Raw genomic sequence first — 55,619 nt, 5'->3', positions numbered from 1 at the left:
AGGATCGGGATGCCCACCACCGAGAGCCCGGCGAGGGCGATGACCACGGTGAGACCGGCGAACACCACCGCGGACCCGGCGGTGCCGACGGCCCGGCCGGCGGCCTCCTGCGGGGTGCGCCCCTCGGCGAGCTCGGCCCGGTAGCGCGAGACGATGAACACCGCGTAGTCGATGCCGACCGCGAGGCCGAGCATCATCGCGAGCGTGCCGGTGGTCGAGGAGAGGCCGAGCATGCTGCCGAACGCGGTGATCAGGGCCATGCCCAGGCCGACGCCGACCACCGCGGTGAGCAGCGGCAGCCCGGCGGCGACCAGCGAACCGAAGGTGATCACCAGGACCACCGCGGACAGCGCCATGCCGATCGCCTCGCTGCTGCCGCCCGCCTCGGGCTTGGCCGTCAGCGCGTTGCCGCCGACCTCGACCTTCAGCCCGGCGTCCCGCCCGTGCTGGGCGGCCTGCTGCAGGGCGTCGGTGGCGCCCGTGGACAGCGTGCCCGCCTTCACCGAGTAGCTCACCGTCGCGTAGGCGGTGGTGCCGTCCTTGGAGACGGCACCGGCCTTGAACGGGCTGACCGTGCCGGTGACCTCCGGGGCGTGGGCGAGCTCGGCGACCGTCCGCTCCACCGCCTGCTGGTTGGACTCGGCGGTGATCTTCTGCCCGGACGGCGCGACGAAGACCAGCCGGGCCGAGGCGCCGTCGGCGTGCCCGCCGGGGAAGCGCTCGTTCATCAGGTCGAAGGCCTGCTGCGCCTCCGTGCCGGGCATCGCGAAGCCGTCGTCGGGCGCGGCGGGCGCCTTGGCCGCCAGGACTCCGCAGACCGCCAGCACGGCGACCCAGAGCAGGGACACCAGCCGGCGCCGGACGAAGGCCCATCGGCCCAGGCGGTACAGGAACGTGGCCACGGAGAGTGGACTCCTTCAGGATGTCGGGCACAGTGCGCGCCGCGGCCGGATCGACGCCTCACGGCGCGGTCCGCCCGCAGCATGACCAATCCTTGATCGCCGGCCCCTCCTCCGTCGTCGTCCCTGCGCAGGCCGTTTGCGTACTGCGGACGCAGTACACCCCTCCCCCGGACGGCGGAGCGCACGGCCTGCGGCGGAAGCAGTCGTACCTACTCCCGGAGGTGTCTCGGGCGGCCCCGCGGGGCCCCGGCGGGCGGGCCGCCGCGGCCCCGGCGTCACCCGTGCGGGCGGCGACGACGGGCCGCGGGCAGCCCGGCGAAGTAGCGTGATGTGCCTGGCCCGGACCGATCTGCCCCGGTCCGGAGCGACCCGTCCCGATCGGTGCTGACCCCAGCCCGCCGCCGGAGGTGCCCATGGGCGTTCCAGCCGCCCGCATCGTGTTCGACGAGAGCGACCGCGCGGCCGTCGCGGACGCGGTGACGGAGATGCTCGCCACCGGCGCCCTCACCCTCGGCCCGTGGACCGAACGCTTCGAACAGGCCTTCGCCGCCGAGCACGGCGCCTCGCACGCCGTCGCGGTGAGCAGCGGCACCGCCGCGCTGGAGGTGATCCTGCGCAGCGTCGACGTGCGGGGCCGCGACGTCGTCGTCCCCGCCGTCACCTTCTACGCGACGGCCGGCGCCGTGCTGCACGCGGGCGGACGCCCGGTGATCGCCGACGTCGACCCGGCCACCCTCGCCCTCTCCCCCGCGACGCTGTCCGCGGCGCTCACCCCGGACACCGCCGCCGTCGTGCTGGTGCACATCGGCGGGCTGGTCACCCCGGAGGTCGGCGCGCTGCGCGCGCTCTGCGACCGGCACGGGATCCCGCTGGTGGAGGACGCCGCGCACGCGCACGGCAGCAGCCACGACGGGCGCGCCGCCGGGACCTTCGGCCTGGCCGGGGCCTTCTCCTTCTACCCGACCAAGGTCACCACCAGCGGCGAGGGCGGAATGGTCCTCACCGAGTCGCCGGAGCTGCGCGACGAGGCCCGCACCTACCGTGACCAGGGCAAGGGATCCTTCACCACGAACCACCACGTACGGCTCGGCTACTCCTGGCGGATGAGCGAGCTGCACGCCGCCGTCGGCGCCGTCCACCTGCGCCGGCTCAAGGAGTTCATCGAGACCCGCCGGGCCGTCGCCCGCCGCTACGACGAGGCGCTGGCCGGGCTGGACGGCCTGGAGCCGGTGCTCGAACCGCCCGGCTCCCGCGGCAACTACTACAAGTACGTGGCGCTGCTGCCCGCCGGGGTGGACCGCGCGGCCTTCAAGCGGGCGGTCTCCGAGGAGTACGGGGTGCGGCTGTCCGGCGAGGTGTACGACCTGCCGCTGCACCTGCAGCCCGTGCTCGCCCCCTACCGGCGCGAGGCGCTGCCCGTCGCCGAGGACGTCTGCGCGCGGCAGGTCTGCCTGCCGGTGCACTCCGACATGACCGGGGACGAGACCGAGCAGGTCATCGAGGCCGTCTCGGCGGTCCACCGGCGGCTCGCCGGGTGACCGGACCGCCCGCGGCCCGACCGCCCGGGACCGAAGGGACCGCCGAGGCCACCGGGACCGCCCGGGCCGCCCGGCTCGCCGGACAGGCCCACCGGACGGGACCGCCCGGACCTCCGACCAGGCCGACCACCCTTCGACCACGCAGAGACCACGCACCGACAAGGGCTCGACAAGGAGAGAGATCGTGCGCATAGCCGTCACCGGGGGATGCGGATTCATCGGCTCACACGTCGTGGACCACCTGATCGCGGCGGGCCACGAGGTCCTCGCGGTCGACACCACCGACAAGTACCTCAACCCCGACGCCGAACACGCCAGGATCGACGTCCTCGACCTCCCGGCCCTCACCGCCGCCCTGGCCGGCAGCGAAGTGGTCTACCACCTCGCCGCGATGGCCGACGTGGAACAGGTCTCCGCCGACCCGGTGCGCGCCGTGCGCACCAACATCGACGGCACCGAGACCGTCCTGGAGGCCGCCCGGCGCAGCGGGCTCAGCCGCACCGTCCTGGCGAGCACCGTGTGGGTCTACGGCGCCGCCCTCACCGACGAGCAACTCGACGGCGGGGAACAGGAGCTGGACGAGCACGTGCCGATCGAGCTGGAGCACAGCGGGCACCTCTACGTGGCCACCAAGCTCGCCGCCGAGATGCTCGTGCACAGCTACCGCGAGCTCTACGGGCAGCACTTCACCATCCTGCGCTACGGCATCCCGTACGGGCCCCGGATGCGCGACGAGCTGGTCGTCGCCCGGTTCGTCCAGGCGGCGCTGACCGGACGGCCGATCACCATCGCCGGGGACGGCCGGCAGAGCCGCAACTTCGTCTACGTCGAGGACCTGGCCGACGCCCACGTCCGGGCCCTCTCGCTCGCCGCCGAGGACCAGACCTTCGCCCTGGAGGGCTCGACGGCCGTCTCGGTGCGCGACATCGCCGACACCGTCGACGAGCTGCTCGGGCCCGTCAGCATCGAGCACATCGACGGCCGCAAGGCCGACTACGCCGGGCGGCGGATCTCCTCCGCCCAGGCCAAGCGGCTGCTCGGCTGGTCCCCGCGGACCAACTTCGCCGAGGGCGTGCGGCGGTACGCGGACTGGTACCGGGCCACCGCCGCCACCCCCACCGCCTCCTGACCGGAGCCGTCCGTGCCGCACGCGCTGCTGGTCTCCGGCTCCCTCGGCCAGGGCCACGACGTGATGGCCCAGGCCTGCGCCGACACCCTGCGGGCCCGGGGCTGGACCACCTGCACCGTGGACGCGATGGCCCTGCTCGGCCAGCGCTCGGGTGCCGCCGGGGAGGCCGTGTTCCGGCGGCTGCTCGACCTCCCCGGCGTGTACGACGCCTTCCACTTCTCGGCGCTGCGCCCGGGCGCCCGGATCGCGCTGCTCGCCGACGCCGCCGCCCGCGCCCGGCTGCTCCCGGCCCTGCGGGAGCTGGTCGCGGCGCAGCGGCCGCAGCTGGTGGTGTCCGTCTTCGCCACCGCCACCTCGGCCGTCAACCGGCTGCCGGAGCGCGGCTTCCGGCACTTCGTGTTCTGCACCGACGTGACGCCGCACCGGCTCTGGGTGCAGGAGGGCACCGACCTCTTCCTGGTCACCTCCGAGGTCGCCGCCTGCGCCGTCCGCCGCTACCGGCCGGACGCCGCCGTCTCCGTGCTGCCCGCGCCGCTGCGGGAGCCGTTCTACCGGCCGCCCGCACGTGCCGCGGCCCGCGCCGAACTGGGCGTCCCGGCGCACGGGCCGTGCGTGCTGCTGATGTCCGGCTCCTGGGGCCTCGGGCCGCTCGCCCGCACCGCCGCCTCGCTCGCCGCGGCCGGCCCGCACGTGCTCGCCGTCGCCGGCCGCAACCGGGAACTGGAGGACCGGCTGCGGGCGGCCGCCCGCCGGGAGCCGCGGCTGCGCCCCTTCGGGTACACCGACCGGATCCCGGCCCTGATGGCCGCCGCCGACCTCGTCGTCACCAGCTCCGGCGACACCTGCAGCGAGGCCCGCGCGCTCGGCCGGCGGCTGCTGCTGCTCGACGTCGTCCAGGGGCACGGGCGGGACAACCTGCAGCACGAACTGGAGCTCGGGCACGCCGACGTCGTCACCGCCCGGCCCGCCGACGTGGTCCGCAACGCGCTCGCCGCCCTCGACCGCCCGGAGCCGCCCCCCTCGCCCGGCGCCAGCCCGGACGGCTGGAACCGGGGCTTCGCGGCCGCGCTCGAACGGGTCGGGCTCGACTGAGGGAGCGCCGGTACGCCGTCGGGTCACGCGAGTCGAGGGCGCCGGCTCCGGACCGGGTGAACCGGACCCGGCCGTTCAGGGCAGCGGGATGCCGTGGTCGCGCAGCGGGCCGAGGGTGAGCCCGTGCTCGCGGCAGTGGGCCGCGATCAGCGGGAGCGCGTCGAGCGTCGCGCGCCAGGAACCCGGGGCGGAGGTGCAGTCGGAGTCGTGCAGGAGGAGGGTGGCGCCGGCGGTGAGGCCGGGGCGGGCGGTCTCGAGGACGGTGCGCCCGGTGGCCTCCGCCGTCCAGTCCCGGCCCCACGCCGTCCAGAGCACACTGCGCAGGCCCAGGCGGCGCGCGGCCAGCGCGGGCCCGGCGGTCAGCACCCCGTACGGCGGGCGGTACCAGAGCGGGCGGGCCCCGCACAGGTCGGTCACCGCCGCCCCGGCGCGGCGCAGTTCGCGCAGGTCACGGGCCGGGGCCGGGTACCACTGAGAGCGGTGGAACCAGCCGTGCACGGCCACCTCGTGACCGCGCGCCACCAGCTCCGCGCCGAGGGCGGGGGCGCGTTCCAGCATCGAGCCGAGCAGGAAGAAGGTGGCCCGCACCCGGCCGGGCCCGGCCAGGGCGTCCAGCGCGTCCAGGACGTAGGGAGTGCTGCGCGGGTCCGGGCCGTCGTCGAAGGTCAGTGCGACGTGGCCCGGGGCGGTGCCGTGGCCGGCGGTGCGGCGGGCCAGCGTGCGGCGCAGCACCGGCAGGCGGACCGCGGCCGGGGCCAGGTGCAGGAACTCGGCCGCCGCGGCGGCGGCGAGCACCCTGGTCGCCGTGCTCACCCGGAGCTCACCCGAAGCGGGAGGCCATGCGCCGGAACACGCCCGGCGCCACGCCGTGGATCCGGGCCGGGAACCCGAGCCAGTGCGGCACGTACAGGCGGTCGCGCTCGGTGGTGATGGTCGCGACGACGGTGGCCGCGAGCCGCTCCGCCGGGACGGGCCGCGGGCGCTCCCGCTGGTAGGGCGTGCCGCGCCGGTCGAAGAACGGCGTGTCCACCGCTCCCGGCAGCACCAGCCGCACTCCGACGCCGGTGCCGCGCAGCTCGTACCAGAGGCTCTCCGCGAACATCGCCAGCCCGCCCTTGGTCGCCGAGTAGCCCGACTCGTCGCGCACGCCCACCTGGCCGGCGATCGAGCCGAGCAGCACGATCCGGCCGTGGCGGCGCTCCAGCATGCCCGGCAGGAGGAGGCGGACCAGCCGCAGCGGAGCGGCGAGGTTGACCTCGATCATCCGGTCCAGGGTGTCCGACGGGGTGTCGGCGAAGGCGCCGCGCCACCCCAGGCCGGCGCTGGCCACCAGCGCGTCCACCCGCCCGGTCTCGGCGACGGCGGCCTCGGCGAGGCGGGCGGGGCCGTCCGGCTTGCTGAGGTCCTCGGGCAGGGCGACACCGCCGGTGCGGGCGGCGAGCTCCTCGAGGCGGGTGCGGTCGGTGCCGGAGAGCAGGGTGTGCCAGCCGGCGTCGGCCAGCCGGACGGCGGTGGCCCGGCCGATGCCGGAGGACGCCCCGGTGACGAGGGCGACGGGGCGCTCGGCGGGCCCGGAGCTCCGGGGGCCGGGTCGGAGGTCGTCCCGGTCTTCGTCCGCCATCGCGCACCTGCCGATCCATGGGCGTCTCGCCGTCCGATTTGTCCGGCAAGTCACCTTCGCACGGCGGCGCCGTCCGGGCTACCGGGGCGGAACGGCCCGCCTTGCCCGCCGGTCCCCGTCCGGCCGCGGACCGCCGTCGTCGTCCGCGTCCCCGTCCGGCTCCGGACCGCCGGCCGCCTCCGGGCCTCCGTCCGCGCCCGTCCCCGTGCCGGCATCCGTGCGGCCACCGGCGTCACGGGCCGCGCCGGCGAACGCCTCGGCCGACTCGCCCTCCAGCTCGCCGAAGCGGGACAGCAGGAAGGTGCCGCCGACGGCCACCGCGAAGCCCGTCAGCGCGCACCACTCGAATCCGGGGCGCGCCGCGTCCCCGAGCGCCGCCACGCCGACCAGCGCGGGCCCGAAGGTCTCGGCGACCGTGCCCGCGGCGGTCGCGGCCGTCACCGTGCCGCGCTGCAGCGCGAGCGCGTACGCGAGGTAGCCGCCGAGGCCGCCGACGGCCAGTGCGTACGCCGCCGGATCGGTGAGCACCCCGACCGCACCGGAGGTGTCCAGCACCCGCACGGCCAGGCTCGTCACCCCGAAGCCCACCCCGGCCAGCAGCCCGAGACCGGCCGCGGCCGCGTTGCCCTCCCGGCGCACCAGCACGAGGGTGAGCAGGACCATCACGGCGGTCGTCGCGAGCAGCGCCCAGTGGAACGCAGCCGGGGCGTACTCCCGCCCCTCCCGGCCGGAGCCGAGCGCGAGCAGGCTCAGACCGACGACCACGCCGAGGATCCCGGCCGCGTCGCCCCGGCGCAGCCGGGCGCCCAGCAGCCAGACGGCGGCGAGCGCCGTCACCGCCAGGCTGGCGTTGGTGACGGCCTGCACCAGGAAGAGCGGCAGGCTGCGCAGCGCCACGATGCTCAGCAGGAAGCCCACGATGTCCAGCGCCGTCCCCACCAGGAACTGCCAGGACCGCACCAGCGCGGCCAGCAGCCCGGCCCGCACCCGGTCCGCCCGCGGCGCGGAGCGCGCCCCGCGGGCCTGGAACACGGCCCCGAGGCCGAAGCAGACGGTCGCGACCAGCGCGGTGGTGAGTCCGAGCAGCATGCCTCTCCCAGCCTCGCCGGCGGCATCGGTCCACCACCAGTCTGGGCCCGCGGGGGCACCGCCGCACGGGCCCGCCCGGCGGGCCGCGGGGCGGCGCGCGCAGCCGGCCGCGGGGCGGCGGGGGCGGGCCGGCCGCGGGGAGGCGCCGCCGTCAGGGCCGGAGGGCCACCGCGGCGTAGGCGCAGGCCTCGGCGGCGCTGACGGGCGGGTCGGCGGGGGTGGGCCGCCAGTGCGGGGTGGGGACGGCGCCGGGGGCGATCAGGGTCCAGCCGTCGAAGAACCGGGTGAACTCGGGCAGGGTGCGGGCCTGGGCCGCGGTGCCGGCGGACTCGTAGATGCGCACCAGCCGGCCGATCTCCTCCGGGGCGAACTCGGGGGTGACGTGGGTCATCACCAGGGCGCTGCCGGGGGCGAGCGCCGACTTGAGGTGCTCGACGATGCCGTAGGCGCCGCGCGCGTCGGGGACGAAGTGCAGGAGGGCGTTGAGGGAGAGCGCGACCGGACGGTCGAGGTCGATGGTGTCGCGCACGCCGGGCGAGGCGAGCACGTCGGCCGGGTCGGTGACGTCGGCCTCGACGTAGGCGGTGCGCCCCTCGGGGGTACCGGTGAGCAGGGCCTGGGCGTGCGAGAGCACGATCGGGTCGTTGTCGGCGTAGACGACGCGGGCGCGCGGCTGGACGCGCTGGGCGACCTCGTGGAGGTTGGGCGAGGTGGGGATGCCGGTGCCGATGTCGAGGAACTGGTCGATGCCGGCCTGGGCGAGGGCGCGGGTGGAGCGGTGGACGAAGGCCCGGTTGGCGCGGGCGGCGGCGCGCAGCCAGGGCGCGACGGCGAGGGCGTGGCCGGCGGCCTCGCGGTCGGCGGCGAAGTTGGTGAAGCCGCCGAGGTAGTAGTCGTACATCCGGGCCGAGTGCGGCACGTTCAGTCGCAGGTCGACTCCGTCGTAGAGGCTCATCGCGTTCCCCCCTTGGGCCGGTGCGGGCACCTGACGATTGCTGCCCACCGTATCGAAGGGCCAATCCCGCGCCGCGCCGCTCAACTGGTCACCAGATACCACGAGATGACAATCTGTATTCGGATTGCAGCCTGGAGTGACAGGCCTGGTGGAATGAGGATGGGCACGGACAGCCCGACCCTCGAGTGGCCCGGCGGGCAGCCGTCGGCCACGGAAAGCAGGCTCGATGACGATCGACAGGGGTGCGCCCGTGCGCGGGTACCGGGGAGCCGCCACGGTGGAGCGCACCGGCACGGCCGGGCCGGACCGGGGGGCCGGCACCGACCTCGGCCAGCGCTTCGACCTCACCTACGCGGCGTTCTGCGAGACGCACGAACCCGCCTGGCACGCCCTCGCGTTGACCCGGATAGGCAGCCGGACCGACGCCGAACTGCTGGTCGACGCCGTCAAGGCGGACCTGGCCCGCTGCTGGCCGCAGGTCCTGCGCTTCGAGGAGCCGGCCGCGTACGCCTGGCGGCTGGCCAACCGGCACGTGGCGGACTGGGTGGCCGCCGAGGAGCCGGTGGCGGTCGAGGCGGTCACCTTCGCGGCGGTGATCGGCGCGTTCAAGCAGGTCGCGAACGGACTGCTGCACAGCGAGGCGGACGAGGTGCGGCTGTACGCGGCGATCCTCGAACTGCCCGACCGCCAGCGGGACGTGGTCATCCTGCGCTACCTGCTCGGCTTGCACGTCAAGGTGATCGCCGCGTACCTGGGACGGCCGGTGGCGACGGTGCACTCGAACCTGCGGCACGCCCGCGAGCGGCTCGCCCGGCGGCTCGGGGTGGGCGAACTCCCGGACCACGCGGGGGACCTGTGACCCGCCGCCCGACCACCGGCCGGCCCGACGGGAGGCTCGGCGACGACCCGGCGGAACCGGCCTACCCGGCGGAACCGGCCCACCGGACAGACCCGGCCGATGGAGCGGAACCGTCCGACGGGACCGAACCGTCCGACGGGGCGCAGGCAGCGGACGGACCACGTCCCGCCGACCGCGTGTGCACCGGGGACGAGGCGTGCCCCAACGCCGGGGGGCGCACCCCGCTCCACGTGCCCCGGCCCGAGCGGGCCCACGCCGAGCGGATCGCCGCGGTGCGTCAGGCCCGGCTCACCGCCGCGCCCGCACACCTGCCCTCGGAGCACGAGCAGGCCGCCTTCGAACTGGGTCTGGTGGTGGCCCTGGTGCTGGGTGCGCCGGACGCCTCCCGAGGGCTCGACCTGCTCGTCAACGCACGGCGGATCCAGCCCGAGGGGGCGGAGGTGTTCGCCGCGCTGCTCTACGCCACCGGCCGCGAGGAGGGCGCGGAGTTCTGGTGGCGCTTCGCTGCCGGATCCGGCAGCGGGACGGCGGCGTACTGCCTGCACCTGCACCACCTGATGCTCGGCGAGACCGACGACGCGGACTACTGGCGGGCCTGGTCCGACCAGCTCGCGCGAACCGAACGCCCGCCCGGGCCTGGCGCGTTGCGGATGAGCCGGCCGCTGCTGCCGGACGACGTCCGGCGCGACATCCTCTCCCGGGTGCACCGTGGTCTAGCACCGCAGCTGCCACCGCGGTTGGTCGCGGTGATCGACCGGCTGCCGGTGCGGGGCGACCCGGACGAGGAGGAGGTGCCGAGCCCGTGGGGGCTCACCTCCGGCGCCACGTCCGCGTGTTCGTGGCAGCTGGGGTGGGAGGGCGTCGACGACCCGTTGGAGTGAGCGGCCGACGCCCGCCCCCGCTCCCCCGTTCAGGTGAGCGCGGCCACCCTGGCGATGACCTCCGGGTCGCGGCCGTCGCCGGCGACGGCACCCTCCGGCCCCCGGACGACGTAGCGGTGCGGCGCCACCGCGGTGTCCCGGCCGGGCAGGGCCGCGACCACCGCGCGGTGCACCTCGGCGGGCTCGACGGACGCGCCCGAGAACGTCAGCGTGGCAACCAACTCGCCACTCTCGAAGGTCACTTCCACGGACGCCCGGGAGCCGATGGCCTCCTCCAGCAGGCCCCGGACGGCAGCGAGGTCGACCCATGCACCGCCGACCGGCAGCCACCCTTCGCCCCGCTCGGGCGTCGGGACCTCCGCGAGGCCCGGCAGCGCGTGCAGCGGCACCGGCCCGTCGGCCGCGGCCGCGAGCACGGCGAGCAGCGCCTGCGCGAAGCGGTCGGTCTCGTCGGCGTCGAGCACCTGCGGACAGGCGATCAGGGCGAAGTCGAGGCTGCCGCTGATCCGCAGGATGGTGAACATCAGCCGGACCCCGAGGGGCGGCGCGGGCAGCCGGGTCAACTCCGGGTCGACGGCCGGGACGGGCTGGATGTCGGCGACGGCGGTGGGGATGGTCAGACTGAGGTCGTTCACCACGACCTGCCGGGGGAAGCGGACCCCGCGCACGTGGGCGGCGTCCTCGACCAGCTGCCACACCTGCTCGGCGTCCAGGGTGCTGTGCCAGTAGCCGTTGAAGGAGGCGGACTTGGCGCGGCCGATCAGCTCGTCGAAGTCGGCCGCACCGGCGTCCAGCCGGATCAGCGCGTCCTGCGCGAGGGTGCCGACGTGATCGACCAGCGCCGCGCGCTGGCGGTTCGCGGACAGCGCGGCGATCGACAGGTCCGCACGGCCGGCGCGGCGGGCGACCAGGGCGGCGAAGGCCGCGAACAGCACCACGGACGGGCTCGCGCCGGTGCGCCGGCAGACCGCGGCGAGGTCCACGGCGGCGCCGCGGGAACGGACCAGGACGGCCCCCAGGTCGTGCGGCGGCCCGGCGATCCGCGCGTCGGCGAACACCGCCTGCGGGCCGGTGGTCAGGATCCTGGCCCAGTGCCGCAGGGCGGTGGCCGACCGCCGGCGGCCCTGGGGGCTGCGCTCGGCCTCGGCGATCCGCAGCGGCGTGGGGGCGGTGACCGGCGGGAGGTCCTTGCCGGCGGCGAGCGCCACCCAGTCCTGGATCAGCAGCGCGATGGCGGCGCCGTCGGCACCGGCGTGGCAGACCACCGCGACCAGCCTCAGCAGCCGCTCACCGTCGGCGAGCAGGGTGCAGCGCAGCCGCGGCGCGGACGCCAGGTCCACCGCGACGGCGACATCCGTCCGACCGAACTCGGCCGCGAGCATGTCCAGTTCGGCGTCACTGCGATCACCCGTCTCGACCACGGTGACGCTGAACCGGCCCTCCGGGTGGACCACCTGCTGCTGCGGGTAGCCGTCCGGCCCCGGCCCGGCCGGGAAGGAGGTCCGCAGGGACTCGTGCCGCTCGACGAGCCTGCGCAGGGCGGCCAGCCCGGCGGACACCGAGGTGCCGTCCGGGACCGGCCAGGCCGACTCCTTGTTGATCTGCTCGGGGGCCTCGCGCCGGATGCACCGGATCATGTTGTCCTGACCGAGCGTGAGCGGCCCGGAGCCGCCGCCCGAGGCCGCGTACCGGACCTCGACGCTCCTGCTGGTCGGGGTCGCACCGGTCGGGGTCGCACCGGTGAGCGCCACGTCGGCAAGCGTCACGCCGTTCGGGGTCACGTCGTTCGGGGTCGCACACTTCGGGGTCGGGTCGTTCGGGTTCACGTCGCACGCGCCTTTCGGCTCGCCGGGGGAAGGGCCGGGAGAAGGCTGAGGGGGGAGCCCGGAGAGGGAGCCGGGGAGCTCGGAGCCGGGAAGCTGGTGGAGCCGGGTGGACTCGGAAGAGGGTGTTCCCGGGACGCTACCAGCGGCCCGACGCATTGGTCCAGACCAAACGTGTTGCGATGCGGTGAAACGTCAACTCACCGTCCAAGCCTGCACGTTGACATGAACAGGAGCATCGCCGCGGACCGCCAGCGCAGCCCGGAACGGCCCCGGAACCGGCACGTCCATGAGCCGGAGCGGCCCCCGGCCGAGCGGGCGCGGCTCCGCCAGCACCAGCGGGGACGGGCCCGCCACCGGCAGCCCGAAGGACTGGACCAGCCGCCCGCCGTACGCCTTGACGCACGCCTCCCGGCGGCACCACAGCGCCGTGCAGCGCGCAGCCCGCCCGGCCGCCGTGGGCGCGGCGGCGACGTAGCGGGCTTCCGCCCCGGGGAAGAGACGCGCGGCGATCAGCCCGGCCGCCCGACCACCTAGCAGCTCCTCGACGTCGACCCCGAGCTGCCGCCCCTCGGCCACCGCCAGCACCGCGAGCGGCCCCGAAGCCGACCAGCTCACCCGCAACCGGCCGGCGTCCGACGGCTCCGGCTTGCCGTGCCTCCCCCGCCGCCAGACCACGTCCGCCGCCGGACGGCCGAGCCGTGCGCCGACCAGCTGCCGGACGGCGCCGCGCACCACCGTGAAGCGCCGCCGCAGCAGCTCGTCGGCCCCCGCCGTCCGGGCCCGCTCGTCCTCGTCGAGGAGTCGCCACAGCCCGGACACCACCTCCGGAGGCTGGTCGGCCCCGACGGTCCAGAGGTCGACCACCGTCGCGAAGGGCCCGGCCCCGGACGGACGGGTCCGGGGCGAGCCGCCCCGCGCGGATCCGGCCCCGGGAGGGCCGGCCGGAAGGGCGGTCACGGCATGGTCAGGGTGCTCAGCACGCCGAGCCGGCGCTCCAGGCCCGCCACCAGGACCGGTCGCCGCCGCTCCCGCCAGGCGGGCAGCTGCTCGGCGAGTTCGGCCCAGACCCCGGTGAAGGGCTGGGCCGCCGGCCCCTCGGCGCCGTCCAGCCCGGGGCCGAGCACCAGCGCCGCGTCGGGCCCCAGCTCCGCCGCCCGTGCCCGGACCGTCCGAGAGGGCGATTCGGCGCCGGGCAGCTGATCGACCGTCATCCCCGGCCGGTCGGTCTCCTCGCAGACCAGCACGACGGCGGAGTGCCGGTGCGGCAGTACCACCGGCCCGGCCGGCCGGTAGTGCAGGGCCGTCTGCTCGGCGAGCACCACGACCGCCCGCCGGCAGGACCCGGTGCGGTGGTGGTCGGCGGCCAGCCGCAGCGCGGTGAAGGCCGCGGCGGTGCCCTGGTCGCAGACCGCGTAGGCGAGCGGCGCCCCCGGGCAGGCCCGGCTGAGCGCCAGCGAGGACGGCGCGCCGGGGCGGACGTCCGGGGTGTCGAAGGCCAGGATCAACAGGTCGACGGGCTCGTCCGGGGCGAGCACCTCGCGCAGCAGGCCGTCGGCCAGCTCCTCGAAGGAGTGGCCGACGCCCTCGCGCAGCAGGTCCTCGCGCAGCGGCAGTCCGTACGGGCGGACCAGGTCGGAGACGAAGACCCGCAGGTCCGGGTCGAGCGAGCGCTCCGAGCGGCCGTCGAAGCGCCGTGCGAGCGCCCGGGTGATCCGCAGGCCGTGGCCGGCCACCTGGTCAGTCCTCGGGGATGACGTGTCCGGCGACGTAGTCGGCCAGGCTGGTGACCGAGCGCAGGTCGCCCTCGGTGATCTGCTCGACGTCCACCTGGATGTCGAGGGACTCCTCGAGCTCCAGGATGAGTTCGATGGTGCCCGCGGAGGTGAGGCCGAGGTCGTCGAAGAGACAGGCGTTCTCCGGGATCTCCGGCAGCTCGCGCTTGAGCACGCGGGGCAGCAGCTCGCCGATGCCGTGGCGGATCCGCTCGCGCAGCTCGGGGTCAGTGGTCTGGACCACAGGTTCTGACATGGGTGTCCCGTCCCGTCGTACGTGGGAGTGCGGTGTGGCAGTGGAAGGGGGACCGGCGGCACGCCGGTCGCAGGGGTGACGGCTGGTCAGTACTGGACGACCATCGCGGAGAAGGTCGCGCCGACACCGGCGGCGGCGATCAGGTAGTGGTCGCCGCGGCGGAGCAGCCCCCGCGTGGTCGCGGTGTGAAGATTGATGAGGCTGTCTGCAGCGAAACTGTGCCCGACCGACAGCACGTTGTCCAGCACCACCTTGTCGAGCGGATAGCCGATCCGACGCGCGATCATCCGCCAGGAGGCCTGGTTGACGTTGTGCGGAAGCACCGCGGCCAGGTCGGACAGGTCCAGACCGGCCTCGGCGAGGGCCGCCTCGATCGCCTCCACCATCACGTTCGGGTACTCGCGCTGGTAGCGGGCGAGCAGGTCCGGGTCGTCGGCCAACCGGCCGTCGAACTCCGGCCGCTGGCGCACCACGAAGGAGCGCACCCGGTGGCGCCCGCCCGTGGCGCTCACCAGGCAGGCGGCCGCGCCCTCGGCGAAGATGCCCGTCTCGGGCACCACCTGGGCGTCCTTGGTGAAGGTCTTCTCACCGGCCAGAACCAGCGCCAGCGCCTCCGGGTCGGGGTCGCCGGCCAGCAGCCGGCCGGCCAGGTCGATGGCCAGCAGGCCCACCGCACAGGCGTGGTGGGTCACGGTGAAGGCGTTCGCGTGGGCCAGGCCGCGCCCGGCCAACAGGTCGTGCAGGGGGTTGAGCGGGTAGGGCACCGCCACCGGCATGCTGCGGGCGTGGATCACGAAGCGGACGTGCCGCTCGCGTCCACGCAGCTCCGGCAGGTCGTCCAGGGCGGCTTCGAGCAGGTCGGGCAGCGTCCCGGCCGGGTCCAGACGCAGCTGGTCCAGGCCGTGGAAGCGGCGGAAGAGACGAAGTTGACGTGGGGTCAGGCCGATCCGCTCACCAACCGCCTCGATGGGCACGGCGTGCGGGGGGAGGTGAACGGCCACTGCCTCCAGTGCTGTCACGCGGGCTAGTATTCCGACGCCCGCCGGGTCGCACAAGTGATCTCGGGCCATTCCCCGTCGCGTTCGCCCCCGGGGCCGTCGCCGCAGGCCGACGCCCTCGCCCCGGCGCCGTCGCGCCTCACCCCCGTGCCGTCGAGCAGGTGGGAGCCACCCATGCCGGACCGTGAACCACCGCACCCCGTCGAACCGTTGACCCCCCGAACGCCGCAGCCCGCCGCGGGCCCGGGCCCCGAAGCGCCGGACCCCGCAGGCCCGGACCCCGCCCCGAACGCCGCAGGCACAGCCCTTGCAGCACCACCGGACGCCGACAGGCCGCACCCCGTGCTGGTCGCGCTGCTCGTCGAGGCGGCCGGCGCGCCGCCCGGCTGGGCCGAGCGGCTGACCCCGCACGCCCGGCTGGACGGCGACCTGCTGCTCGACGAGTGCGAACTCGCCGCGCTCGCAGCCGCGCTGCGCGACCGTTTCGGGCCCGCCGCCGACCTGGCCGGGCTGCGGGCTCGGCTCGACCTGCCCGGGCTGGAGGCCCTGACCGTCGCCGACCTGCAGGAACTGCTCCCCGAGGAGGGTCCCCGATGACCCGTTTCCTGCTGGTGATGCCCCCGCTCACCGGGCACGTCAACCCGGCGGCCGGCATCGCCGCCGAGCTGACCGCCCGCGGCCACCAGGTCGCCTGGACGGGCACCGAGTCCGTGCTGCGGCCGCTGCTGGGCCCCGACGCCGTGGTGCTCGGCACCGGAACGCGGGCCTTCCGGGCGCAGGGCGGCCACGGGCTGGCCGCGCTGCGCTCGCTCTGGGAGGGCTTCATCGTCCCGTACGCGCGGTTCACCGCGAAGCCGCTGGACAGCGTGGTGCGGGAGTTCCGGCCGGACGTGCTGCTGGTCGACCAGCACACCCCGGCGGGCGCCCTGGTCGCCCACCGGCACGGCCTGCCGTGGGCGAGCTTCGCCCCGGGCGCGATGGAACTGGGCCGTCCGTACCGGGCGTTGCCGCAGGTGGAGGCATGGATGACGGGGTTGCTCCGCGGACTGTGGGAGCGCGCCCGGCTGCCCGCGGAGGAGTACCTGGACCCGCGCTTCTCCCCCGCCCTGGTGCTGGCGACCACGGGCCCCGCGCTCACCGGCGACCCGGCCCCGCCACCGGAGCACGCCCTGGTCGGGCCGGTGTTGCCGGCACGCCCGGCCGACCCGGACTTCCCGTGGGGGCGGCTTCTGCCGGGCCGGCGGCGGGTACTGGTCACCATGGGCACGCTGGCGGGCGAACTGGGTGCGGACTTCCACGCCCGGGCCGCGCGGGCGCTGGCGCTGTGCGGGCCGGACGTCCAGCCGGTGATCGCGGCTCCGCGCGACCTGCTGCCCTCGTTGCCCGCGCTGCCGGCCGGGGCGGTCCTGGTGGACCGGGCGCCGGTGCTGGAGCTGATGGGCCGCGGGGAGCTGGACGCCGTGCTCTGCCACGGCGGGATGAACACCGTGGGCGAGGCCCTGGCGCACGGCCTGCCGCTGGTCACCGCGCCGATCCGGCACGACCAGCCCTTCGTCGCGGCGCAGGTGGTGGCGGCCGGGGCCGGACTGCGGGTGCCCTTCGCCCGGGTCGGGCCGGAGCGGCTGGCCGTGGCCCTGCGGGAGGCGCTGGACGCCCCCGGCCTGCGGGAGAACGCCGGACGGGCCGGCCGGGCCCTGCTGGCCGGGGGCGGTGCGGTGGCGGCGGCGGACCGCCTGGAGGCGCTGGCGGCCTGAGGCGTCCCGGCGGCACACGCCGGCCGGCTCCAGGGCTTGAGCCCGCGTCAGGTGGGCACGGACCGGGGCGCCCTAGCAGACCGGGCGATCACACGTCCATTGGTCTAGGCCATTGTTTCCAGGCCGGGGTTCACCCTAGGGTGGCGCGCAGCACCGCCATCGCAGGTGCCGAGCACCGCCTTCCCAGGTGCCGTGGCAGAGCCCATCCCCGCACGGGAGTTCCGGTTGATCGAGACCACGGGACTGCGCAAGTCCTACCGCAAGAAGACCTCCCGCAAGAGCGCGGAGGACCCCACCGTCGACGCCGTCCGCGGCATCGACCTGTCCGTCGCCGCAGGCGAGATCTACGGCTTCCTCGGGCCCAACGGCGCCGGGAAGACCACCACCCTGCGCATGCTGGCCACCCTGATCCGCCCCGACGGCGGCCGGGCCACCATCGCCGGGGCGGACCTGTTCACCGACCCGGCCGGTGTCCGCCGCCGGATCGGCTACGTCGCCCAGGGCGGCGGCACCACCGACGGCGTCAGCGCGCGCGAGGAACTCGTGCTCCAGGCCCGGATGTACGGCGCCCCCAAGGCGCGGGCCGTCCGGGCCGCCGAGGACGCGCTCAAGGCCTTCGACCTGGGCGAGTTCGGCGACCGGCCGTGCGCCACCTACTCCGGCGGCCAGCGCCGGCGGGTGGACATCGCGCTCGGCGTCATCCACGAGCCGCGGGTGCTGTTCCTGGACGAGCCCACCGTCGGGCTCGACCCGGCCAGCCGGGCGTACGTCTGGGAGGAGATCCGCCGGCTGCGCACCGAGGGCATGACGGTCGTGGTCACCACCCACTACCTCGACGAGGCCGACGCGCTCTGCGACCGGGTGGCGATCGTCGACCACGGCCGGGTGGTCGCCGAGGGCACGCCCGAGGCGCTCAAGCGCGAGATCTCCGGCGACGTCGTGCTGGTCGGGCTGGAGCCCGCCGAAGGCGCCGCCGAACGGGCCGCCCGGGTGCTGCGCCCGCAGCCCTACCTGCACCGTCTGGAGGTCGAGGGCGAGGACGGACTGCGGCTCTACCTGGACGACGGCGCCGCCGCCATCCCGCAGCTGCTGCGCGCCCTGGACGGGGCCGGTGTGACGCCCGGCACCGTGCAGCTCCAGCGGCCCAGCCTGGACGACGTGTTCCTGGCCCGCACCGGCCGATCGCTCCAGTCCTGACCCGCCCACCCCTGGGGAGACCATGAAGCTCGCCCGCGACACCTGGCTGGTCTTCCAGCGCCAGCTGCTGCTGATGATCCGCACCCCGGTCTGGATCGCCGTCGGCATCATCCAGCCCGTGTTCTACCTGCTGCTGTTCGCCCCGCTGTTGAAGAAGGTGCTCGCCCCGGACGGCGCGAGCAGCTACGCCGACGCCTACCAGGTCTACGTGCCGGGCCTGTTGGCGGTGCTCTGCATCTTCGGCGGGCTGTTCACCGGCTTCAGCCTGCTCGGCGAGCTGAAGGCCGGCATCATCGAGCGGTCCAGGGTGACCCCGGTGAGCCGGCTCGCGCTGCTGCTCGGCCGGGCGATGCGGGAGATGGTGGCGCTGCTGGTGCAGGCCGTCCTGATCACCCTGATCGCGCTGCCGTTCGGGCTCCGGGTCAGCCCGCTGAACCTGTTGCTCGCCTACCTGCTGCTCGGGCTGCTGGCGCTGATGACCTCGGCGATCTCCTACGGGATCGCGCTGATGGTGCCGACGGACGCGGCGATGGCGCCGGTGGTGAACACCATCGCGCAGCCGATCGCGCTGCTGTCGGGGGTGCTGCTGCCGCTCACCCTGGCGCCGGAGTGGCTGCAGCAGACGGCCAGGTGGAACCCCTTCTACTGGGCGGTGGAGGGCATGCGCGCACTGTTCTCCGGGCACGTCGGGGACAGTTCGGTCTGGCAGGGCCTGCTGGTCGTCGCGGTGATGACCGTGCTGTCGGTGTACTGGTCGGCCCGGCTGTTCTCGACCCGGGTGCGCTGAGCGCCAGGCACTGCGCGGAACCCCGGCACAGCGGGGAAGCCCCCGGCACGACGGGGAAGAGGGGTGAAGGGGAGGGGCCCGGCTCGCGAGCCGGGCCCCTCCCCTTTCCCCCTTCGGCCCGTACGGTCCTCAGCCGGTGGCGGACCCGATGAACGCGGCCAGCTTGGCCACGCCGTCGATGATCTGCGCCTGCGTCAGCGAGCTGATCGACAGCCGCAGCCGCCGTTCCCCGCCCCCCGCCGGGTAGAACGGCGCCATCGGCGTCCAGAGCACCCCGTACGCGCGGGCGCAGTGCTCCATCGCCGCGTCGTCGGCGGTGAAGGGCACCGTCAGCACGGCGAAGAAGCCGCCCTCGGGTCGGTTCCAGGAGACCCCGAGCCGGCGCCGCTCGGAGGCCGGGAAGTGCCGGTCCAGCTCCCGTAGCAGGGTGTCCATGCCGGCCGCGTAGTGGGCCGTGGCGGGGGCGTTGGCGGCGCGCAGCCGGCAGTCGTGGCGCAGCAGCATGCCGGCCACGACGGCCTGGCTGAGCGCGGGCGTGTTGACCGTCGTCATGCTCTTGAGCTTGGCCAGCTCGTCGGCGAGCAGGGTGCGGCGCCCGCCGGGCCCCGCCACCTCCTGGTCCGCGACCACGTAGCCGAGCCGGGCGCCGGGGAAGCAGGTCTTGGCGAAGGAGCCCAGGTAGACGACCTGGCGGCGGCGGTCGAGCGCCTTGAGGGTCGGCCGCTCCCCCGGGTCGCGGGCGAAGAAGCCGTACGGGTTGTCCTCGACGACCAGCAGGCCCTCCGCCGCGGCGGCGTCCAGCAGGGCGGTGCGGGCGGCCACCGGCATGCTGGTGCCGGAGGGGTTGGCGAAGTCGGGGACGACGTAGAGGGCGCGCGGACGCCGGCCGTCGGCCCGCACGGCCTTCGCGGCGGCCCGGACGGCCTGCGGGTCGGGCCCGCCGCCCGGGCCCTCGGGCACCGGCAGGGTGGTCAGGTCGAGCAGCCGGGCGGCGCCGGTGACGCCGACGTAGCAGGGCGAGCTGACCAGCAGGACGTCGTCCGGGGTGGCGCACAGGGCGCGCAGCACGAGCAGCATGCCCTCCTGGGCGCCGACGGTGAGCACCAGGGCCTCGGGGTCGACGCTCAGGCCCTCGTCGTGGGCGAGGGTGCGGGCGACCAGGTCGTTGACGACGCCCTTGGTGGGCCCGTACTGGAAGAGCCGGGTGCGCACGGCGTCCCGGTCCAGGCCGCGTTCGGCGAGGTGGGCCAGGTAGGCGTCCAGGTGGGCGGTGACGTCCTCGGGTTCGAAGAAGCCCTCGTAGGGGCGGCCGGGGGCGAAGGAGACGGCGTCGGGGTAGCGCGTGGTGACCTCGTTGAGGAAGGTCATCGCGTCCAGCAGCGGGTCGGCGAGCGAGGCGTGCAGCTCGCCGAGCGGCAGCGGGACGGGCCGGTCGGCGGCGCTCACCGCAGGGCCTCGCGCAGCCGGCCGGCGGCGTAGTGCTGGGCGTCGGCGGCGGCGTCCAGGGTGCCGGTCATGGCGAAGAAGCCGTGCGGCATGCCCGCGTAGCGGCGCTCGTCCACCGGGACGCCGGCCGCGCGCAGCGCCCGGGCGTACTGCTCGCCCTCGTCGCGCAGCGGGTCGTACTCGGCGGTGATGACGGTCGCGGGCGGCAGCCCGGCCAGGTCGGGGGCGCGCAGCGGGGAGGCGTGCGGGTGGGCGCCGTCGGCCGGGTCGGCCAGGTAGTGGCCCCAGTACCAGGCGACCGAGCGGCGGTTGAAGAGCAGCGGGTCGTCGTGCTCGGCCAGCGACGGGGTGTCGGCGGCGTGGTCGGTGTTGGGGTAGACGAGCAGCTGGTGGCGCAGGGCCGGGCCGCCCTCGTCGCGGGCGAGGAGGGTGACGGCCGCGGTGAGGTTGCCGCCGGCGCTGTCTCCGCCGACGGCGAGCCGGTCGGGGTCGACGCCGAGCCGCCCGGCGTTCCCGGCGAGCCAGGCCAGCGCGGCGCGGCAGTCGTGGACGGCGGCGGGGAAGGGGTGCTCGGGGGCCAGCCGGTAGCCGACGGAGGCGGTGACGCAGCCGACCTCGGCGGTCAGCCGGCGGCAGATCGCGTCGCTGGTGTCGGGCGAGCCGAGCGTCCAGCCGCCGCCGAACAGGTAGAGCAGGGCGGGCAGCGGCCGGCCGGGCGGTTCGGGGCGGTAGAGCCGCAGGGCGAGCTCGCCGCCGGGGCCGGGGATGCGGTGCTCCTCCACGGCGGCGACCGGTTCGGGGGTGCCGGCGGCGGCGCGGATGTCGGCGAGGTCGGCGGCGCGGGCCTCGGCGAGGGTGAGGGTGTAGAGCGGCGGTGCGCCGCTGCTCGCGCGCCGGGCGCGCAGGGCCTCGGCCTGGGGGTGCAGGGGCATGGGGGTGGGTCCCGTTCGGTACGGAGTCGGTACGGGTTCGGGGCGCTGCCGGGGCCGCCGGCGGGCGGCGTCGCCGCGGACGGCCTGCCGGCGACGACGGGCCGCCGCTCGGCCGGCGACAGGCGACCGGCGGTCGGCTTCCAGCGGCCGGCGGCAGGCGGCCGGCGATCAGCGGCTGCCGGTCAGCGGTCGGCCTCGACGTAGACGGTCTCGTCGGTGCGGAACGCGGTGTCGAGGTCGGCGACGTCGGGCCGCACGCCCTGGCGGTAGGCGCAGGGGCGGATCCGTCCGGCCTCGAAGCCGGCCAGGGTGAGGACGTGGCGCAGCTCGTCGAGGTCGTAGATCCACTGGTGCCCGTAGTGGCGGAAGATCTGGTTGACCAGGAAGGCCGGGCGGGCGGGCATCGGCGGGCCGAAGCCGAGGGTGGTGAGGCGGCGGCGGTGTTTGGCGAGGAAGCCGTCACCGGTGGCGTAGCCGACCAGGTAGCGGGCCAGGTCGGGGGTGGTGAGGCGGAGCACCCCGCCGGGGCGCAGCACGCGGTGGACCTCCCGCAGCCAGCCGACGGCGACGGGCATGGTGACGTGCTCGATGAGGTGCTCGGCGTACACCCAGTCGACGCTGGCGTCGGCGAGGGGCAGCGGGTGGCCGATGTCGAGCTGGGTGAACCAGCGGTCGCCGTCGACCCGGTAGAGGGTGCCGGGTTCGGTGGCCGCCGAGGGGCTGCGCAGGGTGGCGAGGTCGGTGCCCAGGCCCTCCGGGTGGTCGGTCCGGAAGGCGGCGAACTCGATCCCGGTGATGCCGAGTTCACGCAGTCCGGCGTGGTCGCGGGGCAGCCCGCCGGGGTGCGCCTCGAGCTTGTCGCAGGTGGCGACCTGCGCGCTGAAGGCGTCCAGGCGGGTGGCGAGGTCGTCGGGGTCGTCCCAGTCCCAGCCGGGGAAGGGGTCGGGTCGGGCGGTGGTCGGGCGCGGTTCGGTCATGGCTCTCTTCCTTTGACGACGTGGTGCGGGCGGTGCGCGGTTCAGCCGACCGGACAGGGCCAGGGGGCGAGGACGGTGCGGTCCAGGTCGGCGAGCCGGGGGCGCCCCAACAGGGCCATGGTGTGCTCGAGTTCCTCGCGCAGCAGGTCGAGGACGTGGTGCACGCCTGCTTCGCCTCCGGTGGCCAGGCCCCAGAACACCGGCCGGCCGACCAGGACGGCGCGGGCGCCGAGGGCGAGGGCGAGGGCGACGTCGGTGCCGGTGCGCACGCCGCCGTCGAGCAGCACCGGCAGGTCGGCCGGCACCGCGTCGACGACCTCGGGCAGTGCGGCCAGGGCGGGCAGGGCGCCGTCGAGTTGTCGGCCGCCGTGGTTGGAGACCAGGACGGCGTCGACGCCGTGTTCGGCGGCGAGCCGGGCGTCCTCGGCGGTCAGCACGCCCTTCAGAACCAGTGGCAGCCGGGTGCGCTCGCGCAGCCAGGCCAGGTCGGCCCAGGTCAGGGTGGGGTCGAACTGCTGGCGGGCGTGCTCGGCGATGCCCGAACTGCCGCCACTCGCACGGTGGCTGGCGGACATCAGGGCCGGGTCCAGGTTGACGGCGCGCACGCCCGGCGGGATGGCGAAGCCGTTGCGCAGGTCGCGCAGCCGGCGGCCGATCCGGGGGGCGTCGACGGTGAGGACGAGCGCCCGGTAGCCGGCCGCCTCGGCGCGTTCGACCAGGGCGGCGAGCGCGGCGCGTTCACGCAGCCAGTACAGCTGGAGCCAGAGCGGACCGGTGGCGGCGGCGGCGATCTCCTCCAGGGTGCGGCTGGCGAACATCGCGGCGACCAACAGGGCGCCGGCGCGGCCGGCGGCGCGGGCGGTGGCCGTCTCGCCCGCGGGATCGACCAGCCGGTGGTAGGCCATCGGGGCGATCCCGACCGGGAGGGCGAGCGGGGTGCCGAGCAGGGTCAGCGCGGGCGAGCAGGACGAGACGTCGACCATCGTGCGCGGGCGCAGCGCATAGCGTGCGAACATTTCCCGGTTCGCCGCCAGGGTGCGTTCCGCTCCGCTGCCGCCTTCGATGAAGTCCCAGATTTCCGGGGGAAGGTGCGTGCGCGCGGCGCGCTCGATCCCGGCCAGCGTGAGTTCTCCCACGGGCATCCTCGATTCCCGGACGGCCACGCGCGGGCCGGTCCCGGTCGGCAGCGTAGGAGCAACCGGCACATTGGTATAGACCTTGATTTGACCAATCGTCTGTGCAATGGTCTGGCAACGGAATTGACCGTTTTGGTTGTGAACGGCGTTCATGTCAAATCCCCTCACTTGCGTGGAGTGGTGTTGACCCGCTTTTCCCCCTCCTCACTTCCGCCCTCCGAACCGCCGCACGCCGACGCCCCGGACTCCTGGGTCGACCGGCTGCTGCTGGCCGGCCCCGGGGGCGAGGAGTGCCTGCACCTCGGAGCACCGATCGACCGGGACGCCCTGCGCGCCCTGGTCGACGACCAGGCCGAGCGGCTCGCCGCGGCCGGGCTCGAACCGGGCGGCACCGCCGCACTACGGCTGCCGCCCTCGGTGGCGTTCGTCGCCGCACTGCTGGCATGCTGGCGGCTCGGCGCCCAAGTCGCCCTGCTCGATCACCGGTTGACCGACCACGAGGTCGACTCGGCGGTGGCGCGGCTGGCCCCGCAAGTGCTGCTAGGCTCCGCTCACCGGCCCGCGGCGGCGCTGCGCGGCTTCTCCGAGGTGGAGCCGGTGGCCGTCCACCTGCCGGACGGGCTCCCGGCCCGCAGCGGGCACGCGCTGATCCAGCTGAGCTCCGGATCCACCGGACCGGCCAAGGTCATCGCCCGCACCGCCAGCGACCTGCTCCGCGAACTCGACTGCTACCGCAGGCTGGAGGAGTTCCCCGGCGAAGGTGAACGGGTCGTCCTGCTGTCCTCGGTGGTGCACGTGCTCGGCCTGGTCGGCGGACTGCTCAACGGTCTGCACGCCCGCGCCGCGGTCACCGTGCCGGAACGGATGACGGCGGCGGGCATCCTCGCGGCAGTCGCCGCCGGCGACCGGCCGACCACCCTCGTCGGAGTGCCCTTCCACGCCGAGCTGCTGGCCGGCGCGGTCGCTCCGCCGCGGCTGCCGCAGCTGCGCCGGATGATCGTGGCGGGCGAGCTGGTCCGACCGGGCCTGCCCGCGCTGTTCACCGGCCGCTACGGCGTCCCGCTCGGCACCATGTACGGGATGACCGAGACCGGGGTCATCGCCACCGACCTGTCCGGCACGCTCCACCCCGCCAAGCAGCCCGTCCACGGGATGCGGCTGCGGATGGTCGCGGGCGAGCTGCAGATCGGCGCGCCGGCCTCGCCGTACCCGGGGCTGGACGACCCGACCCGCTGGTCGGAGGGCTGGCTGCACACCCGGGACGCGGCCGAGCTGGACCGGGCCACCGGCCGGGTCACCGTGCTCGGCCGGCTGGACTCCCAGGTCTCGATCGGCGGGCTCAAGGTCGACCTCACCGAGGTCGAGCAGACCCTCACCGCACTGCCCGAGGTCCGCGAGGCCGTGGTGGTCTTCGAGGACGGCGCGATCGAGGCCTACCTCGCCACCGAACCCGACGCCGACCTCGCCCTCGTCCAGGACGGGCTGGCCCGCCGGCTCGCCGCCTACAAGCGGCCGCGGCGGATCGCCCTGCTGGCGCAACTGCCCCGCACCGCCACCGGAAAGCTGCTGCGCGACCCGGCCGCGCTGCGCACCACCGCCACGGCCGCGGCCACCGCCGCGCGCTGAACCGCCCCGGCGCGCGCACCGCGCCGACGCTGCACCACCCCGACGTTGCACGAAAACCCGACGCCGCACACCGCACACCGCACACCGCACACCGCACCGACGCTGCACCACCCCGACAAGGAGCCACACCATGCAGGACCGCATCCGCGAGTTCGTCCTCGCCTCCCTGACCGAGATGCAGTACGACGTCACCGACGTCACCGGGGACACCGACCTCGGGCCGGCCGGGCTGGACCTCGAGTCGCTCGCGCTGGCCGAGCTGTCGGTGCAGGTCGAGGACGAGTTCGGGATCAAGTTCGACCTGGACGAGATGGAGACCACCGCGCTGATGACGCTCGACGAGTTCACCGCCGACGTCGCCAAGCGGATCGCCGCCACCGCCGCCACCACCGGCAGCGCGGCGTGAGCGACTCCGGCCTCCCCGACCGGGCCGAGGTCCGCACGATGCTGGCGGCGTTCGGGCAGCGCGCCGCCGACGATGTGCCGGAGGATCTCGGGTCCCTCGAACTCACCTGGCTGATAGCCGAGTTCGAGCAGCGTTACAGCATCCAGCTGGACCTCGACGACGACCGCTTCGGCGCCGTCCGGACGGTCGACGAGGCCACCGACCTGCTGCGCGCGGCCGTCCTGGCCGAACGCTCGGCCGCACGGCCATGACCGGTACCCCGCCCGCCGGCACCCGGCCGGTGGTCACCGGGCTCGGGGTGCTCAGCGCCGCCGGGCGCGGACCCGACCCGCTGACCGAGGCCGCCGTCCACGGCAAGGCCGCGTTCGGCCCGGTCACCCGCTTCGACGTGAGCGCCCGCCGCACCACCCGGGCGGCCCTGCTGCCACCGGGCGTCCCGCTCGCGCACACCTTCCCGCTGGCCCGGGCCGTCCTCGACGCCATCGGCCAGGCCTGCCGGCAGGCCGGGCTGACCGGTGACGACGGCGGGCGGATGCCCGTCCTGCTCGCCCTGCACAGCGACGAACGGACCCGCAGCACGGCCGACGCGGTGGCGGCCGGCGTCAGTGCCGTCTGGGGCACCCGGGGCGTCACCCGGGTGTACACCGGCGCCTGCGTGGCGGCCTCCACCGCCGTCGCGGACGCCGCCGCACTGGTCGCCGCAGGACGGCACGAACGGGTCCTGGTCGCGGCCGGGCACCTGGTCGAACCCGGTGTGTTCGCCGTCTTCGACGCCGGGCGGGCACTGGCCCGCGACGGCGAACTGCGACCGTTCAGCGCCGGCCGCACCGGCACCCTGCTCGCCGACGCGACCGCCGCCGTGGTGGTCGAGGCCGCTCCGGCCGCCGAACGGCGCGGCGCCCCCGCGCTCGCCCGGCTGGCCGGCTGGGGGCGGGCCGGTGACGCCCACCACGTCTGCCGCCCCGAGCCCGCGGGCGACGGAGCCGTCCGGGCGATCGAGGCCGCGCTCACCCGCGGCGGCGTCGCCCCGGAGGAGGTCGGCTACGTCAACGCCAACGGGACCGGCTCCACCCTCGCCGACCGGGCCGAGGCGAGCGCACTGCGCCGGGTGTTCGGCCGCCACACCGCCGAACTGCCGGTCAGCTCCAGCAAGTCCGTGCACGGGCACGCCCTCGAGGCTTCCGCCCTGCTCGAACTCGTCGCCACCATCGGCGCGTTGGGCCGCGGCCTGCTGCCGGTCAACGCCGGCTGGCTGGGCCCCGACCCGGACGTCGGCCTCGACCTCGTCCTGGACGGCCCGCGCGCCGCCGGCCCCCGCTACGCGCTCAGTCTCAACTCCGCCTTCGGCGGCGCCAACACCGCCCTGCTGGTGGCCGCCGCGTGAACCGCACGAGCCGAACGCGCCGCCCGTACCCGCCCCTCTCCCCGGCACCGACACCGACACCGACACCGACACCGACACCGACACCATGATCACCGACCGCACCCCCGACCCGGCCGCCCGCGCCCTGCGCGTCCTCGCCGAGGCCCGCCGACCCGGCCCCGGTCTGACCGGCCCGCCGCCGCCCCTGCCCGGCTTCGCCGGATCCGGCCTCGGCCCGCTCGTCGCCGACACGGCCGACCGCTGTCTGCAGGCGCACCACGGACCACCGCCCGCCCCCGGGCGGACCGCCCTGCTGCTGGCGAGCGCCGGCGGCGACCGCGCCACCGCGCGGGCCATCGACCGCACGGCCGAACCCGGGCGACGACCGGCCCCGTTGCTGTTCTTCCAGTCCAACCCCAACGCCGTGCTCGGGCACATCGCCGCCCGCTGGGGCCTGACCGGCCCCGTCCTGGCGATCAGCCCCGCCGAGGCCGCCCCCGGAACCGTACCCGCGGACGCCCTCGACCTCGCCGCGCTGCTCCTCGCGGACGGCGACGCCGACCTGGTCCTGGTCGTCGCCGCCGAGCAGACCGACGACGGCGACCACGCGGTGGCCGTCCTGGTCACCGGCTGAACCGCCGGGCCACCACCGGCGGTAGCCCCCGGGGGTAGCCGGCGACGAGGCCGGCACCCGCGCGGGCCGCACCCGGCCGGACCGGCTCCGCCGCACCGGAGGCCCACGGCCCGCGGCCGGCCGCCGCCCCGGCCGGTCCCCGCGGGCCGCCCGCCGAAGCCGCCGCCACCCGCCGAAGCCCCCCGCCGCCCGAGCGGCCGCACCGCCCCGACACCCGATCAGCCGCCCGGGCCGCCCCCGGCCCCGGCCCCGAGGGAGGGATCCACCCCCGTGACCATCCGCAGTCTCCGCACCCTGCTGGCGGACGACCCCGACGTCGGCGCCGGCAACGTCCTGACCACCCGGCTCGCCCTCGGCCTCGGCCTCGACGAGCCGCTGCTGACCTTCGACACCGCGGTGGACGGCCACCCGGCCTGGCAGCCCTTCACGCTGAGCCAGCTCGACCGCGCCGTCCGGGCCCGCGCCGCCGCCCTGCACGGCCTCGGCATCACCCGCCGCGACCCGGTCGTCGTCTACGCGGGCGACGCCGCCGACCACGTGCTCGCCTTCCTCGCCCTGGCCCGGCTCGGCGCCGTCCCCGCGCTGCTCAACCCCAACCTCGACGGCGAGCGGGCCGCCCGCTACATCGCCCGGATCGGCGCGGTCGGCGTACTCGCCGACCCCGCACACCTGGCCGCCCTCGCCGACCACGACCCCGGCGCGCCGCTGCTCCCCGAGATCGGCACGCTCGGCGCCGCCGACCCGGACGACGCCCCGGCGCCCTACCGGCACTGGTCCGGCGACCCGGTCGCGATCACCCACTCCTCCGGCACCACCGGCATGCCGAAGGCCGTCGTCCACTCGCACGCGAGCCTGTACGCAGCGATCCGCCACCGGCTGCGGCTGCCCCGCCCGCAGGGGCAGGAGCGGATGCTGAGCGCACTGCCCGCGCCGCACGCCGCCACCCTGATCGCGCTCAACCTCGCGCTCAGCTCGCACACCCGGCTCGCCGTGCTGTCCGGGCAGTCCGGCGCCGGGGTGCTGGACGCCGTCGAGCAGTGGCGGCCCACCGGCGTCGTCGGCTTCGCCGCCACCTGGGCCGACCTCGCCCACCACGACCTCGCCGCCCGCGACCTCTCCTCCGTCGCCCTCTGGTGGAACACCGGCGACTGCGCGCACGAGGTGCACATCCGCCGCCTGATCGCCACCGGCAGCCGGGAGTCCGTCACCCGCGCCGGCCGCACCCGCACACCCGGATCGCTGTTCGTGGACGGGCTCGGCTCCACCGAGATGGGCCACTCGCACTTCTTCATCACCCACGGCCCCGGCACCGAGCGCTACGGGCGCTGCGTGGGCCGCCCGCACGCCTTCGTCGACTGCGAGGTGGTCGGCCCGGACGGCGAACCGCTCGGCCCCGGCGAGGTCGGCGAACTCGCCACCGCCTCACCGACCCTGGCCCTCGGCTACTGGAACGACTCGGCGACCACCTTCCGCACCAGGATCCGCGGCCGCTTCCTCACCGGCGACCTGATGTACCGGGACGAGGAGGGCTACTACTACCACGTCGACCGGGCCGTCGACTCGGTCGAACTCGGCGACGGCAGGCGCCTGTTCACCGCCATGTCGGAGGAGCGGGTGCTGGCCGCCTGCCCCGACGCGGCGGACTGCACGGTGGTGGCCGTCCGCGACGGCGAACGGGTCGTCACCGACGTGCTGCTGATCCTGGCCGAGGGCGCCGACCGGGACGCCGACCGCACCGAGGCGGTCGTCGCCGCCCTCGACGAGGCCGCCGCCGCCACCGTCCGCCAGGTGCTGGTGGTCTCCGGGAGCGACATCCCGCTCGGCCCGACCGGCAAGGTCCGCAAGGTGCTGCTGCGCGAGCGCTACCTCGCCGCGGTGCAGGCATGAGCGCCCGCCCGGGAGCCGTCGTCACCGGCATCGGCCTGGTCTCACCGCTCGGCCGCAAGCCCACCGAGGTGTTCGAGGCGCTGACGGCCGGCCGCTCCGGCCTGCGCGCCGTCCCCGAGGGCCACCCCGCCCACGGCTGGCTGCCCGCCGCCGGGATCGCCCCCGCCGTGGACGGCCGGGAGGTGCTGCCGCCGACCGAGACCCGCTGCGTGGACCGCTTCGTCCTGCTCGCCCTGGCCGCCGCCGACGACGCGCTCGCCGACGCCGGCCTGGTGGTCGGCGAGGGCGTCGACCCGCACCGCACCGCCGTGGTACTGGCCACCGGCGGCGGCGGGCTGGAGACCTTCGAGCAGCAGTCGCACCGCCGCCTGGAGCGCGGCCGCCCCGGCGTCAGCCCGTACCTGCTGCCGGGCATGCTCTCCAACATGGCCACCGCCCGGATCGCCATCAAGCACGGCATCCGCGGCTACAGTTCGGCCGTGGTGACGGCCTGTGCGGCCGGCGCCCAGGCCGTCGCCGAAGGGCTGCGGCTGATCCGCTCCGGCGACGCGGACGTCGTGGTCTGCGGCGGCACCGAGTCCTCGCTGCACCCGACCATCGCCGCCGCCTTCACCAACGCCCGGGCGCTCGCCCAGGGCTGGGAGCAGCCCGAGCAGGCCAGCCGCCCGTTCGACGCCCGGCGCAACGGCTTCGTGCTCGGCGAGGGCAGCGCCGTCCTCGTCCTGGAACGCGCCGCGCACGCCGACGCCCGCGGCGCCGCCGGGTACGCCGACGTCATCGGCTGGGGCGCCTCCACCGACGCCCACCACCCCACCATGCCCCGCCCGGACGGCGCCGGCGCCGCCGACGCGATGCGCGCCGCGCTCGCGAACGCCGGCCTGGCCCCGGGCGACATCGACTACGTGAACGCCCACGGCACCGGCACCAAGCTCGGTGACGTGGCCGAGACCGCCGCGCTGCACGCCGTCTTCGCCGGCCGGCCGCCCGCGGTCAGCTCCACCAAGGGCTCCACCGGCCACCTCCTGGGCGCCGCGGGCGCCCTGGAGGCGGCGGTGACCGCCCTGGCGGTGGCGAGGGGGACGCTGCCGCCGACGCTCAACCTGCACGACCCCGACCCGGCCTGCGACCTGGACCACGTCCGGGGCGCGGCCAGGACCGCACCGGTGCGCGCCGCGCTGAGCAACGCCTTCGCCTTCGGGGGCCACAACCTCAGCCTGATCCTCGGCCCGGCGTCCACCCGGGCCGCCCGCTAGGGCCCGTCCGGCGGACCGGACCGGCGTCCACCAGGACCGCCCGCCGGGGCCCGTCCGACCAGCCCGAGCCCGCCCTTCCCATCCCTCCGGGGGGAGATCCCGTTGTCCATCCAGACCATCACCCACGTCGAGTACCACTGCTCCGACGCCGACAAGACCGCCGCCGGCCTCTGCGCCGACTTCGACTTCACCGCCGACCCGCCGGTGACCGCGCCGGACGGTACCCGCACCGTCCGGCTGCACCAGGGCTCGATCCGCGTGCACCTGGCCTCCGCCGCCGACCCGGGCCACCCGGTGGCCGAGTTCGTCGCCCGGCACGGGGACGGCGTCGCCGTCCTCGCCCTGTCCTGCACCGACCCGCAGGCCGCGCTCGAGCGCGCCGAGCGGCACGGCGCCCGCGTGCTGGACCGGGCCGGCGGGCTGATCGCCGGTTTCGGCGACACCGCCCTGCGCCTCGTCCCGGAGCGCCCGGCCGACGCCGGGGAGGCCCCGGGCCTGCTGGACGCCCTCGACCACGTCGCGATCTGCGTCCCGGCGGGCGAACTCGCCGACGCCGTACGGTTCTGCGAGGCCGCGCTCGGCTTCCACCGGATCTTCGGCGAGTACATCGAGGTCGGCGAGCAGGCCATGGACTCCAGCGTGGTGCAGAGCGCCTCCGGCGAGGTCACCTTCACCCTGATCGAGCCGGACACCAGCCGCCGGCCCGGCCAGATCGACGAGTTCCTGTCCTCCCACGACGGCGCCGGCGTGCAGCACCTCGCCTTCCGCACCCGCGACATCGCCACCGCCGTGCGCACCGCCCGGGCCCGCGGCGTGGAGTTCCTGAGCACCCCGGGCGCCTACTTCGACGCCCTCGCCGAGCGGTTCGGCACCACCGCCATCCCGGTGGAGACCCTGCGCGACCTGCACGTGCTGGTCGACCAGGACCACGGCGGCCAGCTGTTCCAGATCTTCGTCCGCTCCACCCACCCGCGGCGGACGTACTTCCTGGAGCTGATCGAGCGTCAGGGCGCCGGCACCTTCGGCACCGCGAACATCAAGGCCCTCTACGAGGCCGTCGAACGGCAGAGCTCCGCCGCCTCCGTCTGACCGCCGGATCCCGAAGAAGGAGGCACCACCCGTGACCACCGTCACCGAGTTCCACCTCACCGACGCCGAACGCGACCTGCTGCCCACGCCCGAGGAGGTCGCCCACTACCGCGAGCACGGCTGGTACCTGTCCCGCCGGCTGTTCTCCGACGAGGAGCTGGACACCCTCCAGGCCGCCACCGAGCTGTACTACGCCGGCGCACGCGACCGCGAACTGCCCGTCCGCCCGCCCAGACTGGCCTCCTGGGAGCCCTCGCACGGCCCCGTCCAGCGACACAACGACTACGTGCACTACGAGAGCGACGCCATCGGCGCGATCCTGCGCAAGCCCCTGGTCGGCGCGGTGGCCGCGCTGCTCGCCGGGGCCGAGGAGATCCGGATCTTCCAGGCGACCCTGATCTACAAGCCCCCGGTGCCCGGGGAGCCGAGCAACCGGGTGCCCTGGCACTTCGACAAGCACTACTGGCAGACCTCCACCTCCGAGGAGATGCTCACCGCCTTCATCCCGTTCCACGACTGCGGGGAGGAGAACGGCACCATCACCATGGTCGACGGCAGCCACCGCTGGCGGGAGCTGGACTCCGGCGAGGACTCCACCCGGCACTTCGCCGACCGCGACCGCGGCGAGCTGGACGGCATCCTGGCCGCCAACGCCGCCCACAATGGGCAGCAGGTGCGCACCGTCCCGATGGAGATCCCGCGCGGCCACATGTCCTTCCACCACTGCCGCACCTACCACGGCAGCGGCCCCAACCTGGCCGCGTTCCCGCGCCGGGCCGTCTCGCTGCACCTGCAGGACGGCGCCAACGCGTACCGCCGGCACGCCAGGGCCGACGGCGAGCCTGTGGTGTACAACCACGACGTGCTGGTGCGCCGCACCGCGGACGGCCGGCCCGACTACGCCGACCCGCGGTTCTGCCCGACGGTCTGGCGGGGCACCCGGTGACGGCCTCCCCCGGTCCGGCCGCCGGGGCGGCCGGACCCGGCGGGACGGCGCCGCTCGGGACGCCCGCCGAGCGCTACCGGATGCTGCGGCTGATCCGCGGCTTCGAGGAGCTGGCGCTCGGCCTGGTCCGGGCCGGCGCGATCCCCGGCGGCATCCACCCGTACATCGGCCAGGAGGCCGTCGCGGTCGGCGTCTGCGCGGCGCTCGGCCCCGGCGACCGCCTCACCAGCACCCACCGCGGGCACGGCCACGTCCTGGCCCGCGGCGCGGCGCCCGACCGGCTGCTCGCCGAACTCGCCGGCCGGGTCGACGGGTTGAACGGCGGCCGGGGCGGCTCAATGCACGCGGCCGACCTCTCGCTCGGCATCCTCGGCGCCAACGGCATCGTCGGCGCCGGCGCCCCGATCGCGGTCGGCGCCGCCTGGGCGGCCCGGCAGGCCGGCGACGGCCGGGTGGCGGTCGCCTTCTTCGGAGACGGCGCGCTCAACCAGGGCGTGCTGCTGGAATCCTTCAACCTCGCCGCGATGTGGCGCCTTCCGGTGCTGTTCGTCTGCGAGAACAACGGCTACGCCACCACGCTGCCCGCCGCCACCGCCGTCGCGGGCAGCGCGACCGGGCGGGCGGCCGCCTTCGGCATCCCCGCCGAGGAGGTGGACGGCATGGACACCGAGGCCGTGCGCGCCGCCGCGCTGCGCGCGGTCGACCGGGCCCGGGCCGGCGGCGGCCCCGGCTTCCTGGAGTGCCGCACCTACCGCTACGAGGGCCACCACACCATGGAACGCCGGATGAAGCTGCACTACCGCACCCCCGAGGAGGTGGCGGCCTGGCGCGCCCGGGATCCGCTCCCCCGGGCCGCCGCCCTGCTGGACGCCCGGGCCGTCGCCGGGATCGACGAGGAGGTCGCCGGCCGGCTCGCCGCCGCCGAGGACTTCGCGCTGGCCTCCGCGCACCCCGACCCGGCCGGCGCCCTGGACCACCTGTACGCCGACGGGCTGCGGCCCCGGGCGGGGGCGGTGGCATGACCAGGCTCTCGTACACCAAGGCGCTCAACCGGGCGATCGCCGACGAGCTCGCCGCCGACCCGGCGGTCTGCGTGTTCGGCGAGGACATCGGAGCCGGCCTGGCCGGGCCCACGCTCGGCCTGCTGGACCGCTTCGGCCCCGGCCGGATCGTCGACACCCCGCTGTCCGAGCAGGCCTTCACCGCGATGGCGATCGGCGCCGCGCTCGCCGGGCGGCGCCCGGTGCTGGAGTTCCAGATCCCTTCGCTGCTGTTCCTGGTCTTCGAGCAACTCGTCAACCAGGCACACAAGTTCTCTCTGATGACGGGCGGTCAGGCGGCCGTCCCGCTGACCTGCCTGGTGCCCGGTTCGGGCTCCCGGGACGGCTGGGCCGGGCAGCACTCCGACCACCCGTACAGCCTGTTCGCGCACGCCGGGGTGAAGACCGTGGTGCCCGCCACCCCGACCGACGCGTACGGGCTGCTGCGCTCGGCGATCCGCGACCCGGACCCGGTGGTGGTGTTCGCCCCGGCCGCCGCCCTGCCGGTGCGCGAGACCGTCACCCGGGAGCTCGAAGCCGTCCCGCTCGGCAGGGCCCGGATCCACCGGCACGGCACCGACGTGACGGTCGTCGCGGTGGGGCACCTGGTGCACGACGCGCTCGCGGTGGCCGAGGAGGTCTCCGGGACGATCTCCGTCGAAGTCCTCGACCCGCGCACGCTCCACCCCCTAGATTGGGCCGCGCTCGCCGCCTCGCTGGAACGCACCGGTCGGCTGGTGGTCCTCGACGACTCGAACCGCAGCTGCGGCTTCGCCGCCGAGGTGCTGGCCACCGCCGCCGAGGAGATGCACCTGATCGCCCCGCCCCGCCGGGTCACCCGTCCCGACGGTGCCGTCCTGCCCTTCGCCCCCGCCCTCGACCGTGCCCTGCAGCCCGGCCGCGAGCAGCTGCGCCACGCGCTGCACGCCGTCATGAAGCAGCCCTGAAGCAGCCCTGCCCCACCCCCTCTCCCCCGCATTCCCCCCGAACAGAAGGAGTCGACGTGTCCACCAACCGCTACCACTGGGACCGTTCGCACCCCGGCCTGACCAGCCTCCAGCAGGCCATCGACCCGCTGCGCCGCGAGGTGGTCGGCCACACCGTCTACGGCGGGCTGACCAGCATCGGGCGCGTCCGCACCTTCCTGGACAGCCACGTGTTCGCCGTCTGGGACTTCATGTCGCTGCTGAAGAGCCTGCAGCGCGACCTCACCTGCGTGGACGTCCCGTGGGTGCCGAACGGGCCCACCGCCAGCCGCCGGCTGATCAACGAGATCGTGCTGGTGGAGGAGAGCGACGAACTGGGCGAGGGCTACACCAGCCACTTCGAGCTCTACGTCGAGGGCATGCGGCAGGCCGGCGCCGACCCGCGGCCGGTCGAGGAGTTCCTGGGCCTGCTCGGCAGCGGCACCGCCGTCCCGGAGGCGCTGAAGGCCGCGGCCGTCCCGCAGGCCGCGGCCGACTTCACCGGCACCACCTGGTCGATCATCGAGAACGCGCCGGTGCACTGCCGGGCCGCCGCCTTCGCCTTCGGCCGCGAGGACCTGATCCCCGACATGTTCGCCCAGGTGGTCGGCATCGACGACCCGGACGGCGTGCTCACCGTCTTCAAGGACTACCTGGCGCGGCACATCGAGGTGGACGGGGAGCAGCACACCCCGATGGCGATGCAGATGCTGATCGACCTGTGCGGCGACGACCAGGCCAAGTGGGACTCCTGCGCCGAGACCGTCCGCACCGCGCTGCGCGCCCGGGTCGCGCTCTGGACGGCCATCGAGGCCGCCTTCGCCTGACGCACCGCCCCCGAGAATACTCTGACGATCCGTCAGATCACCTTGGGGACCGCCGCGGCCGACGTGGGCAGCTCGTCGGCCGCGGCCCGGAAGCGGTGCAGCGCGGCCCGGCCCTCCGCCCCCCGCACCCGGGCGGCGAGCCGGGCCGGCAGCACGACGGTGGTCAGGAAGCCTGCGCCACCGAACCCCTCGACCGTCCAGCTCACCCACGGGAGCGGGTAGTTGGCCGTCGGGCTGAAGAACACCGGGCGGTGGCCCTGGAAGCTCACCCGGTAGGCGCCGAAGCGGCTCCAGTTGGAGAAGCTGAACCGGCGCGCCTGCGGGTCGAAGCCCAGCGGGACGCAGTCGCGCAGCCGGTCACGGCCGAGCGAGGCCAGGAAGTCCAGGTTGGCCCGCAGGTTGAGGTGGGCGGTCGGGAACTCCTCGACCGCCGCCCGCAGTGCGCCGGCCAGCGCCGCCGGGCCGTCCTTGGGCTGGTGCGGCAGGTGGACGTCGCCCAGCAGGTTGCCCACCAGGGCGGGCGAGAGGCCGAGCCAGCGGCGGGCGTTGACCGGGACGGTCAGCCAGCGCTCGGCCCCGTCGCCGTCCAACTCCCGCAGGGTACAGACCACGTGGGCGCAGAGCACGTCCCCGGAGGAGAGCCGGCGCCCGGCCGCGGCACTGAACTCCTCGCGCATCCGCTCGACCTCGGCGTCCGTGAAGAGGATCTGGACGGTCCGGTTGGCGCGCGGCCCGGCCGCCACCTCGCGGGCCAGCAGCTGCGCCTCCTCCTCCCCCGGCACCCGGAAGCCGGGCCGCCCGCAGTCCGACTCCGGCAGCACTCCGGCCAGCAACGCGTCCTGGTCCTCGACCAGTTCGGCCTCCGGCAGCTCCTCCCCCTCGACCGCCGCCGACCAGATCCGCAGCAGCAGCATGAAGCTGTGCAGGTCGCCGACCGCGTGGTGCCAGGAGCAGCCCAGCACGGTGCCGCCGTCGCCGGTGCGGGTGACCCGCACGGTGAACAGCGGGGCGCCGCCGGTGCGGGCGGCCGGGGCGTCCACCGGGTCGGCCAGGTCGGAGCCGGGGGCCGTCACCCGGCCCATGGCCTCGGCGAGCGTGCCGTCCACGGTGTAGAGGTCCAGCGGGACGCCGGAGTCGTCGCAGACCGCCTCCAGGACGCCGTCCACGGTGCGCAGCCGCCCGGCGAAGACCGGCACCCGCTCCAGGGCGCGGGCCAGGCCGGCGGCGAGCCGCTCGTCGTCCAGCGGCCGGTCGAAGCAGAGGACCACCGAGACGGCGAGGTCGGCCAGCATGGTGTCCATCAGTCCGCAGCGCAGCACCGTGCCCGGGGCACGGCCGGCTCTGACGGTCCGGGACAGGCGCAACTGCGGCCAGATACTCATGCGTTCCGTCCCCGGTGGTTCGGCGGGTGGCTGCGGGCACGCCGAACGATAGTGCCGCGCCGTCACAGTGGTCCAGTCCAATCCCGCGATCCGGGAGGCCCGCCCTCCGGAAGGCCGTGAGGCCGTCCCGGCGATAGAATCCGACCATGGGAGAGCGCCCCGGCGCGTCCGTCGCGCCGCCCCTCGTCCTGGTCACCGACACCGAGTCGCAGCTGATCGAACCGACCCGGGCCTACCACCTGGGCCGCGACCCGACCAGCGAGATCGTGCTGGACGACCCCCGGGTCTCCTGGCACCACGCGGTGCTGCGCGCCGACGACGGCCACTGGCTGCTGGAGGACGTCGGCAGCACCAACGGCACCTTCGACGAGGGCCACCGGGTCGACCGCGAGGACGTCGGCCCCGGGACGAGGCTGCGCTTCGGCGACCCGGCCGACGGCCCCTCCGCGACCTTCGCCGGCCTGCCCCGCCCGGACCCGGGCGAACGGACCTCGCTGCTCGCCCCGCAGTCCTCCGGCACCTTCCGCAGCCCCAGCGCGGTGATCCAGCTGCCCGACCGCACCGTGCGGATCGGCCGCTCCGACGACAACGACCTCGTCCTGGACGACCTGGTGGTCTCCCGCCACCACGCCGAACTGCGCGAACTGCCCGACGGCGGGCACGAGATCGTCGACCTCGACAGCCACAACGGCACCTACCTCAACGGCCGCCCGGTGCGGCGCGCGCCGGTCGGACCGGCCGACATCGTCGGCATCGGCCACTCCGCGCTCTGCCTCTCCGACGGCCGCCTGGTCGAGTACACCGACACCGGCGAGATCTCCCTGGACGTGCAGCACCTGGTGGTCAGGGTCGGCCCCGACCACCGGGTCCTGCTGGACGACATGAGCTTCCCGCTCCCCGAGAAGGCCCTGCTCGCCGTCGCCGGACCGAGCGGCGCCGGCAAGTCCACCCTGCTCAACGCGCTCACCGGGCTGCGCCCCGCCGACGAGGGCACCGTGCTGTACGACGGCCGCGACCTCTACCGCGACTACGCGGAACTGCGCCGCCGGATCGGCCTCGTCCCGCAGGACGACATCCTGCACACCCAGCTGACCGTGCGGCGCGCGCTCTCCTACGCCGCCGAGCTGCGCTTCCCCGGCGACACCGCCAAGCACGAGCGCGAGGCCCGGGTCACCGAGGTGATCCAGGAACTCGGCCTGGCCGAACGCGCCGACCAGGTGATCGCCAGCCTCTCCGGCGGCCAGCGCAAGCGGGTCAGCGTCGCGCTGGAGCTGCTGACCAAGCCCTCTCTGCTCTTCCTCGACGAGCCGACCTCCGGCCTCGACCCGGGCATGGAGCGCTCGGTGATGCACATGCTGCGCGGGCTCGCCGACGACGGCCGCACGGTGGTCGTGGTGACGCACAGCGTGCTGAGCCTCAACGTCTGCGACCGCCTGCTGGTGCTCGCGCCGGGCGGCCGCACCGCCTACTACGGCCCACCCGGCGAGGCCCTGGAGTTCTTCGGCTTCGAGGAGTGGCCGGAGGCCTTCGAGGCCTTCGAGAGCGAGGACCACGAGGCCTGGCAGCGCCGCTTCCGCGCCTCCCCGCAGTACCGGCGCTACGTGGCCGCCGAGTCCGTCCCGGCCGTTCCGGTGCCCGCCGTGCCGCCGCCCGGCGCGCAGGCGCCCTCGATCGGGCGGGAGAAGCCGCAGGGCTGGTTCGCCCAGCTGGGCACCCTCGTGCGGCGGTACACCGCCGTGCTCGCCGCCGACCGGCTCTTCCTCACCATCATGGTGGTGCTGCCCTTCGTGATCGGCCTGATGTGCCGGGTGATGGCCGGCAGCCGGATCACCCCGGACAACGCGGTCAACTGCCTGCTCACGCTCTGCATCGGCGGCCTGCTCACCGGCGCCGCCAACTCGGTGCGCGAGCTGGTCAAGGAGCGGGCGATCTACCGGCGCGAACGCGTGGTCGGACTGTCCCGGTCGGCCTACCTGGTGTCCAAGGTGGTGGTGCTCGGCACGGTCACGGTCGGTCAGGCCGTGGTACTGACCGTGGTCGGACTGGCCGGGGTCGACCTGTCCTTCGCGGTGCCGACCGGAGTGGTCATGCCGCAGCTGCCCGAGCTGATCATCGCGGTCGCGCTGCTCGCCTTCTCGGCGATGATGCTCGGCCTGGTGGTCTCGGCCGTGGTGGAGAAGGAGGAGGCCACCATGCCGCTGCTGGTGCTCCTCTCCGTCGTCCAGATCGTCTTCAGCGGGCTGATGCTCAAGCTGCACGGGGTGCCCGGGCTGGAGCAGTTCGCCTGGCTGATCCCGTCCCGCTGGGGACTCTCCGCGATGGCCCGCACCATCGAACTGCACAGCATCTTCCCGACCAACATCACCGTCGACCCGATGTTCCGGCACGAGCGCGCCGGCTGGCTCTTCAGCATGGCCGTGCTGCCCGCCCTGTCCGTCGCCTACGGCCTGGCCGTGCTGGCCCTGCTGCGACGGCACGAGCCCGCCATCATGCGGCGGTGACGGCGGCCCCGGGCTGGACCGGACCGCCGCCGGTAGAGTGGGAGACAGACCTGTGCTGCGAATCGTGCCGCGCGCGGCCGCGGCTCGCGCGGCGGAGGAAATGTAGCCGCCCATGGACGAGTTCGCGTTCCGCCCCACCCACGTCGCCCCGCCGGCCGGGATGGCCACCTGGACGGCCCCGGACCCGGCCCGGCCCTCCGCCCGGCTGGACGCCCTGCTCCCGGTGCGCCTGCTCTCCCGGCAGGGCGACTGGGCGCAGATCCTCTGCTCCAACGGCTGGTCCGCCTGGGTGGACGGCCGCCTGCTGATCACCCTGCCCGACACCCCGCCCGCCGTCGGCGGCCCGCCCGCCCGCACCGCCGACCCGCGCCCCGCGCTCGCCGACGCCGAGTCCGCGCTGGCCCGCTACCGGACCCTGCTGGAGGACCTCGCGGCCGGTTCGCTGGACCTGGAGACGTTCCGGGACCGGGCCCGCGGCCTGCGGATCGGGCTGGTCGTCGAGGGCGAGGCGCTCTGGGTGTTCGACCCGGTGCACGACCGGTGGTGCTACTGCGACGGCCTCCAGCTGCAGACGTACGCGGCCACCGACCGGCCCGCACCGACCCCCGCGCCCACGCCGCGGCCCTCGCCCGCCCCCGGGCCCGCCCCGCAGGAGCCCGCGCAGGGCCCGTACGCGCCGACCAGGGCGGTCGACCTGTGAACCCGACCGAACCGGCCGACCGGCGGCCGCCCGACCCGCCCCCCGACCCGTCCCCCGACCCGCTGCCGGAGGGGCCCGCCGGCCGTCCGCCCGGGCCGCCCCCGGAGGGGCCGCCGGACGGGCCGACCGACCAGCTGTCCGCCCCCAGCCTGCCGGCCGGCATGGTCGGGCGCCGGATCGCCGGCTACCGGCTCGACGGGGAGATCGGACGCGGCGGCATGGCCGTGGTGTACCGGGCCAAGGACCTGCGGCTGCGCCGGACCGTCGCCGTCAAGCTGCTCGCCCCCGAACTGGCCCGCAACGAGGTGTTCCGCCAGCGCTTCATGCACGAGTCCGAGGCCGCCGCGGCGATCGACCACCCGCACATCATCCCGGTGTTCGAGGCCGGCGAGCACGAGGGCATCCTGTTCATCGCGATGCGCTACGTCGAGGGCGGCGACCTGCGCGGCCTGCTCAACCGGGGCGGGCCCTTCCCGATCGAGCGGGCCGCCCGGCTGGCCCTGCAGATCGCCTCCGCACTGGACGCCGCGCACGACCACGACCTGGTCCACCGCGACGTCAAACCGGGCAACGTGCTGGTCGCCGCCGGGACGGACAGCGAGCACCCCGAGCACCTGTACCTGGCGGACTTCGGGCTCACCAAGAAGTCCCTCTCGCTGAGCGGGCTGACCAGCGTCGGCCAGATCGTCGGCACCCTCGACTACGCCGCGCCCGAGCAGATCTCCGGCAAGCCGCTGGACGGGCGCTGCGACCAGTACAGCCTCGGCTGCGTGGTCTTCGAGATGCTCGCCGGCACCCCGCCGTTCCGCCGGGAGAGCGACCTCGCCCTGCTCTGGGCGCACCTCAACGACCCGCCGCCCGAGCTGCGCACGCACCGCCCCGACCTGCCCGCCGCCGCGGCGGCCGTGATCACCCGGGCGCTCGCCAAGGCGCCCGCGGAGCGGTACGCCAGCTGCCTGCAGTTCGTCGCCGAGCTACGCGCGGCCAGCGCCGCGGCGCCCGGCCGGGGCGACGGCGCGGAGCCCTGGAACGGGGCCGGGCCGCCCACCCAGGTCGTCCCGGTGGCCACCGGGCCCGGCCCGGGGCCGGGCGCCGTGCCCGAGCCGCCGGCCTGGGCCGCACCGGTGGTCCACCCGCCGCCGCGGTGAGCGCTCCCGACCCCCGCCCCGGCCGTCCGCCCGCCGGGTCGCCCGCCGCCCGCACCGCCCGCCGCCGTCCCGAGGAGTCGCACCCATGAACGCCGTGAGCCAGGTCTTCGCCATGCTCGCCGCCGCGATCCACCTCATCGCGTGGCCGCTGGAGAGCTTCCTGTACGGCCACCCCCGGGTGCGGTTCCTGCTCACCGGCAGCACGGCGGACGCCCCGGAGGTGCGGCTCTGGCGCTTCAACGTCGGCTTCTACAACCTGTTCCTGGCGCTCGGCCTGGTCGCCGGACTGGTCCTCCTGCACACGGACGGCCACACCACCGCGGGGCGAGCGGTGATCAGCTACATCGGGGCCTTCCTGGTGGCCGGCGGCATCACCCTGTTCGTCTCCGAGCGCCGGCTCTGGCGGGTGGCCCTGGCCCAGGCCGTCCCGGCGGCGGTCGTCCTGCTCGCGCAGGCGTTCTGAGCCACCCCGCCCGCCGACGCCGGGCCGCCAGCCGACGCCACCCCGCCGGCCGGCGCCGGGCCGCTGCCGCCCGGCGGCCTCCCGTGCGGCGCGTTTCGCCCGCCCGCGCCGCGGCAACAATCCGCCTGCCCCCGCGACGCGCGCGGCGGCGGACTCCCGGGGGTGGCGGGCATGGCGCGGTCGTCGATCGGCGAGCGGTACGTGGTGAGCATCGGCTGCCGGGTGGCCGTGGAGCGGGGGCCGGCCACCACGACCGTCCGGTGGAGCGTGTCCCACCTGCCGCCCGGCGGATCGCCCCGGCCGGCCGCCGGGCGCCGGGACGTCGGACTGATCTGCCCCCGCTGCACGCAGGCCTTCTCGGTGCGGGTGGAGAGCGCGGGCCGGGCGCGGGGCAAGCAGCTGGTCCAGCGGGTGCTGGGCTGGCTGCTGGTCCTCTCGCTGCTGGTCACCCTCCCGATGCTGGTCCACCTCGGCGGGCAGACCGTCGAGGAGGGGGACGACCGGGCCGTCGACACCATCGGGGTCCTGGTCGCGCTGGCGGCCGCCGGGGTGGTCGTCGGGCCGTCGCTGCTGGCCACCGCGAAGCTGCACAGCGGGGTCGGCCGGCTCCGGCGGATCCGGGAGGGCGGCGGCCGCACCGTCCGGGTCCGGGGCCACCGGCTGTTCTGACGCCGGCACCGGCCGCCGGGCCGTCAGCCCGGCGGGCCCGCCGCGTCCGCCGGCCGCGCCGGGTCGGCGACCTCGCCCCGGCGACCCGTCCGGGCGGCCAGCAGCGCGCCCAGGGCGCCGGTGAGCAGGCCCCAGCCCGCGGCGAGCGGGACGGCCGTCAGCAGCACCGGTTGCAGCGTGAGGCTGCCGCTGCCCAGCCCGGACAGCGGGTTGGTGCCGCCGAGCACGCTGCCCAGCAGGTCGCCCAGGCCGCCCTCGCCGACGCCCACCCCGAGGACGGACAGGCCGTAGCTCGCGTCCACCCGGGTCCAGAGGCCGACCAGGAGCATCGTGACCGCGGCGGCCAGGGCGAAGCGGACGGCGTGCCGCCAGAGCGGGACGCCGCGCGGCGAGCGGTGGGCCGCCAGGAACCCGGCGGCGAGCATCAGCACCGCCGCCAGCGGCAGCAGCCACCAGCTGCGGGCGTCCTGGTCGGCGAGGGTGCCCAGGTCGACGGTGGCCGTTCCGCCGCCCGGGGCGCGCAGCACCTCGGCGAGCGGTTCGGGCACCGGTAGGCCGAGCGCGCCGTCGAGCCGCCCGTGCCACTCCGCGCCCAGCCCGACGCCGAAGGCCATCCAGACCAGATTGGGCAGCGCGAGCAGCACCACCGCCATGGTCTGCCTGGCGTTCCCGTGCACGACCGCGGTCAGCACCCCGGCCACCACCCCGATCGCCACATAGCCGAGCAGCACCGCCCAGAGCGCGAACGCGGCCGGGCGGACGGCCAGTTGGTAGCGCACCAGGGAGCGCGGCAGCGGTGCCCGGCGGGACACCGCGAAGGTCCCGGCGAGGACGGCGAGCAGCCAGGCCAGACCGATCCCGATCGTGCTCGGGGCGTCCGCGTGGAAACCGACCTCAGGGGTGAGCCCGAGCGCGCCGCCGATGGACTGCACCAGGTCGTTGCCGAGCGGGACGGTGAAGGTGTGCCGGGCGCCGAGGGTCAGCAGGACCAGGGCGACCAGCCAGAGCGCCACCGTCCGGGCGATCCGGCCGAGCAGCTCACCGCCCGCCGCCACCGCGCGGAAGCGCAGCTGACGCAGGAACACCTCGGCCATCACCACCGCGCCGGCCAGCGAGACGGACAGCGGCATCGCACTGATCCCGGCGTCCAGCGCGGCGAACTGGCCCGCACCACCGTCGAGTTGGACGGAACCGCCGACGGCCAGGGCCAGCGTCGCGGCCAGCACCGACGGGAACCCACCGCCCGGCAGGTCGTTCGCACCGGCCAGCCAGAGGCCCAGCGCGGCCACCGCCGCCATCGCGGCGACCCCGGCCAGCACCACGGCGAGCGCGTCGAGCCAGCCGCGCAGGGCGCCGGGCGGGCCCGCGACGCGGGGCGTGGGCTGCTGCATGGGGCCTCCTCGGTGCGTGGGGCTTCGCGTCCCAGAGTGGCCGACGCCCGGCGGGCACGCTCGGCGGGCGGTCCCGACGGACGGTCCCGACGGGCGGCGCCGACCGGCGACCCCCGGCGCCCCCGGCAGGCGGTTCGCGGGGCGCGACCGGCGGCGGCGGCACCGACCCGGACGGCGGGCACGCTCGGCGACGCCGGCCGCACCTGCTGTTGCGGCCGCCGGGGAGCCGGGGGGAAATGGAACCCCAGTGGCAGGAGATCCCCTTGTCGGCGCGCCCGCCGGCCGCCTGCGAAACGGAGCCCCGATGAGTTCCCAACCGCCCCCGCCCGGCCCGCCGAGCGAGCCGCCCTTCGGCCCGCCGTCCGGGCCCCCGTCCGGCCCGCTGTCGGGCCCCCAGTCCGGCGGGGGCACGGCCGGTCCGCCGTCCGGCTCCTCCGGCTCCTCCGGGATGTCCGGGCCGCCGTCGGGGCCGGGCGGTCCGCCGTCCGGGGGCGGCCGCGGGCCGCACAGGCCGTGGTGGCGCTCCGGGAAGGGCCTCGCGCTGGCCGCGGGCACGGTGGTGGTGGCCGTGCTGGCCACGGTGCTGATCGTCAACAACCAGGGCGGCCACAACGACGCCGTGCCGGCCGCGAACGAGGTCGCCCTGCAGGCCCCGTCGGATCCCGGACCGGACCCGTTCACCCCTTCGGTGGAAACCCAGGCGGTCGCCGCGCCCGCCCCGCAGCCCGCGACCTCCCAGGGGCAGCAGCCGGCGCAGAGCGGCAAGCCGACGAGCGGCTCCCCGGCCACGCTCCACAGCGTGGAGGGCAGCTCCGCCGGGCTGTACGGCGGGACGATGAACAAGCCCAGCTGCGACACCGAACGCCTGATCACCATGGTCTCCGCCGGGGACGGCGGGCGGGCCTGGGCCTCGGCCGCGGGCATCGAGCAGTCCGCCATCCCCTCCTACCTGCGGTCGCTCACCTCGGTCTACCTGCGGGTGGACACCCGGGTGACCAACCACAGCTACAAGTCCGGCGCCGTCACCGAGTACCAGAGCGCGCTGCAGGCCGGCACCGCCGTGCTGGTCGACGCCCAGGGCGTGCCCCGGGTCCGCTGCTCCTGCGGGAACCCGCTGAAGCCGCCCGTCCTGGTGAGCAACGCCAAGTACACCGGGAAGGCCTGGACGGGCTTCCAGCCGACCACGCTGGTGGTCGTGGTGCCGGCCCCGCAGCCGGTCACCGAGATCGTCCTGGTGAACATCGAGACGGCCGGCTGGTTCGCCCGGGTGACCGGGCAGATCAAGGTCGTCGACAAGCGCGTGGAGCAGCCCAAGGGTCCGCTGGCCCCGGGGGTGCCCCCGCCGTCGAAGATGACCCCGACCACGGCGCCCGCGACGTCCTCGTCCTCCTCCGGGACGACCTCCGGGTCCGGCTCACCCAGCACCTCGGGCGCCACCTCCTCCGGCGCCACCTCCTCGGGTGCGACGAGCTCCGGCGCGACGTCCTCCGGCGCCACCTCCTCGGGTGCGACCAGCTCGGGTGCGACGAGCTCCGGCGCGACCAGCTCGGGTGCCACCTCCTCCGGCGCGACCAAGTCCGGTGCGAGCAGCTCCGGCGCGACCTCCTCCGGCCCCACCTCGTCGACCTCCTCGGCCTCCAGCGTCAAGACCACCGCCACCGGCAGCACGTCCGCGGGAACCGCCGCCGGCAGCACGAAGGCCACCGCGGCGGCGACCACCGGAACCACCACGGCCCACACCCCCACGGCGACCTGCGTGACCAGCGTGCCCGCCACCGGGACGACCCTGCCGCCCTGCCCCACCACCTCGGCCGCGACACCCTGACCCGGCCCGGCCGGACCGCCCGGACCGCCGCCACCGACCCCACCGCGGGCCGGTGGCGGCCCGCGGTGGACAGAAGTTGACAGTTCGTCAGAACCACCACCCTGGCCCCTGCGGCGCGATGTGCGGCCGGTATCGTCCGGGCCATGAGGGAACTCTTGGCGCGGGCGTGGTCCCTTCCCCTGGCGGGCTCGGCGGTCTCGCTGCTGGTGCTGTGCTGGAGCCTGTTCGCGGCCTCCGCGCAGTGGCGGGCCGCGAGCCGCATCGACGCCGCGCCGTTGCGGGTGGACGGAACGGTCAGCGCCGTGACCCTCCGCAAGGGCGGCTGGCTCTACACCGTCACCTACACGGTCGGCGACCGCGGCTTCAGCACCACGGCGCTCGGCCTCAAGCGGGTCGAGCACCCGCAGGTCGGCACGACCGTGCCACTGGAGGCGGCGGCGGACGACCCGGCGACCGTCCGGGTGGTCGGCGACCGCTACCCGAACGAGGACATGCCGGCGACCTACGTGCTCGCCGCGGTCGCCGCGACCGCCGTCCTGCTCTGGTCGGCCGGCCGGCTCGTCCGCCGCGCCCTGACCGGGCGGGGTCCGACTCCTATCCTGTGACGGCCAGTTCGGCCACCACCGCGCGGTGGTCGGCGCCCGGCACGGTGTGCTCGGAGACCGAGACGGCCGTCAGCGCCGCGCCGTGCAGGACGTGGTCGATCTGGATCACCGGCGGCAGGTAGGGGAAGTCGGCGTTGTCCTCGGGCCAGGTGGGCCGGATGCCGCCGCCCAGCTCCTCGTGGGTATCGGTGAGACCGGTCGCGAGCAGCTCGCGCATCGGGGCGTGGTCCAGGGTCGCGTTGAAGTCCCCCAGGAACACCGCGGCGCGGGGGGCGCCCCGGGCCGCCGCGCGCAGCCCCGCGAAGTCCTCCCCCCAGCGGCGGGCGTCGCCCAGCGGGTAGTAGGTGTGCACGGCGGTCAGCCGCACCTGCCTGCCGCCGACCGTCACCTCGGCCGCGAGCTGGGCCCGGGCGGCCGCCGGGGCCGAGGCGTCGACCGGGGCCAGCGGCAGGCGCGAGTACAGGGCGGTGTCGCCGTCGATCCTCCGGTGCGGCAGCAGGTCGGCGATCCCCGCCCGGTCCATGGCCTCGGCCGTCGCGGTCCGCAACTCCTCCACCGCCAGCACGTCCACCCGCTGCTCACGCACCAGCCGCACCAGCGCGGCCGCGTCGGCCTGCCCCAGGTACGCGTTGCTGGTGGCCACCCGCAGCCGCGGCGCGTCAGCCGCCACGCTGCCCCCGTCAGCCACGAACCTGGGCGCCAGCCAGCAGAGTTGCACCACCGCGAGCAGGCCGGCCACGGCCGCCACCCACCAGGAGCGCAGCGCCAGCAGCACCCCGAGCAGCAGCAGGGTGCCGAGCGCGGCGTACGGCAGCAGCACCATCGGCAGGGCCAGCACCGTCCCGTCGTCCGCCCCGGTCACCCGCACCGCGACCAGCCCGGCCGGCAGCACGAGGGCGACCCCGCACGTTCCCACGAGACCCGTCCGCCACCAGCTCCCACCGGCCACCACGTACCCCTCCCGTCACCGTTTCCTCTCAGGACGAAGGGTCCCCGGGTGCGGTTCCGGTCGCCGGCCGGCCCGGCGGGCAGCGGGGCGGAGGGCAGCGGGGCGGCGGACGGCCTTGCGGCGGACGACGGGGCGGTGTCCGCCGCACCGCCCGCCCCGCGGCCCGGTCAGTCCACGCACGGGATCCCGCCGGCCTTCACCGCCGGCCCCTGCATCGGCAGGCCGGCGGCCGGGTCCGCGGCGGGGTCGGCGGGCGGCGTGGTGGCGGCGCCGGGGGCCGGGGTCCGGGTGGCGGCCAGGGTGAGGAGGACGTGGCCGGGCGCCACGCCGGCGCCCGGGGCCGCCGTGACGCCGTAGCGGGTGGCGAGCTGCTGGGCGTCGGCCTTGGCACCGGTGCCGTAGGTGACGGTGGTGGTCCTGGCGCGGGCGGCGGTGTCCCCGATCCGGCCGGCCTGGTAGCCGAGTTCGGTGAGGGCCCTGGACTCGGCGGCGGCCGCGCCGGCGCCCGCCGCGGCGTTGACGTCGACGACGGCTCTGGCGGCGGTGCCCGGTGTGGCGGCCGGTGTCGTCGGGGCGGCGGGCGGCGGGGCGGTGCTCTCGGCGGCCGGCTCGGAGGGCGCGGGCGCGGCCGGGGCGGGGCCGGGCTCGCGGGTGGAGAAGAGCTGCCGGACGATCTTCCGGATCAGGTCCGGGTTGACGGTGTTGACCTCCTGGCCGCCGACGTTCTTGAACCCAGTGATCGGCAGGGTGTTGAACTCGACGTTCCCGCCGGTCAGGTTGGGCGCCTGCTGGGCGAAGTCCAGGATGTTCCACTCGTTGTCGATGACGACGTCCTTCTTCACCACCCCGAAGAGCTTCTGCATCTGCCCGAGGTCGTTGAGGACGCCCTGCTGTTTGAGCCGGTACTCGACGGAGGAGATGAACGCCTGCTGGCGGTGGGTGCGGTCGAGGTCCCCGTTGGTGAGGTGGTGCCGCTGGCGGACGAAGGACAGGGCCTGCGCGGCGTTCAACGAGCTGATGCCGGCGGGCAGTTTGAGCCCGGTACCGCCGCCCTCGTGGGTGGCGGTGCGGGCGGTGATCGGGTCGTCGACGGGATGGTTGAGGCAGACCTTGATCGGCTCGACGGCCTTGGCGATGTCGTAGAAGCCGATCAGGTTGACCTCGGCGAAGTGGTCGATCGGGACGTCGAGGAGGCTCTGCACGGTCTGGATGGTGGCGGAGCGCCCGGCCTCGCGGCTCTGCCGTTCCAGGTCGGCCTTGGAGAGACCCTTGCCGGCGAGCTTCAGTTCGGCGGCCTCCTTGGCGATGCCGTAGGCCTCCTTGATCTTGTGCATCCTGCCGTCGGCCCCCACGGTCTGCACGTAGTCGTCGCGCGGGACGGAGAGCGCGGTCACCTTGCCGCCGTCGGCGGGGATGTGCAGGACGATCAGGGCGTTGGTGTTGTAGCCGCCGATCTCGCTGGAGCCGGCGTGCAGTTCCTCCTCGACGAACTGCTTGGGCAGGTCGTTGCCGTCCATGTCCTTGCGGCTGTCGAGGCCGATCAGCAGCAGGTTCACCGACTTGTCGAGGTGCGGCGGCGCGTTCTTCTTGGCCTCGCTGAGCGCGGCGGACTTGATCATCCCGTCGTCGAGGCTGCGGTACTCGTACCAGGTGAAGCCGCTGGCGCCGAGCACGGCGATGGAGACGGTGCAGGCCAGCGTGCGGCCGGCCACGGTGAGCGGGGCGGGGCCGCGGCGCGGGGCACGGCCCCGCGGGCGGGGGCGGGGGCGCTGAGTGCGTTCAGCCACGGCGGCTCCTTCCGGTCGGGGGGTTCACGGCGCCGGTCCGGGCGCGGTCCAGGGCGACCCGGACGGCGACGGCCAGCAGGGCGGCCCCGACGGCGGCGGCCATCACCGGGAACGCCCCGACCACCCAGCGCAGCGCGCCGGTGCCCAGCCGCCGGCCCTGGTAGGCGTCCGGGTGCCACAGGTACTCGGTGCCGGACGCGCCGAGCAGCACCACCACCGGCGCGGCGGTGACGACCCACCAGCGCCCGGCGCGGCTGCACAGCGCGGCCGCCGCCCCCGTACCGGCGACGGCGCCGAGCGCGAACAGCACGCCGACGCCGGGGCCGCCGAGCTCGTCGAGGGCGCCACCGAGCAGGGGCAGGCCGACGGCGGCGAGCGGCACCGGCCAGCCGCCGCCGCGGCGGACCGGCGGGCGGCGCCGGGTCGCTCCGGCGCGCCGGGCGGGGGCAGCGGCCGGGCCGGGCCCGTCCGGGTCGGCCGCCCGGGTGCGCTGCGCGGGGACGGCGGGGTCGTCGGTGCGCCGTCCCGCGTCCTGGTACGGCGTTCTCGCCCGCTGCCCGGCCATGCGCACTTCCCTCGGTCGATTCGGCTGCCACGGCGCGTGCACGCCGTCCTGCGTGCCGGGACGCGGTCGTCCCGGCGGCGACTCCCACCGGCTCCGGTCCGGTGGAGCCCGGACCGGAGCCGACCGACCCATTTCAGCAAAGTCACCCGCCGACTTCCGGGAGGGCGAAGCGCCTGGTGGGCCGTCGTGAGGACGGGCATGATCCCCGCCACGTCGGCACACCATCAGGAACGCGCCAGAGGAGCGGAGCGTCACCATGTCGGAGGGTCCGGAGGACCTCGCGGACGGGGCGGCCGGCCTCGGCCGCGGCCACGGCGGGGTGGTCGGGCGGCGCCCGGCGGAGGTCGGCGACGTGGGCGACGACCGCACGGACGGCAGGTGCGACGGCGTCTTCGACACCGTTGTCGAGCATCCGCGGGAGCTCCCGGGCGGCCTCGACGGGGCGCACGGGCCCGCCGAGTAGCCTGCAACGGGGCACGATCACCGGTGCGAGGGTCGCACACGGGTACGGGACGACGGGGAGGGCCGGAAGCGGTGAGCGAGGAGCAGCAGGGGCCGCGCTGGGGGCGCTGGCTCGTCGTCGGCGTCCTGGTCGCGGCCGGCTGGGGCATCGTGCGCGGCGGTGGCCATCCGACCGACCCGGTGCCGTCCGGCGCCCCGTCGACGTCCGCGCCCGCCGACGCGGGCCGGGCCCCGGGGGCCGCCGACGGGCCGTCCGCGTCCGCCGCGCCGGCGAAGCCCTCGAAGCCGTCCGGGCGCTACGACCCGGCCGACTACGCGGCCCCGGTGCGCCGGTTCGCCGCCGAGGCCGGGGTCAACCCCCAGCTGCTGATGGCGATCCTCTACAACGAGTCCTACAAGCCGCACGACCCCGAGCTCGAACGGGCCTGGCAGCGCGGCAAGCCGGACGCCTCCTTCGGCATCGCCAACATGCACCGCGCCGCCTTCGACGACACCAAACCGGGCCGCCCGTTCGCCTCCCGGCAGTGGGAGGAGCTGCCCGACGACCGCGACCTGGCCGTCCAGGCCGCCGCCTGGCACCTGCACGACCTGGCCGCCCAGCTGCCGGCCCGCGTGAGTGCGCCGCTGAACCACGACGAGCTCCTCGCGCTGGGCTACAACGCCGGCGCCGGGAACATGCTGGCCTTCGCCCGCGGCGTCAAGGTGGGCGCGCAGGCGCAGTCCTACCTCGACCGCCTGCACGACAACTGGGCGAAGTCGGGCACCGCCGTGCAGTGAGGCCTGCCGCGGCCCGCGGGACGGACCGCCCCGGGTGCCCGAACGCGGGGCCCGGGGCGGGCGGCGCGGCGGCCCCGGGCCGGGGCCGGGGCCGGGGCCGCCGCGGTGTCCGTCAGCTGGCGCCGAGGCGGGCGGTCCACGCGGCTCGCCAGGCGAGGGCGTCGGCGACCCCCTCGGCGATGCCGCGCTGCGGCTTCCAGCCGAGCAGCTCGCGGGCGGTGTCGACGGCGGCGTAGCAGCCGATCACGTCGCCGGGGCGCGGCCCGGCCTCGCGGACGTCCAGCTCGGCGCCGACGGCCTGCTCGAAGGCGGTGACGAGCTCCCGGACGGTGGTGCCCTCGCCCGTCCCCACGTTGACGACCCGGTAGCGGTCCGCGGCGCCGTCGGCGATCACCTCGTCGAACCGGGTGAGCGCCGCGACGTGCGCCTCGGCGAGGTCCTGGACGTGGATGTAGTCGCGGATGCCGGAGCCGTCCCTGGTCGGCCAGTCCACGCCGGTGACGGTGAACGGGGTGCCCTCGGTGTGCGCCTCGATCAGCTTGCCGAGGACGTGGGTGGGCTGCAGGTTCTGCAGGCCGGTGCGCAGCTGCGGGTCGGCGCCGATCGGGTTGAAGTACCGCAGGGCGATCACCCGCTGCCGCTCGGCGCCCTCCCCCCGGGTCCAGTCCTCGAGGACCTGCTCCATCATCTGCTTGGTGCGCGCGTAGGGGCTGCCGGCGTCGACCGGGCTGCTCTCGTCGACCCGGGCGTCCGGGGTGGGCGCGTAGATGGAGGCGGAGCTGCTGAAGACCACCCGGGTGCAGCCGTGGCGCTGGAGGGCCTCCAGCAGCTCGACGGTCTTGGCGACGTTCTCCCGGTAGTAGTAGAGCGGTTTGGCCACCGACTCCGGGACGACGATCCGGGCCGCGCAGTGCACGGTGGCGTCGATGTCGGGGTGCTCGGTGAAGATCCGCTCGAGCAGCGCGGCGTCGGCGATGTCGCCCCGGTAGAAGACCCGGCCCTCGACGAACTCGGCGCGGCCCTGGGAGAGGTCGTCGAGGACGACCGGGGTGACGCCCCGGTCCAGCAGGGCGGAGGCCACCGTACTGCCGATGAATCCCGCACCACCGGTGATCAGGACCTTCTTCATGCGCGGACGCTCCCTCGCGGTCGGCCGGGCGCCCGGTGGCGCCCGGTGACCACTGGGACGGTGGTTCGGGCCCGATGGTTCCCCGGCGGGCCGGCGACGGCCCGCCCGGGGGGGTGTTACGGCCGCGATCGGGGGGGTGCTACGGCCGCGAGCGGCGGCGGAGCCAGAAGCCGGTGGCGACCAGCAGGACGGCCGCGACGGCGGTGCCGATGGCGGCCCAGGTGGCGGAGTCGGGGGTGTCGGCGGAGTCGGCGCCGCGGGCCGGGTCGGTGCCCCCCGCGACCAGCGGGACGGCCGGAGCGGTCGAGCCGGTCGGGGCCGTCGAGCCGGTGGCCGAGCCGGTCGGAGCGGTCGTCGGGGCCGTCGAACCGACGCCGACGGTCGGCCGGGGTATCGGCGGGGCCGGGCTCGGCGTGGTGCCCGTCGTGCCCGTCGAGCCTGTCGTACCCGTCGAGCCTGTCGTGCCCGTGGTACCCGCCGGGCCCGTGCCCGGCCCGGTCGCGCCGGTGGAGCCCGTCAGCGGCGGGTCGCTGATCACCGCCTGCTCGACGTCGAGTTCGCGCTCGGCGTGCCCCAGCGAGGGGAACGCACAGTCGACGGTCACCCGCCAGTGGCCGGCCGGGACGATCTCCCGGGTGGTGTACGTGCCCGGCTCGCCCGGGACGGCGACCAGGCGCCAGGGGCCGATCGAGCGGCCGTCCGGGGAGGTCGCGGACAGCGAGCCGGCGAACTCCTCGGTGACGAGGTCGTGGTCGTTCTCCCAGGTGGCGACGGTGGTCACGTGGCCGTTGCGCTGGCCGGAGACGTCGAGGTGGACGGTGTCGCCGTGGGCGGCGGCCGGCGCGGCTGCGGGCAGCAGGGCGGCGAGGGCGAGGGCGGGAGCCAGGGCGGCGACGAGGGGGCGGGTTCGCATGGCGGGCATTCCTCGTGGGTGGGGGCGGGGAGCGGCAGCGCCGGGCCCGGACGCCACCGTGGGGTGGTGGCGTCCGGGCCCGGCGTCCCGGGGCGGTCTCAGCTGGTCTTCAGCAGCGACCAGCTCTGGTAGGGCTTGCCGTTCGGCTGCTGCAGCTCCAACAGCCAACCACCGTAGTACCAGCGGTCGCTGAGCCCGAGCACCAGCGATCCGCCGTTCGCCGTGACGGTGAACCCGCCGTCCTTGGCGGTGAGCTGCCACTGCTGCGCGGCGTTGCCGGAGCAGGGCTGCTGCGCGACGTACTGGCCGGCGACGGGCGTGCCGCCGAGCTGGAGGCACTTGCCGGAGCGCGCGGACTTGATCCGCACGGCGCCGTTGCCGGCGTCCTCGAACTGCCACTTCTGGTTGGCGTAGCCGGTGCGCTGGTAGGCGATGGCGACGGTGCCGTCGTTCATCGAGCTGCCCCACAGGTCGGCGGCCTGGCCGGTGAGGCCGTTGACCATCGTGTAGTTGGCGCCGGGCTGCGGGCGGCCCGCGTCGGCCAGGGTGCGGAAGGTCGCGGCCCGGCCGGGCTTGCCGACGGTGCCGGCGGCGTCGCGGGCGGCGATCGCCACGGTGTACGAGGTGTCGGGCGCGAGGCGGACGACGCCGACCAGGGTGGCCTTGACGGTGCCGATGGCCTGGCCGTTCAGCAGGACGTCGTAGCCCGCGGCGGAGTTGACCGCCGGCCAGCTCAGCACGACGGAGTTCTGGGTGATCTGACTGGTCGTCACATCAGGGCCCGCCGTCCCCGAGGTCGGAGTGGCGGTCGGCGACGGGGTGCCGGTCGGCGTGGCGGTGGGGCTGCCGGTGGGCGTCGGGGTCGGCGAGGCCGTGCGGGTGGGCGTTGCCGTCGCGGTCGGCGAGGGCGTGCCGGTCGGCGACTTGGTCGGCGTCGGGGTCGCGGTCGGCGTCGGGGTCGGGTTGGGCCCGGTGCCGTTGCCGGCGATCAGGAAGCGGTTGTTGGCGACGTTCCAGTGCGTGGCCAGGTAACTGCCCGGCTCGGGCGAGGTGTTGTAGTAGTCGTCGTGGCGGCAGTCCAGCCGGTCGTCGTGCGAGCGGTCCGGGCAGACGGTCCGCATCTGCGGGTAGTTGGGCGCGTCCGAGTAGCACATGATGTCCCACTCGTCGACGCAGTGGCCGGCCTTGCTGGAGTTGGGCGCGCTGTTGTTCACCGCGCCGAGGTTGTGGCCGAGTTCGTGCGCCGCGGTGCTCCCGCCCCAGCATCCGGAGTCGGTGCGGCCGTAGGAGGGGCCGAAGTTGCTGATGTTGTCCTGGCCGGGGCGCTCGTCACCGGCGAAGGTGCCGATGCCGCAGTACACCTTGGCGTCGGTGAACATCATGTACTTGCGGTCCTTGCGGTTGTACCCCTGCGCGGCCAGCGCGCGGTTGCTCGCGTTGAAGTCCTGGATCTCGGAGTCGGAGATCTGGACGTTCAGGACCGAGGCGGTGCAGTCGGACTCGGTGACGAAGCGCACGTGGCGCACGCCGCCGGTCTCCTGGGCGCTGGCGTTGTAGATGGTGTCCACGTCCGCCGCCCACTTCTTGAACGAGGGCAGGTACTGGGCGAACCGGTCGTTCCCGGGGGTGTGCACGTACACCGCCTGGACGCGGTTGCCGCTGCTGCCGTCACCCTCGCAGACCAGGCCCGACCCGGCGGGCGCGGCCGCGCCCTGGGGGGAGGAGGAGGGGCCGGCCGCCGCGCCGGGCTCGCTGAGCAGCGTCTTCCCGGCGGCGTCGATGACGGGCGCGCCGCCCTTCAGCAGGTCGGCCGCGGCCGGCGCCTGGGCGTTGGCGGTGGGGGTGAGCGCGGGCGCCTGGGCGGCGGCCGCGACCGGCGGGACGTCCTTGCGGATGTCGACGTCCTTCGGCGGCACGTCCGGGCCGTGGCTGCACTGGCTGTTGTCGCCGGCGACCTCCAGGGTTCCGGCGCAGCGGTCGCTGCTGGGCAGGCTCAGACCCGTGTAGACCAGACCGCGGTCGGGCTGGTCCTTGGGTATCTCCTTGATCGGAGTGGCCTTCTGGTCGTGCTTGGGCGTGGGCGGGCGGGTGCCGCCCTCGGCCGTGCCGGTCTCGCCCGGGCGGCTGCCGTCGGCGGAGACCTCGCCGGCCTGATCCGCCCCCGCGCGGTCGGCCGATCCGCTCGCCGCGGTGACCGAGCTGCTCATACCGGCCGGCTCCAGCGCGCTGCGGATGCCGAGCGTCCCCACGACCAGTCCGGCCGCCACTGCCACGGCGACCAGGGTGCTCTTGCGGGTGAGCCGCCGACGTCGGCGCCGGCGAAGCTCCGTGCTCCGGTGTCCCATCGCGTTCCTTTCCTCGTGCGACGGTCCGGGCCCCCCGTGGTGACGGGGGCTCGGACCTTCCGACACTCCGGAGAGCGGATGGGACGGGTGGGGATAACAGAAACCTTTTTCGAAATTTCCGGACCGGTGTGCGAGGAGGCTCGACCGGGTAGAGAAAAGGGCCGCCGGGACGGCCGCGGGAACGGGCCCGGACGCGACGGTGCCGGGGAGCGCGCCCCTCCGCGGGCACTCCCCGGCACGGGGTGGCGACGAACCGAGCCCCGCACGCGCCCCGCACCCGCCCCGACCGAGCCCCGGCCAACCGGGCTCCCGGGCCCGGCTCAGGCCGCCGCGTACGCCGGTTCCGACCGCGCGGCCCCCGACCGCACCACCGCGTCCCGCCCGCCCGCGCATCCGCCGTGGATCCGGCGCAGCCCGTCGGCCAGCACGGCGCCGTCCCCGGCGAGCCACAGCCGCAGCGCGGCGGAGAGCGCCGCACTGGCCGGGCTCGCCGCCGGGCCCGCCGTGCGCGCGATCCGCTCGCCCAGCAGCGGCAGCAGGTCCGCGACCGGGGAGGGCAGCCAGAGGGTCACGGCGCAGGGGGCGGGTCTGGCCAGGACCCGCCGCAGCGGGAGGACGGAGGCGTCGTCGTGCAGCGCCGGGATGACCTCCAGCAGGCCGTCCACGGCCACCTCGGAGACGTCCCCGCCGTGGCCGCGGGCGAGCGCCCGCAGCAGCGCGCGCTCGCCGGCGGTGATCCGGACGGTCAGCATGACCTCGTCGCAGTCCATGGTCCCGGTTCCCCTGTCGTGGCAGTGGTGGAAGTCGTGGCGGCCGTGGCGGTGG

Annotated in this window: 53 protein-coding genes (1 of these 53 only partly in view); 30 read left to right on the top strand and 23 right to left on the bottom strand. The window is 75.6% G+C overall.

What is annotated here, in order from left to right; genetic code table 11:
* Positions 1–902, bottom strand: partial view of an MMPL family transporter gene (locus tag ACFYUY_RS11710; protein WP_387900144.1) — the 5' portion only. Its footprint begins 1,294 nt before the window's first position; 902 of the gene's 2,196 nt are visible here — the first part of the coding sequence; the start codon lies at positions 900–902; its stop codon lies off the left edge, out of view.
* Between the two features lie 413 nt (positions 903–1,315).
* On the opposite strand from ACFYUY_RS11710, the gene ACFYUY_RS11705 reads away from it, so the two are divergent.
* From ACFYUY_RS11705 to ACFYUY_RS11695, 3 genes are all read left to right on the top strand, one after another.
* A complete protein-coding gene (locus ACFYUY_RS11705; RefSeq protein ID WP_360206520.1) occupies positions 1,316–2,440 on the top strand; it encodes a DegT/DnrJ/EryC1/StrS family aminotransferase in 1,125 nt (374 codons plus the stop codon).
* 184 nt (positions 2,441–2,624) lie between these two features.
* Positions 2,625–3,569 (top strand): NAD-dependent epimerase/dehydratase family protein, encoded by a 945-nt coding sequence (locus ACFYUY_RS11700; RefSeq protein ID WP_360206523.1) that lies wholly within the window; start codon positions 2,625–2,627, stop codon positions 3,567–3,569.
* Positions 3,570–3,581: 12 nt separating this feature from the next.
* Complete coding sequence (locus ACFYUY_RS11695) at positions 3,582–4,661, top strand: hypothetical protein (protein WP_387900141.1); 1,080 nt, start codon at positions 3,582–3,584, stop codon at positions 4,659–4,661.
* Positions 4,662–4,736: 75 nt separating this feature from the next.
* Here ACFYUY_RS11695 and ACFYUY_RS11690 read toward each other — a convergent pair whose 3' ends face one another.
* From ACFYUY_RS11690 to ACFYUY_RS11675, 4 genes are all read right to left on the bottom strand, one after another.
* Positions 4,737–5,474: a polysaccharide deacetylase family protein gene (locus ACFYUY_RS11690; protein WP_360206527.1), complete on the bottom strand. Its 738-nt coding sequence runs from the start codon at positions 5,472–5,474 to the stop codon at positions 4,737–4,739.
* A 7-nt stretch (positions 5,475–5,481) separates the two neighbouring features.
* Complete coding sequence (locus tag ACFYUY_RS11685; RefSeq protein WP_387900139.1) at positions 5,482–6,282, bottom strand: SDR family NAD(P)-dependent oxidoreductase; 801 nt, start codon at positions 6,280–6,282, stop codon at positions 5,482–5,484.
* Positions 6,283–6,360: 78 nt separating this feature from the next.
* Positions 6,361–7,371, bottom strand: a complete 1,011-nt coding sequence (locus ACFYUY_RS11680; protein WP_387900137.1) for a hypothetical protein — start codon at positions 7,369–7,371, stop codon at positions 6,361–6,363.
* A gap of 151 nt (positions 7,372–7,522) precedes the next feature.
* Positions 7,523–8,326: an SAM-dependent methyltransferase gene (locus tag ACFYUY_RS11675; protein ID WP_360206535.1), complete on the bottom strand. Its 804-nt coding sequence runs from the start codon at positions 8,324–8,326 to the stop codon at positions 7,523–7,525.
* Between the two features lie 226 nt (positions 8,327–8,552).
* Between ACFYUY_RS11675 and ACFYUY_RS11670 the strand changes: the two genes are divergently transcribed.
* Together ACFYUY_RS11670 and ACFYUY_RS11665 are read left to right on the top strand one after the other, a co-directional pair.
* Positions 8,553–9,185: a sigma-70 family RNA polymerase sigma factor gene (locus ACFYUY_RS11670; protein WP_360206538.1), complete on the top strand. Its 633-nt coding sequence runs from the start codon at positions 8,553–8,555 to the stop codon at positions 9,183–9,185.
* Positions 9,186–9,415: 230 nt separating this feature from the next.
* A complete protein-coding gene (locus ACFYUY_RS11665) occupies positions 9,416–10,066 on the top strand; it encodes a hypothetical protein (protein WP_360206540.1) in 651 nt (216 codons plus the stop codon).
* Between the two features lie 29 nt (positions 10,067–10,095).
* Here ACFYUY_RS11665 and ACFYUY_RS11660 read toward each other — a convergent pair whose 3' ends face one another.
* From ACFYUY_RS11660 to ACFYUY_RS11640, 5 genes are all read right to left on the bottom strand, one after another.
* A complete protein-coding gene (locus tag ACFYUY_RS11660; protein WP_387900135.1) occupies positions 10,096–11,892 on the bottom strand; it encodes a condensation domain-containing protein in 1,797 nt (598 codons plus the stop codon).
* A 192-nt stretch (positions 11,893–12,084) separates the two neighbouring features.
* Positions 12,085–12,756, bottom strand: coding sequence for a 4'-phosphopantetheinyl transferase family protein (locus ACFYUY_RS11655; protein ID WP_387900133.1), 672 nt, complete (start codon positions 12,754–12,756; stop codon positions 12,085–12,087).
* 89 nt (positions 12,757–12,845) lie between these two features.
* Positions 12,846–13,625 carry a hypothetical protein gene (locus ACFYUY_RS11650; protein ID WP_387900131.1) on the bottom strand — a complete coding sequence of 260 codons (780 nt, stop codon included), beginning with the start codon at positions 13,623–13,625 and terminating at the stop codon, positions 12,846–12,848.
* Positions 13,626–13,629: 4 nt separating this feature from the next.
* Positions 13,630–13,920, bottom strand: a complete 291-nt coding sequence (locus tag ACFYUY_RS11645; protein ID WP_360206549.1) for a phosphopantetheine-binding protein — start codon at positions 13,918–13,920, stop codon at positions 13,630–13,632.
* Between the two features lie 86 nt (positions 13,921–14,006).
* Positions 14,007–14,939 carry a 3-oxoacyl-[acyl-carrier-protein] synthase III C-terminal domain-containing protein gene (locus tag ACFYUY_RS11640; protein ID WP_360206551.1) on the bottom strand — a complete coding sequence of 311 codons (933 nt, stop codon included), beginning with the start codon at positions 14,937–14,939 and terminating at the stop codon, positions 14,007–14,009.
* Positions 14,940–15,260: 321 nt separating this feature from the next.
* Here ACFYUY_RS11640 and ACFYUY_RS11635 point away from each other — a divergent pair, with 321 nt between their 5' ends.
* The 4 genes from ACFYUY_RS11635 to ACFYUY_RS11620 all read left to right on the top strand — a co-directional run bounded on the left by ACFYUY_RS11635 (position 15,261) and on the right by ACFYUY_RS11620 (position 18,656).
* Positions 15,261–15,515: a hypothetical protein gene (locus ACFYUY_RS11635; protein ID WP_360206554.1), complete on the top strand. Its 255-nt coding sequence runs from the start codon at positions 15,261–15,263 to the stop codon at positions 15,513–15,515.
* A complete protein-coding gene (locus tag ACFYUY_RS11630; protein ID WP_387900130.1) occupies positions 15,512–16,672 on the top strand; it encodes a glycosyltransferase in 1,161 nt (386 codons plus the stop codon). Before ACFYUY_RS11635 ends, ACFYUY_RS11630 begins: the two co-directional genes overlap by 4 nt.
* Positions 16,673–16,897: 225 nt before the next feature.
* On the top strand, positions 16,898–17,869 hold the full coding sequence (locus ACFYUY_RS11625; RefSeq protein WP_387900129.1) for an ATP-binding cassette domain-containing protein: 972 nt from the start codon (positions 16,898–16,900) through the stop codon (positions 17,867–17,869).
* A 22-nt stretch (positions 17,870–17,891) separates the two neighbouring features.
* A complete protein-coding gene (locus ACFYUY_RS11620; protein ID WP_360206562.1) occupies positions 17,892–18,656 on the top strand; it encodes an ABC transporter permease in 765 nt (254 codons plus the stop codon).
* A 129-nt stretch (positions 18,657–18,785) separates the two neighbouring features.
* Here ACFYUY_RS11620 and ACFYUY_RS11615 read toward each other — a convergent pair whose 3' ends face one another.
* From ACFYUY_RS11615 to ACFYUY_RS11600, 4 genes are all read right to left on the bottom strand, one after another.
* Entirely contained in the window at positions 18,786–20,102 is a 1,317-nt protein-coding gene (locus ACFYUY_RS11615) for a PLP-dependent aminotransferase family protein (protein ID WP_387900126.1), read from the bottom strand.
* Positions 20,099–21,034 carry an alpha/beta hydrolase gene (locus tag ACFYUY_RS11610; RefSeq protein WP_360221833.1) on the bottom strand — a complete coding sequence of 312 codons (936 nt, stop codon included), beginning with the start codon at positions 21,032–21,034 and terminating at the stop codon, positions 20,099–20,101. The genes ACFYUY_RS11615 and ACFYUY_RS11610 overlap by 4 nt, the downstream gene beginning before the upstream one ends.
* A gap of 182 nt (positions 21,035–21,216) precedes the next feature.
* Positions 21,217–22,011 carry a class I SAM-dependent methyltransferase gene (locus ACFYUY_RS11605; RefSeq protein ID WP_387900125.1) on the bottom strand — a complete coding sequence of 265 codons (795 nt, stop codon included), beginning with the start codon at positions 22,009–22,011 and terminating at the stop codon, positions 21,217–21,219.
* Between the two features lie 41 nt (positions 22,012–22,052).
* Positions 22,053–23,153 (bottom strand): alpha-hydroxy acid oxidase, encoded by a 1,101-nt coding sequence (locus tag ACFYUY_RS11600; protein WP_387900123.1) that lies wholly within the window; start codon positions 23,151–23,153, stop codon positions 22,053–22,055.
* A 174-nt stretch (positions 23,154–23,327) separates the two neighbouring features.
* On the opposite strand from ACFYUY_RS11600, the gene ACFYUY_RS11595 reads away from it, so the two are divergent.
* From ACFYUY_RS11595 to ACFYUY_RS11540, 12 genes are all read left to right on the top strand, one after another.
* The gene (locus ACFYUY_RS11595; RefSeq protein WP_387900121.1) at positions 23,328–24,773 is read left to right on the top strand and encodes a class I adenylate-forming enzyme family protein; all 1,446 of its coding nucleotides are present in this window, start codon (positions 23,328–23,330) and stop codon (positions 24,771–24,773) included.
* 130 nt (positions 24,774–24,903) lie between these two features.
* Positions 24,904–25,179, top strand: a complete 276-nt coding sequence (locus tag ACFYUY_RS11590; protein WP_387900119.1) for a phosphopantetheine-binding protein — start codon at positions 24,904–24,906, stop codon at positions 25,177–25,179.
* The gene (locus tag ACFYUY_RS11585; RefSeq protein ID WP_387900118.1) at positions 25,176–25,430 is read left to right on the top strand and encodes an acyl carrier protein; all 255 of its coding nucleotides are present in this window, start codon (positions 25,176–25,178) and stop codon (positions 25,428–25,430) included. Before ACFYUY_RS11590 ends, ACFYUY_RS11585 begins: the two co-directional genes overlap by 4 nt.
* Positions 25,427–26,563 (top strand): beta-ketoacyl synthase N-terminal-like domain-containing protein, encoded by a 1,137-nt coding sequence (locus ACFYUY_RS11580; protein WP_387900116.1) that lies wholly within the window; start codon positions 25,427–25,429, stop codon positions 26,561–26,563. The genes ACFYUY_RS11585 and ACFYUY_RS11580 overlap by 4 nt, the downstream gene beginning before the upstream one ends.
* A gap of 85 nt (positions 26,564–26,648) precedes the next feature.
* Entirely contained in the window at positions 26,649–27,176 is a 528-nt protein-coding gene (locus tag ACFYUY_RS11575) for a beta-ketoacyl synthase N-terminal-like domain-containing protein (protein WP_387900114.1), read from the top strand.
* 270 nt (positions 27,177–27,446) lie between these two features.
* Entirely contained in the window at positions 27,447–29,063 is a 1,617-nt protein-coding gene (locus ACFYUY_RS11570) for a class I adenylate-forming enzyme family protein (RefSeq protein ID WP_387900112.1), read from the top strand.
* Positions 29,060–30,316, top strand: coding sequence for a beta-ketoacyl-[acyl-carrier-protein] synthase family protein (locus tag ACFYUY_RS11565; protein WP_360221860.1), 1,257 nt, complete (start codon positions 29,060–29,062; stop codon positions 30,314–30,316). The genes ACFYUY_RS11570 and ACFYUY_RS11565 overlap by 4 nt, the downstream gene beginning before the upstream one ends.
* 102 nt (positions 30,317–30,418) lie before the next feature.
* Entirely contained in the window at positions 30,419–31,405 is a 987-nt protein-coding gene (hppD, locus tag ACFYUY_RS11560) for a 4-hydroxyphenylpyruvate dioxygenase (protein WP_387900110.1), read from the top strand.
* A gap of 31 nt (positions 31,406–31,436) precedes the next feature.
* Positions 31,437–32,351, top strand: a complete 915-nt coding sequence (locus tag ACFYUY_RS11555) for a phytanoyl-CoA dioxygenase family protein (RefSeq protein WP_360221866.1) — start codon at positions 31,437–31,439, stop codon at positions 32,349–32,351.
* On the top strand, positions 32,348–33,373 hold the full coding sequence (locus tag ACFYUY_RS11550) for a thiamine pyrophosphate-dependent dehydrogenase E1 component subunit alpha (protein ID WP_387900108.1): 1,026 nt from the start codon (positions 32,348–32,350) through the stop codon (positions 33,371–33,373). The genes ACFYUY_RS11555 and ACFYUY_RS11550 overlap by 4 nt, the downstream gene beginning before the upstream one ends.
* Positions 33,370–34,338, top strand: a complete 969-nt coding sequence (locus ACFYUY_RS11545; protein ID WP_387900106.1) for an alpha-ketoacid dehydrogenase subunit beta — start codon at positions 33,370–33,372, stop codon at positions 34,336–34,338. The genes ACFYUY_RS11550 and ACFYUY_RS11545 overlap by 4 nt, the downstream gene beginning before the upstream one ends.
* A gap of 56 nt (positions 34,339–34,394) precedes the next feature.
* Positions 34,395–35,183, top strand: coding sequence for a DUF3050 domain-containing protein (locus ACFYUY_RS11540; RefSeq protein WP_387900104.1), 789 nt, complete (start codon positions 34,395–34,397; stop codon positions 35,181–35,183).
* 32 nt (positions 35,184–35,215) lie between these two features.
* Here ACFYUY_RS11540 and ACFYUY_RS11535 read toward each other — a convergent pair whose 3' ends face one another.
* Complete coding sequence (locus ACFYUY_RS11535; RefSeq protein ID WP_360221877.1) at positions 35,216–36,565, bottom strand: acyltransferase; 1,350 nt, start codon at positions 36,563–36,565, stop codon at positions 35,216–35,218.
* Positions 36,566–36,711: 146 nt separating this feature from the next.
* Between ACFYUY_RS11535 and ACFYUY_RS11530 the strand changes: the two genes are divergently transcribed.
* From ACFYUY_RS11530 to ACFYUY_RS11510, 5 genes are all read left to right on the top strand, one after another.
* A complete protein-coding gene (locus tag ACFYUY_RS11530) occupies positions 36,712–39,066 on the top strand; it encodes an FHA domain-containing protein (RefSeq protein ID WP_360221880.1) in 2,355 nt (784 codons plus the stop codon).
* Positions 39,067–39,178: 112 nt separating this feature from the next.
* Positions 39,179–39,766 (top strand): hypothetical protein, encoded by a 588-nt coding sequence (locus ACFYUY_RS11525; protein WP_360221883.1) that lies wholly within the window; start codon positions 39,179–39,181, stop codon positions 39,764–39,766.
* 161 nt (positions 39,767–39,927) lie between these two features.
* A complete protein-coding gene (locus ACFYUY_RS11520; protein ID WP_387900470.1) occupies positions 39,928–40,914 on the top strand; it encodes a serine/threonine-protein kinase in 987 nt (328 codons plus the stop codon).
* 85 nt (positions 40,915–40,999) lie between these two features.
* Positions 41,000–41,377, top strand: coding sequence for a DUF1304 family protein (locus ACFYUY_RS11515; protein WP_360221886.1), 378 nt, complete (start codon positions 41,000–41,002; stop codon positions 41,375–41,377).
* A gap of 171 nt (positions 41,378–41,548) precedes the next feature.
* Positions 41,549–42,046: a hypothetical protein gene (locus tag ACFYUY_RS11510; RefSeq protein WP_360221889.1), complete on the top strand. Its 498-nt coding sequence runs from the start codon at positions 41,549–41,551 to the stop codon at positions 42,044–42,046.
* A gap of 23 nt (positions 42,047–42,069) precedes the next feature.
* Here the strand turns inward: ACFYUY_RS11510 and ACFYUY_RS11505 are convergent, their stop codons facing one another.
* Positions 42,070–43,437, bottom strand: coding sequence for a streptophobe family protein (locus tag ACFYUY_RS11505; RefSeq protein ID WP_387900101.1), 1,368 nt, complete (start codon positions 43,435–43,437; stop codon positions 42,070–42,072).
* 304 nt (positions 43,438–43,741) lie between these two features.
* On the opposite strand from ACFYUY_RS11505, the gene ACFYUY_RS11500 reads away from it, so the two are divergent.
* Positions 43,742–45,262 (top strand): DUF6777 domain-containing protein, encoded by a 1,521-nt coding sequence (locus ACFYUY_RS11500; protein WP_360220572.1) that lies wholly within the window; start codon positions 43,742–43,744, stop codon positions 45,260–45,262.
* A 143-nt stretch (positions 45,263–45,405) separates the two neighbouring features.
* On the top strand, positions 45,406–45,867 hold the full coding sequence (locus ACFYUY_RS11495; RefSeq protein ID WP_387900099.1) for a hypothetical protein: 462 nt from the start codon (positions 45,406–45,408) through the stop codon (positions 45,865–45,867).
* Here the strand turns inward: ACFYUY_RS11495 and ACFYUY_RS11490 are convergent.
* The 3 genes from ACFYUY_RS11490 to ACFYUY_RS11480 all read right to left on the bottom strand — a co-directional run bounded on the left by ACFYUY_RS11490 (position 45,857) and on the right by ACFYUY_RS11480 (position 49,168).
* A complete protein-coding gene (locus tag ACFYUY_RS11490) occupies positions 45,857–46,783 on the bottom strand; it encodes an endonuclease/exonuclease/phosphatase family protein (RefSeq protein WP_387900097.1) in 927 nt (308 codons plus the stop codon). The two genes, ACFYUY_RS11495 and ACFYUY_RS11490, sit on opposite strands and share 11 nt — an antisense overlap.
* A gap of 200 nt (positions 46,784–46,983) precedes the next feature.
* On the bottom strand, positions 46,984–48,603 hold the full coding sequence (locus ACFYUY_RS11485; protein WP_387900095.1) for an LCP family protein: 1,620 nt from the start codon (positions 48,601–48,603) through the stop codon (positions 46,984–46,986).
* Complete coding sequence (locus ACFYUY_RS11480; RefSeq protein WP_360220584.1) at positions 48,596–49,168, bottom strand: DUF6542 domain-containing protein; 573 nt, start codon at positions 49,166–49,168, stop codon at positions 48,596–48,598. Before ACFYUY_RS11480 ends, ACFYUY_RS11485 begins: the two co-directional genes overlap by 8 nt.
* Before the next feature lie 256 nt (positions 49,169–49,424).
* Between ACFYUY_RS11480 and ACFYUY_RS11475 the strand changes: the two genes are divergently transcribed.
* Positions 49,425–49,631 (top strand): hypothetical protein, encoded by a 207-nt coding sequence (locus ACFYUY_RS11475; RefSeq protein ID WP_360220587.1) that lies wholly within the window; start codon positions 49,425–49,427, stop codon positions 49,629–49,631.
* 71 nt (positions 49,632–49,702) lie between these two features.
* The gene (locus ACFYUY_RS11470) at positions 49,703–50,407 is read left to right on the top strand and encodes a lytic transglycosylase domain-containing protein (protein ID WP_360220590.1); all 705 of its coding nucleotides are present in this window, start codon (positions 49,703–49,705) and stop codon (positions 50,405–50,407) included.
* Between the two features lie 112 nt (positions 50,408–50,519).
* Here ACFYUY_RS11470 and galE read toward each other — a convergent pair whose 3' ends face one another.
* The 4 genes from galE to ACFYUY_RS11450 all read right to left on the bottom strand — a co-directional run bounded on the left by galE (position 50,520) and on the right by ACFYUY_RS11450 (position 55,564).
* Positions 50,520–51,536: a UDP-glucose 4-epimerase GalE gene (gene galE, locus ACFYUY_RS11465; RefSeq protein WP_360220593.1), complete on the bottom strand. Its 1,017-nt coding sequence runs from the start codon at positions 51,534–51,536 to the stop codon at positions 50,520–50,522.
* 139 nt (positions 51,537–51,675) lie between these two features.
* Complete coding sequence (locus ACFYUY_RS11460) at positions 51,676–52,449, bottom strand: hypothetical protein (protein ID WP_387900092.1); 774 nt, start codon at positions 52,447–52,449, stop codon at positions 51,676–51,678.
* A 98-nt stretch (positions 52,450–52,547) separates the two neighbouring features.
* Positions 52,548–54,794, bottom strand: coding sequence for an RICIN domain-containing protein (locus ACFYUY_RS11455; RefSeq protein ID WP_387900090.1), 2,247 nt, complete (start codon positions 54,792–54,794; stop codon positions 52,548–52,550).
* A 320-nt stretch (positions 54,795–55,114) separates the two neighbouring features.
* Complete coding sequence (locus ACFYUY_RS11450) at positions 55,115–55,564, bottom strand: hypothetical protein (RefSeq protein WP_360220602.1); 450 nt, start codon at positions 55,562–55,564, stop codon at positions 55,115–55,117.
* Between the last annotated feature and the right edge of the window lie 55 nt (positions 55,565–55,619).

Origin of the sequence: Kitasatospora sp. NPDC004745 (genome assembly GCF_042873275.1) — a bacterium.
In the GTDB taxonomy this organism is placed as follows: Bacteria; Actinomycetota; Actinomycetes; order Streptomycetales; family Streptomycetaceae; genus Kitasatospora.
The sequence above is the reverse complement of the archived record's forward strand: the minus strand, read 5'-3'. Positions and strand labels throughout refer to the sequence as shown.

What these genes read in the sequence shown, in the direction of transcription:
- ACFYUY_RS11705 (WP_360206520.1), top strand. Translation starts at nt 1,316, where the DNA reads ATGGGCGTTCCAGCCGCCCGCATCGTGTTCGACGAGAGCGACCGCGCG.
- ACFYUY_RS11685 (WP_387900139.1), bottom strand. Translation starts at nt 6,282, where the DNA reads ATGGCGGACGAAGACCGGGACGACCTCCGACCCGGCCCCCGGAGCTCC.
- ACFYUY_RS11680 (WP_387900137.1), bottom strand. Translation starts at nt 7,371, where the DNA reads ATGCTGCTCGGACTCACCACCGCGCTGGTCGCGACCGTCTGCTTCGGC.
- ACFYUY_RS11675 (WP_360206535.1), bottom strand. Translation starts at nt 8,326, where the DNA reads ATGAGCCTCTACGACGGAGTCGACCTGCGACTGAACGTGCCGCACTCG.
- ACFYUY_RS11670 (WP_360206538.1), top strand. Translation starts at nt 8,553, where the DNA reads ATGACGATCGACAGGGGTGCGCCCGTGCGCGGGTACCGGGGAGCCGCC.
- ACFYUY_RS11645 (WP_360206549.1), bottom strand. Translation starts at nt 13,920, where the DNA reads ATGTCAGAACCTGTGGTCCAGACCACTGACCCCGAGCTGCGCGAGCGG.
- ACFYUY_RS11630 (WP_387900130.1), top strand. Translation starts at nt 15,512, where the DNA reads ATGACCCGTTTCCTGCTGGTGATGCCCCCGCTCACCGGGCACGTCAAC.
- ACFYUY_RS11620 (WP_360206562.1), top strand. Translation starts at nt 17,892, where the DNA reads ATGAAGCTCGCCCGCGACACCTGGCTGGTCTTCCAGCGCCAGCTGCTG.
- ACFYUY_RS11610 (WP_360221833.1), bottom strand. Translation starts at nt 21,034, where the DNA reads ATGCCCCTGCACCCCCAGGCCGAGGCCCTGCGCGCCCGGCGCGCGAGC.
- ACFYUY_RS11605 (WP_387900125.1), bottom strand. Translation starts at nt 22,011, where the DNA reads ATGACCGAACCGCGCCCGACCACCGCCCGACCCGACCCCTTCCCCGGC.
- ACFYUY_RS11600 (WP_387900123.1), bottom strand. Translation starts at nt 23,153, where the DNA reads ATGCCCGTGGGAGAACTCACGCTGGCCGGGATCGAGCGCGCCGCGCGC.
- ACFYUY_RS11590 (WP_387900119.1), top strand. Translation starts at nt 24,904, where the DNA reads ATGCAGGACCGCATCCGCGAGTTCGTCCTCGCCTCCCTGACCGAGATG.
- ACFYUY_RS11580 (WP_387900116.1), top strand. Translation starts at nt 25,427, where the DNA reads ATGACCGGTACCCCGCCCGCCGGCACCCGGCCGGTGGTCACCGGGCTC.
- ACFYUY_RS11575 (WP_387900114.1), top strand. Translation starts at nt 26,649, where the DNA reads ATGATCACCGACCGCACCCCCGACCCGGCCGCCCGCGCCCTGCGCGTC.
- ACFYUY_RS11565 (WP_360221860.1), top strand. Translation starts at nt 29,060, where the DNA reads ATGAGCGCCCGCCCGGGAGCCGTCGTCACCGGCATCGGCCTGGTCTCA.
- ACFYUY_RS11545 (WP_387900106.1), top strand. Translation starts at nt 33,370, where the DNA reads ATGACCAGGCTCTCGTACACCAAGGCGCTCAACCGGGCGATCGCCGAC.
- ACFYUY_RS11535 (WP_360221877.1), bottom strand. Translation starts at nt 36,565, where the DNA reads ATGAGTATCTGGCCGCAGTTGCGCCTGTCCCGGACCGTCAGAGCCGGC.
- ACFYUY_RS11530 (WP_360221880.1), top strand. Translation starts at nt 36,712, where the DNA reads ATGGGAGAGCGCCCCGGCGCGTCCGTCGCGCCGCCCCTCGTCCTGGTC.
- ACFYUY_RS11525 (WP_360221883.1), top strand. Translation starts at nt 39,179, where the DNA reads ATGGACGAGTTCGCGTTCCGCCCCACCCACGTCGCCCCGCCGGCCGGG.
- ACFYUY_RS11520 (WP_387900470.1), top strand. Translation starts at nt 39,928, where the DNA reads ATGGTCGGGCGCCGGATCGCCGGCTACCGGCTCGACGGGGAGATCGGA.
- ACFYUY_RS11515 (WP_360221886.1), top strand. Translation starts at nt 41,000, where the DNA reads ATGAACGCCGTGAGCCAGGTCTTCGCCATGCTCGCCGCCGCGATCCAC.
- ACFYUY_RS11510 (WP_360221889.1), top strand. Translation starts at nt 41,549, where the DNA reads ATGGCGCGGTCGTCGATCGGCGAGCGGTACGTGGTGAGCATCGGCTGC.
- ACFYUY_RS11505 (WP_387900101.1), bottom strand. Translation starts at nt 43,437, where the DNA reads ATGCAGCAGCCCACGCCCCGCGTCGCGGGCCCGCCCGGCGCCCTGCGC.
- ACFYUY_RS11500 (WP_360220572.1), top strand. Translation starts at nt 43,742, where the DNA reads ATGAGTTCCCAACCGCCCCCGCCCGGCCCGCCGAGCGAGCCGCCCTTC.
- ACFYUY_RS11495 (WP_387900099.1), top strand. Translation starts at nt 45,406, where the DNA reads ATGAGGGAACTCTTGGCGCGGGCGTGGTCCCTTCCCCTGGCGGGCTCG.
- ACFYUY_RS11480 (WP_360220584.1), bottom strand. Translation starts at nt 49,168, where the DNA reads ATGGCCGGGCAGCGGGCGAGAACGCCGTACCAGGACGCGGGACGGCGC.
- ACFYUY_RS11475 (WP_360220587.1), top strand. Translation starts at nt 49,425, where the DNA reads ATGTCGGAGGGTCCGGAGGACCTCGCGGACGGGGCGGCCGGCCTCGGC.
- galE (WP_360220593.1), bottom strand. Translation starts at nt 51,536, where the DNA reads ATGAAGAAGGTCCTGATCACCGGTGGTGCGGGATTCATCGGCAGTACG.
- ACFYUY_RS11460 (WP_387900092.1), bottom strand. Translation starts at nt 52,449, where the DNA reads ATGCGAACCCGCCCCCTCGTCGCCGCCCTGGCTCCCGCCCTCGCCCTC.
- ACFYUY_RS11455 (WP_387900090.1), bottom strand. Translation starts at nt 54,794, where the DNA reads ATGGGACACCGGAGCACGGAGCTTCGCCGGCGCCGACGTCGGCGGCTC.
- ACFYUY_RS11450 (WP_360220602.1), bottom strand. Translation starts at nt 55,564, where the DNA reads ATGGACTGCGACGAGGTCATGCTGACCGTCCGGATCACCGCCGGCGAG.